General features: G+C 70.8%; 44 protein-coding genes (1 of these 44 only partly in view). 27 read left to right on the forward strand and 17 right to left on the reverse strand.

Annotated features, from left to right (window positions below):
* The 4 genes in view from ABMQ42_RS03540 to ABMQ42_RS03555 are tightly spaced (at most 1 nt apart) and all read right to left on the reverse strand, a layout consistent with a single transcriptional unit that may run on beyond the window.
* On the reverse strand, positions 1 to 188 hold the beginning of the coding sequence (locus tag ABMQ42_RS03540; RefSeq protein ID WP_349721440.1) for a hypothetical protein. It extends 340 nt beyond the left edge of the window; 188 of the gene's 528 nt are visible here — the first part of the coding sequence; it begins with the start codon at positions 186 to 188; its stop codon lies beyond the left edge, outside the window.
* The gene (locus ABMQ42_RS03545) at positions 172 to 984 is read right to left on the reverse strand and encodes a prolipoprotein diacylglyceryl transferase (RefSeq protein ID WP_349721442.1); all 813 of its coding nucleotides are present in this window, start codon (positions 982 to 984) and stop codon (positions 172 to 174) included. The genes ABMQ42_RS03540 and ABMQ42_RS03545 overlap by 17 nt, the downstream gene beginning before the upstream one ends.
* A 1-nt stretch (position 985) precedes the next feature.
* Positions 986 to 1,297, reverse strand: a complete 312-nt coding sequence (locus ABMQ42_RS03550) for a hypothetical protein (RefSeq protein WP_349721444.1) — start codon at positions 1,295 to 1,297, stop codon at positions 986 to 988.
* Entirely contained in the window at positions 1,294 to 2,880 is a 1,587-nt protein-coding gene (locus tag ABMQ42_RS03555; protein WP_349721445.1) for a radical SAM protein, read from the reverse strand. Before ABMQ42_RS03555 ends, ABMQ42_RS03550 begins: the two co-directional genes overlap by 4 nt.
* A gap of 84 nt (positions 2,881 to 2,964) precedes the next feature.
* On the opposite strand from ABMQ42_RS03555, the gene ABMQ42_RS03560 reads away from it, so the two are divergent.
* The gene (locus ABMQ42_RS03560; protein WP_349721446.1) at positions 2,965 to 3,597 is read left to right on the forward strand and encodes a trimeric intracellular cation channel family protein; all 633 of its coding nucleotides are present in this window, start codon (positions 2,965 to 2,967) and stop codon (positions 3,595 to 3,597) included.
* A 163-nt stretch (positions 3,598 to 3,760) separates the two neighbouring features.
* Complete coding sequence (locus ABMQ42_RS03565; RefSeq protein WP_349721447.1) at positions 3,761 to 4,498, forward strand: alpha/beta fold hydrolase; 738 nt, start codon at positions 3,761 to 3,763, stop codon at positions 4,496 to 4,498.
* 172 nt (positions 4,499 to 4,670) lie between these two features.
* Here ABMQ42_RS03565 and ABMQ42_RS03570 read toward each other — a convergent pair whose 3' ends face one another.
* The 4 genes from ABMQ42_RS03570 to ABMQ42_RS03585 form a co-directional block, all read right to left on the reverse strand.
* A complete protein-coding gene (locus ABMQ42_RS03570; RefSeq protein WP_349721448.1) occupies positions 4,671 to 5,429 on the reverse strand; it encodes an SDR family oxidoreductase in 759 nt (252 codons plus the stop codon).
* Positions 5,430 to 5,506: 77 nt separating this feature from the next.
* Positions 5,507 to 5,863 carry a hypothetical protein gene (locus ABMQ42_RS03575; protein ID WP_349721449.1) on the reverse strand — a complete coding sequence of 119 codons (357 nt, stop codon included), beginning with the start codon at positions 5,861 to 5,863 and terminating at the stop codon, positions 5,507 to 5,509.
* Positions 5,863 to 6,741 (reverse strand): RNA polymerase sigma-70 factor, encoded by an 879-nt coding sequence (locus ABMQ42_RS03580; protein WP_349721450.1) that lies wholly within the window; start codon positions 6,739 to 6,741, stop codon positions 5,863 to 5,865. The genes ABMQ42_RS03575 and ABMQ42_RS03580 overlap by 1 nt, the downstream gene beginning before the upstream one ends.
* Positions 6,738 to 7,484, reverse strand: a complete 747-nt coding sequence (locus tag ABMQ42_RS03585; RefSeq protein ID WP_349721451.1) for an SDR family oxidoreductase — start codon at positions 7,482 to 7,484, stop codon at positions 6,738 to 6,740. The genes ABMQ42_RS03580 and ABMQ42_RS03585 overlap by 4 nt, the downstream gene beginning before the upstream one ends.
* 138 nt (positions 7,485 to 7,622) lie before the next feature.
* Between ABMQ42_RS03585 and ABMQ42_RS03590 the strand changes: the two genes are divergently transcribed.
* Entirely contained in the window at positions 7,623 to 8,882 is a 1,260-nt protein-coding gene (locus ABMQ42_RS03590) for an amidohydrolase (RefSeq protein ID WP_349721453.1), read from the forward strand.
* Positions 8,883 to 8,894: 12 nt separating this feature from the next.
* Here ABMQ42_RS03590 and ABMQ42_RS03595 read toward each other — a convergent pair whose 3' ends face one another.
* The 3 genes from ABMQ42_RS03595 to ABMQ42_RS03605 are packed head-to-tail and all read right to left on the reverse strand — an operon-like array spanning position 8,895 to position 11,495.
* A complete protein-coding gene (locus ABMQ42_RS03595; protein ID WP_349721454.1) occupies positions 8,895 to 9,803 on the reverse strand; it encodes a DUF4862 family protein in 909 nt (302 codons plus the stop codon).
* Positions 9,804 to 9,805: 2 nt separating this feature from the next.
* Entirely contained in the window at positions 9,806 to 10,771 is a 966-nt protein-coding gene (locus ABMQ42_RS03600; protein ID WP_349721455.1) for an acetylxylan esterase, read from the reverse strand.
* A gap of 4 nt (positions 10,772 to 10,775) precedes the next feature.
* Positions 10,776 to 11,495: a FadR/GntR family transcriptional regulator gene (locus ABMQ42_RS03605; RefSeq protein WP_349721456.1), complete on the reverse strand. Its 720-nt coding sequence runs from the start codon at positions 11,493 to 11,495 to the stop codon at positions 10,776 to 10,778.
* 207 nt (positions 11,496 to 11,702) lie between these two features.
* Between ABMQ42_RS03605 and ABMQ42_RS03610 the strand changes: the two genes are divergently transcribed.
* From ABMQ42_RS03610 to ABMQ42_RS03645, 8 genes are all read left to right on the forward strand, one after another.
* Positions 11,703 to 13,301 carry an ABC transporter substrate-binding protein gene (locus tag ABMQ42_RS03610; protein ID WP_349721457.1) on the forward strand — a complete coding sequence of 533 codons (1,599 nt, stop codon included), beginning with the start codon at positions 11,703 to 11,705 and terminating at the stop codon, positions 13,299 to 13,301.
* 78 nt (positions 13,302 to 13,379) lie between these two features.
* A complete protein-coding gene (locus ABMQ42_RS03615) occupies positions 13,380 to 14,336 on the forward strand; it encodes an ABC transporter permease (RefSeq protein WP_349721458.1) in 957 nt (318 codons plus the stop codon).
* A gap of 1 nt (position 14,337) precedes the next feature.
* Positions 14,338 to 16,431, forward strand: coding sequence for a dipeptide/oligopeptide/nickel ABC transporter permease/ATP-binding protein (locus ABMQ42_RS03620; protein WP_349721460.1), 2,094 nt, complete (start codon positions 14,338 to 14,340; stop codon positions 16,429 to 16,431).
* Positions 16,428 to 17,219 (forward strand): ABC transporter ATP-binding protein, encoded by a 792-nt coding sequence (locus tag ABMQ42_RS03625; protein ID WP_349721462.1) that lies wholly within the window; start codon positions 16,428 to 16,430, stop codon positions 17,217 to 17,219. The genes ABMQ42_RS03620 and ABMQ42_RS03625 overlap by 4 nt, the downstream gene beginning before the upstream one ends.
* A gap of 29 nt (positions 17,220 to 17,248) precedes the next feature.
* A complete protein-coding gene (locus ABMQ42_RS03630; protein ID WP_349721463.1) occupies positions 17,249 to 18,193 on the forward strand; it encodes a dihydrodipicolinate synthase family protein in 945 nt (314 codons plus the stop codon).
* On the forward strand, positions 18,190 to 19,191 hold the full coding sequence (locus tag ABMQ42_RS03635) for an ROK family protein (RefSeq protein ID WP_349721464.1): 1,002 nt from the start codon (positions 18,190 to 18,192) through the stop codon (positions 19,189 to 19,191). Before ABMQ42_RS03630 ends, ABMQ42_RS03635 begins: the two co-directional genes overlap by 4 nt.
* Positions 19,188 to 19,871 (forward strand): N-acetylmannosamine-6-phosphate 2-epimerase, encoded by a 684-nt coding sequence (locus tag ABMQ42_RS03640; RefSeq protein WP_349721466.1) that lies wholly within the window; start codon positions 19,188 to 19,190, stop codon positions 19,869 to 19,871. Before ABMQ42_RS03635 ends, ABMQ42_RS03640 begins: the two co-directional genes overlap by 4 nt.
* 196 nt (positions 19,872 to 20,067) lie before the next feature.
* Entirely contained in the window at positions 20,068 to 20,673 is a 606-nt protein-coding gene (locus tag ABMQ42_RS03645) for a DUF3885 domain-containing protein (RefSeq protein WP_349721467.1), read from the forward strand.
* Between the two features lie 135 nt (positions 20,674 to 20,808).
* Here the strand turns inward: ABMQ42_RS03645 and ABMQ42_RS03650 are convergent, their stop codons facing one another.
* Positions 20,809 to 21,846 (reverse strand): YeiH family protein, encoded by a 1,038-nt coding sequence (locus tag ABMQ42_RS03650; protein WP_349721468.1) that lies wholly within the window; start codon positions 21,844 to 21,846, stop codon positions 20,809 to 20,811.
* Positions 21,847 to 21,920: 74 nt separating this feature from the next.
* On the opposite strand from ABMQ42_RS03650, the gene ABMQ42_RS03655 reads away from it, so the two are divergent.
* Complete coding sequence (locus tag ABMQ42_RS03655) at positions 21,921 to 22,835, forward strand: LysR family transcriptional regulator (RefSeq protein WP_349721470.1); 915 nt, start codon at positions 21,921 to 21,923, stop codon at positions 22,833 to 22,835.
* Between the two features lie 212 nt (positions 22,836 to 23,047).
* On the opposite strand, the gene ABMQ42_RS03660 is transcribed toward ABMQ42_RS03655, so the two are convergent.
* Positions 23,048 to 23,755: an MgtC/SapB family protein gene (locus tag ABMQ42_RS03660; protein ID WP_349721471.1), complete on the reverse strand. Its 708-nt coding sequence runs from the start codon at positions 23,753 to 23,755 to the stop codon at positions 23,048 to 23,050.
* A gap of 135 nt (positions 23,756 to 23,890) precedes the next feature.
* Here ABMQ42_RS03660 and ABMQ42_RS03665 point away from each other — a divergent pair, with 135 nt between their 5' ends.
* From ABMQ42_RS03665 to ABMQ42_RS03675, 3 genes are all read left to right on the forward strand, one after another.
* The gene (locus ABMQ42_RS03665) at positions 23,891 to 24,181 is read left to right on the forward strand and encodes a hypothetical protein (protein ID WP_349721472.1); all 291 of its coding nucleotides are present in this window, start codon (positions 23,891 to 23,893) and stop codon (positions 24,179 to 24,181) included.
* 63 nt (positions 24,182 to 24,244) lie between these two features.
* Positions 24,245 to 24,592, forward strand: a complete 348-nt coding sequence (locus ABMQ42_RS03670; RefSeq protein ID WP_349721473.1) for a hypothetical protein — start codon at positions 24,245 to 24,247, stop codon at positions 24,590 to 24,592.
* Positions 24,593 to 24,628: 36 nt separating this feature from the next.
* Entirely contained in the window at positions 24,629 to 27,340 is a 2,712-nt protein-coding gene (locus ABMQ42_RS03675) for a cation-translocating P-type ATPase (protein ID WP_349721474.1), read from the forward strand.
* Between the two features lie 68 nt (positions 27,341 to 27,408).
* Here ABMQ42_RS03675 and ABMQ42_RS03680 read toward each other — a convergent pair whose 3' ends face one another.
* Complete coding sequence (locus tag ABMQ42_RS03680) at positions 27,409 to 28,437, reverse strand: NAD(P)-dependent alcohol dehydrogenase (RefSeq protein ID WP_349721475.1); 1,029 nt, start codon at positions 28,435 to 28,437, stop codon at positions 27,409 to 27,411.
* A gap of 155 nt (positions 28,438 to 28,592) precedes the next feature.
* Here ABMQ42_RS03680 and ABMQ42_RS03685 point away from each other — a divergent pair, with 155 nt between their 5' ends.
* The 12 genes from ABMQ42_RS03685 (at position 28,593) to ABMQ42_RS03740 (ending at position 41,559) form a co-directional block, all read left to right on the forward strand.
* Entirely contained in the window at positions 28,593 to 29,627 is a 1,035-nt protein-coding gene (locus ABMQ42_RS03685) for a zinc-dependent alcohol dehydrogenase family protein (RefSeq protein ID WP_349721476.1), read from the forward strand.
* Entirely contained in the window at positions 29,624 to 30,292 is a 669-nt protein-coding gene (locus ABMQ42_RS03690; RefSeq protein ID WP_349721477.1) for a DUF2291 family protein, read from the forward strand. The genes ABMQ42_RS03685 and ABMQ42_RS03690 overlap by 4 nt, the downstream gene beginning before the upstream one ends.
* A 4-nt stretch (positions 30,293 to 30,296) precedes the next feature.
* Positions 30,297 to 31,829: a sugar ABC transporter ATP-binding protein gene (locus tag ABMQ42_RS03695; RefSeq protein WP_349721478.1), complete on the forward strand. Its 1,533-nt coding sequence runs from the start codon at positions 30,297 to 30,299 to the stop codon at positions 31,827 to 31,829.
* Between the two features lie 22 nt (positions 31,830 to 31,851).
* The gene (locus ABMQ42_RS03700) at positions 31,852 to 32,982 is read left to right on the forward strand and encodes an ABC transporter permease (RefSeq protein ID WP_349721479.1); all 1,131 of its coding nucleotides are present in this window, start codon (positions 31,852 to 31,854) and stop codon (positions 32,980 to 32,982) included.
* A gap of 44 nt (positions 32,983 to 33,026) precedes the next feature.
* A complete protein-coding gene (locus tag ABMQ42_RS03705; RefSeq protein WP_349721481.1) occupies positions 33,027 to 34,040 on the forward strand; it encodes a D-ribose ABC transporter substrate-binding protein in 1,014 nt (337 codons plus the stop codon).
* A 108-nt stretch (positions 34,041 to 34,148) separates the two neighbouring features.
* A complete protein-coding gene (locus ABMQ42_RS03710; protein WP_349721482.1) occupies positions 34,149 to 35,885 on the forward strand; it encodes a dihydroxyacetone kinase family protein in 1,737 nt (578 codons plus the stop codon).
* 1 nt (position 35,886) lies between these two features.
* Positions 35,887 to 36,378: a ribose-5-phosphate isomerase gene (locus ABMQ42_RS03715; protein WP_349721483.1), complete on the forward strand. Its 492-nt coding sequence runs from the start codon at positions 35,887 to 35,889 to the stop codon at positions 36,376 to 36,378.
* Complete coding sequence (locus ABMQ42_RS03720; protein WP_349721484.1) at positions 36,375 to 37,142, forward strand: triose-phosphate isomerase family protein; 768 nt, start codon at positions 36,375 to 36,377, stop codon at positions 37,140 to 37,142. The genes ABMQ42_RS03715 and ABMQ42_RS03720 overlap by 4 nt, the downstream gene beginning before the upstream one ends.
* A gap of 26 nt (positions 37,143 to 37,168) precedes the next feature.
* A complete protein-coding gene (locus ABMQ42_RS03725) occupies positions 37,169 to 37,993 on the forward strand; it encodes a DeoR/GlpR family DNA-binding transcription regulator (RefSeq protein WP_349721485.1) in 825 nt (274 codons plus the stop codon).
* The gene (locus ABMQ42_RS03730) at positions 37,990 to 38,817 is read left to right on the forward strand and encodes a PfkB family carbohydrate kinase (protein WP_349721486.1); all 828 of its coding nucleotides are present in this window, start codon (positions 37,990 to 37,992) and stop codon (positions 38,815 to 38,817) included. Before ABMQ42_RS03725 ends, ABMQ42_RS03730 begins: the two co-directional genes overlap by 4 nt.
* A 206-nt stretch (positions 38,818 to 39,023) precedes the next feature.
* Positions 39,024 to 40,178 (forward strand): mannose-6-phosphate isomerase, class I, encoded by a 1,155-nt coding sequence (manA, locus tag ABMQ42_RS03735; protein WP_349721487.1) that lies wholly within the window; start codon positions 39,024 to 39,026, stop codon positions 40,176 to 40,178.
* A 172-nt stretch (positions 40,179 to 40,350) separates the two neighbouring features.
* Complete coding sequence (locus ABMQ42_RS03740; protein WP_349721488.1) at positions 40,351 to 41,559, forward strand: FAD-dependent oxidoreductase; 1,209 nt, start codon at positions 40,351 to 40,353, stop codon at positions 41,557 to 41,559.
* Positions 41,560 to 41,598: 39 nt separating this feature from the next.
* On the opposite strand, the gene ABMQ42_RS03745 is transcribed toward ABMQ42_RS03740, so the two are convergent.
* From ABMQ42_RS03745 to ABMQ42_RS03755, 3 genes are all read right to left on the reverse strand, one after another.
* Positions 41,599 to 42,039, reverse strand: coding sequence for a hypothetical protein (locus ABMQ42_RS03745; RefSeq protein ID WP_349721489.1), 441 nt, complete (start codon positions 42,037 to 42,039; stop codon positions 41,599 to 41,601).
* Positions 42,036 to 42,614 (reverse strand): hypothetical protein, encoded by a 579-nt coding sequence (locus ABMQ42_RS03750; protein WP_349721491.1) that lies wholly within the window; start codon positions 42,612 to 42,614, stop codon positions 42,036 to 42,038. Before ABMQ42_RS03750 ends, ABMQ42_RS03745 begins: the two co-directional genes overlap by 4 nt.
* 6 nt (positions 42,615 to 42,620) lie before the next feature.
* Positions 42,621 to 43,459: ADP-ribosyltransferase (locus tag ABMQ42_RS03755; RefSeq protein ID WP_349721492.1), on the reverse strand; the 839-nt coding region annotated here is incomplete at its 5' end.

The following is a 43,459-nucleotide window of genomic DNA, read 5'->3' on the forward strand; positions in this document are numbered from 1 at the left end:
TGCCCATACGGCTGCTGTGGTGGCTGCCCGTACGGCTGCTGCGGGGGCGGCGGGGCAGAGGGCTGCTGGCCGTACGGCGGAGGGAAGGCCGGCGGTGTGACCGGTGTCGAGGGAGCATCGTCGGGCCCGGGCTCGGGCTCGGGCCCCGGCTCCGGTCCCGGCCGGGGCTCGTCAGGCACGTCGGTCATGGGCGATCATCCTCTCGGTGGCGACGGGAGCGGCGAAGCCGCCGCGACGGGCCTTGAGCACGATCCGCACGAGCAGCAGCGGGATCGTCACGGCCAGGAACAGCTGGGGCCGCGTGAGTCCGAGCCACGCGATGTCGTTGCCGCGCACGAACTCGATGAAGAACCGGAACACGCCGTACGCCGCGATGTAGAGCGTCAGCGTCTCGCCCGCGGCGATCGGGCGATGGCGCAGCCAGAACCACAGCAGGCAGAACGCCGCCAGGTGGAACATGATCTCGTACACGAAGCTCGGGTGCAGCGGCACCCCGGCCGGCGCTCCCAGGCGGGCTGCGGCATCCCGATCCAGCATGATGCCCCACGAGGCGCCCGTGGGCGTTCCCGGCAGCTCGGTGAGCAGGCATCCGATGCGCCCGATCGCCATCGCGAGCGCGACCGCGGGTGCGAACAGGTCGCCGGTGCGCTCCTTGTATCCGGCGAGCCGTTTGGCGACGTGCACACCGAGCCACGCGCCCACCAGCGCCGAGAGGATCGACGCGTTGCCGTGCAGCAGCTGATCGGCGAGGCTCAGGTTCTCGGAGAAGTCGACGTGCTGCGCCCACGTGCCCAGTCGCGACATGATCGCCGCTCCCGCGAGCGCGCCCAGCACGATGTAGGGCATGCGGGGATCCGACACCTTGCGGCGTCGCTTCTCGATCGTGAAGACGATGGATGCCGCGACCAGCCCGAGCGCGACGAACACGGCATGCGTTCCCAGTGGCGGCAGCCACGCGGCGATGTCGTGCAGCGTCGGGAACACGTCAGGTCACCTGGTGCAGCCAGAACAGGAACCAGAACGGCGTCGCCACGGCGGCCGCCAGCGCGACGACGCCCAGGTACGCCAGGACGAGACGGGTGTCGCCGAGCTTGCAGCGCGAGCGCATCAGTCCTGCGCGCCGCGACTTCGCGTACCCGCGGATCGCGATCAGTGCGAACACCAGCACCGCGAGCGGGCCGGTGATCGCGGCGATCAGCGCGATCGTCGTGAACACGCACAGTCGCAGCGGGTCGAACGGCGGCGCCGGGTGGCCCACCGACTCGTCGAACCGGTTCAGATGCGAGTAGTCGCTCATGACCGCACCGTCAGCGGCAGCTCGCGATGCCCGGTCGCCGTCGAGATGCGGCTGCGCGAGAGCGGCGCCCACGCCTGCACGGCGCAGAACGGCGCGCACTGATGGGCGCTGGTCTCGCCGTTGACGGTCGCCACGTGCACGCAGCACTGGGTGAGGCGCTCTTCGATCATCGTGTTGATGTCCATGAAGGGCTTCACGGTGATGCGCAGCACGCGGTCGGCGAGCATGCGGCGCAGCCGCTGGTGCTGGCCGGGCAGCTTCGACGCCGCGAGCGTGGCGAGCGTGCCGATGCCCAGGTCGCAGCTCACGCAGATGTCGCGCCAGATGTCGACCATCGAGGGGTGCGACAGCGACGACTGCTCGCTGAGGAGGTCGAGCAGCGAGTTCTTCACGACGTCGCGGATCGCCTTGTTCACATTCGAGTCGGCGATGCGGTTGGCGATGAGGTCAGGGTTCAGATCGAGGAAGTCCTTGAGCCGCTCGGGGCCGATGAGGCCGACCAGCGACTTCCAGTCGCCGGCGTCGTCCTTGAGGAAGTATCCGACCGAGCAGCAGTGCGGGTGACTGCACGGGAGCGCCGTCATGTCGTGCCAGGTGATCTCATCGTCGGTCTGCGGGCCGAGCCGGGCGAGCACCCCGGTGTGCGTGAGGCGGTCGTTCGGGTCGATGCCGGCCGAGCGCCCCGAACCGAACACCGGCTGGATCGTCACGCCGCCCACGTACGGCGTGCGCTTGGCGCGGTCGATCACCGCGCCGATCTCGCCGTCATTGACGCCGAGCGCGGCGGTCATCGTCAGGGTCATGAACACGCCGGCCTCGGAGAGGCGCTCGATGGCGGCATCCTTCACCCGGCGGATGTCGCCGCCGCGGTGATGCCGCGACGCGTGCTCGGTCTCGCCGTCGAACTGCAGGTAGACCTCGACCCGCTCGCGGTGCTTCTTCAAGAAGGCGACGAACGCGTCGTCCTGCGCGATGCGCAGCCCGTTCGAGTTGACGAGGATGCGCACGATGGGCCGCGACACCAGGTGCTCGACGAGCTGCTCGAACCACGGGTACAGCGTCGGCTCGCCGCCCGAGAGCATGAGCACGTCGATGCGGTCGTTCTCCTTCGACAGCCGCTCGTCGACCGAGGCCAGCACCTCGGCCAGCGGCGCATACGCGCTCGCGGCGGGACTCGACTCGGCGAAGCAGGTCGGGCAGCGCAGGTTGCAGTGGTCGGTGATGTCTTCGAGGAGGATGCACGTGTGCTGGGTCTGCATCTGCGGCAGGCCGTCCTCATAGGCCTGCGGCACGGGCTTGAAGTTGTTCGCGACGTCGGGGCCGTGCACCTTCGTGGGTGCGGTCCACTGCTCGAGGTACCGGAGGATCTCGGCCGACTCGTCGTACATCGTGCGCACGAGGCCGTGCTCGGGGCATCCCCTCTCCAGCCAGATCACGCCGTCACGGTCGGCGAGCCATCCCGACAGGCGCTGCACCTCGGCCAGGGGGCGGTCGGGGTGCTCCTCATGGCACCGCGGGCAGAACGCGTTCACGTAGCGGTGGATGCGATAGTCGCGCAGGGGCATCCCGGTACCGGCACTCATGCTCAGACCATACCGGGCAGGGATCGGGATGCCGCGGCGCGGGCGCGCACGGTGACTACACTGGCCCCGACGAACGGGGGACCGATGACGTGGGGGCTGCTTCTCGACCTGCTCGGCACGTTCTTCTTCGCGATCTCGGGCAGCCTGCTGGCCGCGCAGCGCGGCTTCGACATCGTCGGGTCGCTGCTGCTCGGGTCGCTCACGGGTCTGGGCGGCGGGGTCATCCGGGACGTGATCATCGGCGTGCCGCCCGCGGCGTTCGCGCAGCCGATCCACTTCGTGCCGCCCGTGCTGGCCGCGGTGCTCGTGTTCTTCGTCAGCGGCATCGTGCAGCGCTTCTCGCGCACGCTGCTCGTGTTCGACGCCGGCGGGCTCGCCGTGTTCTGCACGACCGGCACCGTCACCGCGCTGTCGGCCGGGCTCAATCCGGTCGCGGCCGTGCTGTTGGGCGTGACGACCGGTGTCGGCGGCGGACTGCTGCGCGACGTCGTGGCCAACCGTGACCCGCAGCTGTTCAACCCACGCGATCTGTACGCGGTGCCCGCGTTCCTCGGCGCGGTGCTCATCGCCGGGCTCTGGTACCTGGGCTGGTACGGGCCGATCGCCCTGTACGCGGTCGCCGTCGTCGTGTTCGTGTTCCGGGTGCTGTCGCTGAAGTTCGGATGGCGCATTCCGCACGCGCACGGTTCGTGGCCGCGGCATCCCGACCCGGCGTGATTCAGCGCATCAGGGGTCGTCCGTCGACCCCGCTTGTCAGGAGTGACCGGATGCGCGGGCCGGATGTGACGGTCCTGTCACAGACCGATGGGCTGTCGTGTCTGCTCTATATCCCCTTGCCCGGCCTCGACCGAGCGAGGTCCGCACACACAAGGAGAAGAACATGTCTGATCAGAAGCCCACCATCGTCCTCGTCCACGGCGCATTCGCCGAGTCGGCATCGTGGAACGGCGTCATCGCGCGGCTGCGTGACCACGGCGTCCGCACGGTCGCGGCGGCGAACCCCCTGCGCAGCCTGACCGGTGACGCCGCGTACGTGCGCGACGTCATCGCCTCCGTCGGAGGCCCGGTCATCCTCGTCGGCCACTCATACGGCGGCATGGTGATCACCCAGGCGTCCGCCGACAATGACGCGGTCGTCGGCCTCGTGTACGTCGCCGCGTTCGTGCCCGACACCGGCGAGAGCGCCTTCGCGCTGTCGACGAGTGCGCCCGGGAGCACGCTCGGCGAGGCGCTGGACGCGTACCCGGTCGCGACCGGCGGCAACGAGTTCGCGATCCGGCAGGAGCTGTTCGCGCACCAGTTCGCCGCCGACGTGCCGGCCGACGTGGCCGCGACGATGGCTGCGACGCAGCGTCCGGTGACCGAGGAAGCACTGTCCGAGCCATTGCCCGCGACGAACCCGGGATGGAAGAGCATCCCGTCGTGGCACGTCTTCGGCGACGCCGACCTGAACATCCCGGTCGCGGTGCACCGTGCCGGCGCGCAGCGCGCGGCATCCCGCGGCACGCACGAGATCGCCGGCGCCTCGCACGCGCTCTCGGTGTCGCAGCCCGACGCGGTGGCCGAGACCATCGCCGAGGCCGCCAAGGCGTATGTCGCCTCACTGACCCTGGCCTGACGCCTGCGCACAGACCCCGTCGCCGCTCGGAGACTCCCGTCCCGGGCGGCGACGGTCGTGTTGCGGCGGTATCGCGCGGTGCGGAGGGGCACCGTAGAGGTCCACGGGCCGGCCCCGACGGGGCGCAGACAGAAGGGCGCCGCGCACGATGCGCGGCGCCCTTCTGCGGCTGCTACCGGCGCGGGGGGTTCGCGGGCAGCCACTCCTCGAGCGTCGTCGCGAAGATGCGCGCGCCGTCGAGGGGGATCAGGGTCGTCTCGTCGATCACGGCCCCGTAGTAGGGGGCGGTGTCGTCGCGGACGACGGGGCGGGGGTCGTTGCGGAACGTCAGTCCACGACGGATCCACTCGTCGAGGCCGAAGCGCTCGGGGCCGGCGATCTCGAGGTCGCCGTTCACGGGATCCCCTGCGGCGGTCTGCGCCACGGCCGTGGCCACATCCTCCGCCGCGATCGGCTGGCACAAGGCACCGGGCAGACGCACCTCGTCACCGACGACGGAGATGTCGGCGATGCTCCCGAGGAACTCGAAGAACTGGGTGGCGTGCACCAGCGAGTACGGGACGCCCGACTCGCGGATGAGCAGCTCCTGCGCCATCTTGGCGGCGAAATAGGGGATCTCCTGCGGCCGGTTCGTGCCGACGATGGTCAGCGCCACGTGGTGGCCCACGCCGGCCGCCTTCTCGGCGTTCAGCAGGTTCGTGGTCGATGTCGTGAAGAAGTCGAGCACGGCCCGCTGTTCGAACGACGGCGAGTTGGAGACGTCGACGACGACGTCGGCGCCGTTCAGGGCCGCCTCGACGCCTTCGCCCGTGATGGTGTCGACGCCGGTGCTCGGCGCGGCGGCGACCGCGTCGTGTCCGTGTGCCTTCAGCTTGTCGACGACCTTCGATCCGATCAGTCCGGTGCCGCCGACGACGATGATGCGTGCCATGTCGATTCCCTTCGCTCGGCGCGCGGGGTGCGCGCTCTGCCAGTGATGACCGGATGCCGCAGCCCGGCGTGACACCGTCACGTCCAGGTCGTGAGCTTGGCCGGCGCGACGATCGCCCACAGCCGCGCCACGCGCGCGCGGTGGGCCTCGACCACGACGACGCCGCGTACGGACCCGGTCGTGCGCAGCAGGATTCCCGGCATGCCGGTGGCCTCCACGAGCGAGAAACCCTCGGGCTCGATGCCGTGCGACAGCCCAAGCAGGGCGGCGGCCACGGCCGGCGCACCGCCCGCCGGCGCGTCGCCGGGCGCGGCGGCGTCGATCGTGAGCGTCACCCGGGGGTGCAGCACCGCGGCGACCGCAGCGGCGTCCCCCGCGCGCCATGCGTCGAGCAGGCGCCGCACCGTGGTCTGCGCGGCACGACGACCGCGCATCACGGCGCGACCGGCGTGGCGTGCTGCAGCTTGTCGGGGCTCATGATCCACAACAGCTGCCTGATTCCGGTCTCTCCGACGTGCGCGGTCAGCACGGTGGTGACCGCGCCGTCCTGCACGAGGGCCGCCGCGGGCAGCCCGTTGACGGTCACCCACTCGATGGACTTGCCTCGCCAGAAGTGGCTCGAGAACGCGGCGACGAATTTCGCGACGCGCGAGCGGCCGCGCACGGGGATCCGGGCTGCGAGCTTGACGCCGTTGCCGTCGGTGTAGCTGACGACGTCGTCGACGAACAGCGCTTCGAGCTCGGCGGTGTCACCGCGCTGGGCCGCCGCGAGAAAGGCCTCGAGCAGACGACGATGGGCCGCGGCGTCCGCCGTCGCACGACGCTCCGACGCGAGGTGCTTGCGCGCGCGGCTCACGAGCTGCCGGGTGGCGACCGGCGTGGTCTGGATGACCTCGGCGATCCGGTCGTACGGGTAGTCCAACGCTTCGCGCAGCACGTATGCGGCGCGCTCGGTCGGTGTGAGCTTCTCCAGCAGGATGAGCACTGCGTACTCCAGTGCCTCGGCGCGTTCGGCCCCGAGCCCGGGGTCGTTCTCGGTGTTGACCGGCTCGGGCAGCCAGGGGCCGATGTAGGTCTCGCGCCGCACATGCGCGGACTGCAGGGCGTTGATCGCCAGCCGTGTCGTGATCGTCGTCAGGAACGCGGCCGGCTCGCGGACGCTCGCCCGGTCGGCGGTCTGCCAGCGGATCCAGGCATCCTGCAGCACGTCCTCGGCATCGGCGACGGTGCCGAGCATCCGATACGCGATGCCGAACAGGCGCCGGCGATGCTCGGCGAACTGCGCAGCGGCCAGCTCGAGGTCGGCGGTCACCGTGCGGCCTCCTGCCAGTCGGAGAAACGGGTCGTCGCCAGTCTGGCACCGGAGCCGGGCAGGAGGTCGCGTCGTCCGACCGCGGCTCCGAAGTAGGTGCCCAGTGGGTCGGCGACCACCTGCCGGCCGTCGTGCCGCAGGGCGCGGCGCAGCAGCTCGCCGAGCTCGAACACCTCCGGCCCCGCGTTCTCGACGATGTCGTCCACCGGGCCGTCGCCGACCGCGGCGGCGACGGCGGCCGCGACATCGTCGGCTGCCATCGGCTGGATCAGCACGTCGGCGGCATGGGCGACGCCGCTGCGGGTCGCCTGGTCGGCGATGCTCCGGACGAACTCGAAGAACTGCGTCGCATGCACGATCGTGAACGGCCGGCCGGATTCGAGGATGAGGCGCTGCTGCTGCGCCTTCGCGATGAAGTAGCCGCCCTGGCCGGCGGCGAGCCTGTCGGTGCCGACCACCGAGAGGGCGATGTGATGGCCCACCCCGGCGGCCGCGCCGAATGTGAGCAGGTTCAGCGTCGATGCGTAGAAGAAGTCCTGCGCGCCGCGCTCATCGAGGTACGACGAGTTCGAGACGTCGATGACGACGTTGGACCCGTCCAGCGCCTCGGCGAGGCCCTCCCCGGTGTACGCGTTGACGCCGGTGGCGCGGGATGCCGCGACCACCTCGTGCCCGTCGGCGCCCAGTCGGCGCACCAGTCGTGCGCCGATGAGTCCGGTACCGCCCACCACCGTGATCCGCATGTCTCCCACCCTCTCCACCGCGTCGGCACGCGGCATCCAAACGGATGACCGGATGGCCGTGCGATCTGTGACACCACGCGCACGGTTAGTGGCCGCGGCATCCCGACCCGGCGTAACGTGGCGCTCGAGGGGGCGACCATGTCGGACTTCACGGATGTGCGGGCGCGGTACGAATCGATCCGCGCGGATCAGGAGGCCTTCTACCGCGAGCTGCACGAGCATCCCGAGCTCTCGCACCAGGAGACGCGCACGGCCGATGAGGTCGCGCGCCGGCTGACCGCGTGGGGCTATGACGTCACGACCGGCATCGGCGGCACCGGCGTCGTGGGCGTGCGGGTGAACGGCGATGGACCGACCGTGCTGATGCGTGCCGACATGGACGCGCTGCCGGTCCGCGAGGCGACGGGTGTCGCGTATGCGAGCACGGTGGTGGTGACGGATGCCGCGGGCCAGTCGGTGCCGGTCATGCACGCCTGCGGGCACGACGTGCACGTCACATGCCTGCTGGGCGCCGCGCGGCTGCTCGCCGAGAGCGCGGACGCCTGGCGCGGCACCGTGGTCGCGCTGTTCCAGCCGGCCGAGGAGGCCGGCGACGGCGCGCGCGGCATGGTCGACGACGGCCTGATGACCCGCATCCCTCACCCCGACGTGGCGCTCGCCCAGCACGTGCTGGCGATGCGGGCGGGTCGGGTCGCCACCCGGCCCGGGGCGGTGTTCTCGGCCGCCGAGAGCATCCGCGTGCGCGTGTTCGGGCGCGGCGGCCACGGTTCGATGCCGCAGAAGACCGTCGACCCGGTGGTGCTGGCATCGGCCATCGTCGTGCGCCTGCAGACGGTCGTCGCGCGCGAGATCGCCCCGGACGAGCCGGCCGTGCTCACGGTCGGGTCGATCCACGCGGGGTCGAAGAGCAACATCATCCCCGATGAGGCCGTGCTCGAGATCAACACCCGCAGCTACACCGACGCGACCCGGCAGCTGCTGCGCACGGCGATCGAACGGATCGTGCGGGCCGAGTGTGCCGCGAGCGGATCGCCGCGCGAGCCCGAGTTCGAGGTGTACGACGCTTTTCCCCCGACCGTGAACGACCCCGCCGCGACCGCGCGCGTCGCCGACGCTTTCGCAGCATGGTTCGGCGACCAGGCCGGCGAGCTGCCGCTGCAGACGGCGAGCGAGGACTTCAGCGACATCCCCCGCGCGCTGGGCGTGCCGTACACGTACTGGGGGATCGGCGGGGTGGATGCCGCCACCTGGGACGCCGCGGTCGCCTCGGGGACGGTCGCCTCCGACATCCCCGCGAACCACTCGCCGCTGTTCCTGCCGGTCGTGCAGCCGACGCTGCAGACCGGGACCGAGGCGCTGCTGGCCGCGGCCGGCGCGTGGCTGGCGCCGACGGCGTAGGCGGCGAGGACGTCAGTCCGCGGCGAGGCCCCGGACGAGCTCGAGCTGCCGTGCGATCGCGTCGACCTTCACCGCGATGGGGGCGTCGAGTGGGCGCAGTCCGGTCTTCAGCGCGAGCCAGTCGGGCTCGCCCGCGGCGCGCAGCGCGTCGCGCCCGCGTGCGACGGTCAGCAGCGACGAGCCCTCGACCGGCGCGAAGGGCGGATGGTTGTCCTCCCACGCCGGGCCGTACGCGTTCTCGGCGTCGGCGGCACCCGAGAACACGAGGCCCCGCAACAGACCCGAGGCCTGCGCCCGGGCGATCTGCGCCGCGACGGCGTCGGCGTCGCGCAGCTCGATCGCGCTGCGCCCCCAGTTCATGCTCAGGCGCACCGGCGTGCCCGCGAGCGCGGCGATCTCGTCGTCCAGCGCCAGGTACCCCTTCTCGGGGCGCCGGCCGGCGACGAGCGTGTCGCAGTGCTCGATGACGAGACCGGCACCCGACCAGTCCCACGTCGCGATCTCGACGAGCGAATCGTGCAGCGCCGCGGCGTCGCCGGCCGAGGCGAGCGGTGCGCTGTGCAGTTCGACGGCCACGACGCGGGCGCGCTCGGCGAGCCGGGCCACATCGTCGCGCAGCCGGGCCACGTCGGCCACCGCGCGGGCGCGGCCCGCGGCATCCTTCGACGCCAGTCCGAAGCCCGGATCGGTCGCGAGCGACCCGACGGTGTGGCCGATGTCCGAGACGACGAGCTCGGCCGACGAGGGCAGCCAGGCCCGCAGCCATGCGGGGTCGTGCGCGTGCAGGCGACCGGGCCACGGCAGTTCGAGCCCGCGCACGCCGGGCAGGGCGAGCACCGCGTCGAGGTACGTGCGCTCGGCTGCGGCATCCCACCCCGTCAATGACGGAGCCGACGCGTAGGCGCCCACGAAGACGTCCATGCTCAGGCGACCAGTGCGGCGCGCAGCGCGTTCAGGGCGAGCACGTCGTCGTCGACGCCGCCGCCCTCGTGCTGGTTGTACGGCCAGACCGTGAGCTGCTTCGGGCCGGCGTAGGCGTGGTACGCGCCGAACACCGTCGAGGGCGGGCAGATCGGGTCCATCAGCGCGACGGTGAGGGATGCCGCGGCCCGCGCCCGCCGCACGAAGTTCACGCCGTCGAAGTACGACAGGGTGCGCAGCACGTCGTCGGTGCGATCGCGGTAGTGCGCGAGGTACGCCGTGATCTCGTGGTACGGGTCGCTGTCGGTGATCTGGATGGCGCGCGGGAAGTCGCACAGGAACGGCACCCGCGCCACGACGTGGCGCAGGTCGGGGACGAGCCCGGCGACCGCGAGCGTCATGCCGCCGCCCTGGCTGATGCCGTGGAGCCCGACGCGCTCGGCATCGACGAGGTCGAGGGCGCGCGCCGCCTCGACGGCGCGGACGGCGTCGGTGAGGAGGCGACGGTAGTAGTAGGTGTGCGGATCGAGGATGCCGCGGGTCAGGAACCCCGGCATGTGCGAGGCGCCGATGCCCGTGTCGGCGGTGGCGCCGCGCGACCCGCTCCAGCCCTGGCCGCGCGTGTCGAGCTCGAAGTGGGCGAACCCGGCCGACGCCCAGAGGAGGTTCTCGACGGCGTCGCCGCGACCCCGCCCGTAGCCGTGGAACTGCACGACGGCGGGCAGGGGCGCGGTCGTCCCGCGCGGCACGCGCAGCCACGCCGCGACCTCTTCGCCGTCATACCCGCCGAAGCGCACGTCGTACACGTCGAGCGTGGTGAGCCCCGCGTCCACGCGCGTGACGCTGCGGATCAGGTCGAAGCCACGGGCCTCGTCGAGCGTGGACTGCCAGAACGCGTCGAAGTCGTCGGGCTCGGTCTGCGCGCTGCGGTACTCGTGCAGCCGCTCGAGCGGCAGATCGGTCAGCATCCGGTCACGAGACCTTCGCGATCGAGCGCTGCAGCGGAGCGTAGTGCTCGACGACAGCGGCGCGGTACGCCTCGACGTCGCCGCGGCGGGCCGCCTCGAGCATGTCGCCGTGAGCGTGCGCCGTGATGAGGATGTCGTCGGGCTGGGCGATCCCCAGCTGTGGGGCGACGGCCGTGTGCACATCCCAGAAGGCGCCGACGAGCTGCCCGACCAGCCGGTTGTCGAGGGCGTCGAGCAGCCGGGTGTGGAAGGCGCGGTCCTCCTCGAGGAACGTCTCGCCGGCGGCGGCCTTGCGCTCCATCTCGTCGACGAGGGCGTCGAGCTCGGCCAGTTCGGGGGAGCGGTCGTCGTGGATCGCCTCGACGACGTTCTCGGCGACGGCGAGGTCGAGGGCGAGCCGGACCTCGACGACGTCGCGCAGCGCGGCGAACGCGCCGGCCGGTGCGAGCACGCCGCGGAACACGAGGGCCTCGACCATCGGATGCAGCGACATCTCACCGACGAAGGTGCCGTGCCCGTGCCGCACATCGACGATGTCGAGCGTCGACAGGGTGCGCATGGCCTCGCGCACCGAAGAGCGGGAGACGCCGAGCGCATCGCACAGCTCTGCCTCGGTCGGGAGCGGGTCGCCCGGGCGCAGGCCGCGGGTGAGGATGAGCTCCTTGATCTGGTCCGCGGTCGTGGCCCGGCGCATGCGCGCCGTGCGCGGGTCGACTGTCGTCATGTGCTCTCCGTTGTCTCGATCCCTCGTCGCCGGCGGGATCTCTCATGATGACGCGATCCCGAACGGCTCCGTGCGGGATGTCTCGGGACCCGAGGTCTCGATCTGGTCACGCCCATTGTCTCGTGTCCGGCGACGTGCTTATAGTATGTCAGATGTCTGACGTCAGTTGACATCACTTCTCCTCTCGACACACAGGACGGACAACGAATGTTCCAGTTCATGAAACGACGGCGCAATGCGGCGCGCGTCACCGCGGTCGCCGCGGGCGTCATCGCCGCGTCGCTCGCCTTCAGCGGCTGCACGGGCGCGGGGACGAGCCCCGACAAGAGCGCCGGATCCGGTGAGATCGACCCGACCGCGACGATCGAGGCGGGCATCTCGTACTCGCTCGGCGGCAGCTTCGACCCTATCCTGGCGTCGGGCGCGGTCACGGTCGCGGCCAACTGGCACATCTTCGAGGGCCTGGTCGACCTCGACCCGGCCACGCACAAGGTCGTCCTCGGGCTTGCGGCCGAGATGCCGAAGAAGATCGATGACACGACGTACGAGGTCACGCTCCGCAAGGATGCGAAGTTCTCCAACGGCGACCCGGTCACCGTCGAGGACGTCATCTTCAGCTTCGAGCGGACGATGGATGCCGACCAGTCGGCGTTCTTCGCCAGCTTCGTCGACTTCCTCAAGGACGTGACCAAGGTCGACGACTCCACGGTCAAGATCACGACCAAGTACCCGTTCTCGCTGTTCAACGAGCGACTGGGCACCGTCAAGATCGTCCCGAAGGCGCTCGTCGAGAAGGACCCCGAGGGCTTCGGCACCAACCCCGTCGGCTCGGGTCCGTACACGCTCGAGTCGGCCGTGCCCGATGAGGCGCTGGTGTTCAAGAAGAACCCGAACTACAACGGCACCCGCCCGGCCAAGGCGGCGGGCATGAAGTGGAACCTGCTCAGCGACTCGGCCGCCCGCGTCACCGCCATGCAGTCGGGCACCGTGCAGGCCATCGAGGACGTGCCCTACGTCGACGTCGACACGCTCAAGAACAGCGGCATCGACGTGAAGACCGAGCAGTCGTTCGGTCTGCTGTTCATGATGTTCAACCAGCAGGTCAAGCCGTTCGACGATGTCCGCGTGCGCCAGGCGTTCTTCTACGCACTCGACATGGACAAGATCATCGGCACCGGCATGCTCGGCAACGCCACGGCGGCGAGCTCGTTCCTGCCCGAGAACAACCCGGCCTACCACAAGGCCTCGACGGTCTACACGTACGACCCCGAGAAGGCCAAGACGCTCCTGAAGGAAGCCGACGCCGACAACCTGTCGATCACGCTGCTCGCCACCGACACCGGATGGGTCAAGGACGTCGCGCCGCTGGTGAAGGAATCGCTGGATGCCGTCGGCATCAAGACCACGCTCGACATCGGGCAGTCCCCGGCCCAGTACCAGAAGGTCGACTCCGGCGACTACCAGGTGCTGCTGGCACCCGGTGACCCCTCCGTCTTCGGCAATGATGCGGACCTGCTCATGAACTGGTGGTTCGGTGACAACGTGTGGCCCACCACCCGCATGCACTGGGCCGACTCGGCCGAGTACACGCAGCTCACCGACCTGCTCAAGACCGCCCAGCAGCAGTCGGGCGACGAGCAGCAGGCCACGTGGAACAAGGCGTTCGACCTGCTCAGCGAGCAGGTGCCGCTCTACCCGCTGTTCCACCGCAAGCTGCCCACCGCGTGGAACTCGAGCGCGCTCGTCGGGTTCCAGCCCGTGTCGACCACCGGCCTGTCGTTCCTCGACGTCGGCGTCGCGAAGTAGCAACCCGGTCGCCGGGGCGGCATCCGCCCCGGCGACCCCGCGCAGCGATGCGCGGACATCCCCATGGAAGGAGGAGCGGTGTCGAACACGCTCCGCCTCATCGGCCGGCGGCTCCTCGTCCTGCCGGTGATGATCCTGGGCATCACGTTCCTGGTGTTCTTCGTGATGTCCTTCTCGAACGTCGACCCGGCGCGCATCGCGCTGGGCGAGAGCGCCGACGCGGCGGCTCTCGAGGCCTGGCGCGACCAGCGCGGCCTCAACGACCCCCTCATCGTCCAGTACTTCCGTTTCCTCGTCGGTCTTCTGCACGGTGACCTGGGCACGTACTCGGCCCGCCAGCTGCCGGTCAACGACGCCATCGCCGGGGCGTTCCCCGTGACGATGCAGCTGACGTTCTTCGGCCTGATCATCGCTGTCGTGTTCGCGCTGATCCTCGGCATCGTCGCGGCGCTGTACCGCGACCGATGGCCCGACCAGGTCATCCGGGTGGTGTCGATGGCGTCGCTGTCGATGCCGTCGTTCTGGTTGGCCGTGCTGCTCATCCAGCTGTTCACCCTGCAGCTGCGCCTGGTTCCGGCATCCGGCCCCCTTCCGGCCCTGAGCGAAGACCCGATCGGCTGGCTGAACCGCATGGCGCTGCCGGCCATCGCGCTCGCGGTGCCGGTGATCGGCCAGCTGTCGCGCGTGGTGCGCACCGCGATGGTCGAAGAGCTCGACCGCGACTACGTGCGCACGGCCATCGGCGCGGGCATCCCGCGCAGCGTGGTCATCTCCCGCAACGTGCTGCGCAACGCCCTGATCACCCCGATCACGGTGCTCGGCCTGCGTGTCGGCTACCTGCTGGGCGGCGCCATCGTCATCGAGGTCATCTTCGCCCTGCCCGGCATGGGCATGACGATCTTCCAGGGCATCACCGCCAACGAACCCAATCTCGTACAGGGCGTGACGCTGGTCGTCGCGCTGGCCTTCGTCGTGATCAACATCGTCGTCGACCTGCTGTACGTGCTCATCAACCCGCGGATCAGGTCGGTGTGACATGCGACGCAAAATCACTGAAAAGCTCTCCACGCCCGGCCTGCGCTTCGGCGCGCTGCCGCCGAGCACGCTCATCCCGCTGGCGTTCATCGTCATCGTCGCGCTGGTCGCGGTCTTCGCGCCGCTGCTGGCCCCCGACGATCCGCTGGCGTCGACCACGCCGGGACCGATCGGCCCCAGCTGGGAGCACCTGTTCGGCACCGACCGGCAGGGCCGCGACATCCTCTCCCGTCTCATGTACGGCGCGCGCTACTCGCTCGTGATCGGCCTGGGCGCGACGCTCATCGCGCTCGTGGCGGCGGCCGTCCTCGGGGCGATCGCCGCGACGGCCCCGAACCCGGTGTCGGAGACGCTCATGCGCATCCTCGACATCGTGATGTCGTTCCCCGGCATCGCGCTGGCCGCCGTGTTCATCGCCGTGTTCGGGCAGTCGCTGCCGGTGCTCGTGCTGACGATCGCGTTCCTGTACACACCCCAGCTGACCCGCGTCGTGCGGGCGAACATCCTCGATCAGTACGGCGAGGACTACGTCTCCGCGGTCAAGGTCATGGGCGCATCGACCTGGCGCATCATCGTCAAGCACGTGCTGCGCAACTGCATCGCCCCCGTGCTGGTGTTCGCGACGATCCTCGTCGCCGACGCCATCGTCTTCGAGGCGTCGCTGTCGTTCCTGCAGGCGGGCGTGCCCGTGCCCGAGCCCAGCTGGGGCAACGTGATCGCCGAGGGCCGCAACCTCGTCATGGCGGGCAAGTGGTGGGCGACGTTCTTCCCCGGCCTGCTGATCCTGCTGACCGTGCTCGCACTGAACATCTTCGCCGAGGGCATGACCGACGCGATGATCTCGCCGCGGGCCCGCAAGCTCACGCAGGATTCGGCGGCCACCGAAGAGTCCACGCACGACCTCGAGGCCGCCCAGGCCCCGCTGTCCGCCGACGCGACGCCCGAGCAGGTCGCCGCGGGGCTCGACGAGCTCGCCGCCGAGGACGCGACCCGCCCGGTACTCGACGAGCAGGCGGCGGTCGCGGCATCCACGGTCGAGATGCCCCTCGAGCAGCGTCTGGCCGAACTGCGCGCGCACGAGCTGAGCCGCGGCGACCGCATGCAGTACAGCGGCGACTCACGGCCCCTGCTCGAGGTCGAGGACCTGTGCATCTCGTTCCCGCGGCACGGTGACGTCGACGTGGTCGACCACGTGAGCTTCACGGTGCGGCCGGGCGAGACCATGGCGCTGGTCGGAGAGTCGGGGTGCGGCAAGTCGATCACCTCGCTCGCGGTCATGGGACTGCTCGACGCGAAGGCGTCGGTGCGCGGGGCCATCCGCTTCGACGGCGAAGACCTGCTCACGATGACGCCCAAGCGGCGCAACGCGCTGCGCGGGCACGACATCGCGATGGTCTACCAGGATGCCCTGAGCTCGCTGAACCCGGCCATGAAGATCAAGGCGCAGCTGAAGCAGCTCACCTCGCGCGGCGGCACGCGCACCGCCGAGGAACTGCTCGAGCTGGTCGGCCTCGACCCGCAGCGCACGCTCGCGTCGTACCCGCACGAGCTCTCGGGCGGCCAGCGCCAGCGGGTGCTGATCGCGATGGCGCTCACCCGTGACCCGCGCCTGGTGATCGCCGACGAGCCCACGACGGCGCTCGACGTCACGGTGCAGAAGCAGGTCGTCGACCTGCTGTTCCGGTTGCAGCAGGAGCTCGGCTTCGCGATGTTGTTCATCTCGCACGATCTGGCGCTGGTCGCCGAGCTGGCGCACCGCATCACGGTGATGTACGCCGGTCAGGTCGTCGAGCAGGCGGGCACCGTCGAGCTGCTCACCCAGCCCGTGCACGAGTACACCCGGGGCCTGCTGGGCGCCGTGCTCTCCATCGAGTCGGGGTCGGACCGCCTGCACCAGGTGCCCGGCGTCGTCCCCTCGCCGGCCGACTTCCCGGCCGGCGACCGGTTCGCACCGCGCTCGTCGAACCCGGCGCGCAACGCCGGCGTCACCCCGGTGCGCCGGCGCATCGACGGGACCGAGCACTACTACGCGGGGCATCCCGACGACGCCCCCGTCGAACCGATCGCGGCGGGATCGAAGGGAGCCGGGCGATGAGCGACACCGTCATCGAACTGAAGGACGTGCACGTGCGCTACAAGGCGCGCACGTCGACGATGTTCCACCGCCGCTACTTCGACGCGCTCGACGGCGTCTCGCTGCAGGTCGCCCGCGGCCGCACGCTGGGCATCGTCGGCGAGTCGGGGTCGGGCAAGTCCACGACCGCCAAGGTGCTCGTGGGGCTCGAGAAGCCCACGAGCGGCCACGTCGAGTTCGCCGGCCAGACCGTCACGTCGTTCAACCGCTCGGTCAGGCGCCGGCTCGGCCGCATCCTGTCGGTCGTCTTCCAAGACCCGGCGACGGCTCTGAACGCGCGCATGACCGTGCACGACACGCTGCTGGACCCCATGCAGGTGCACCGCATCGGCACGCGGGTCTCGCGCGCGAAGCGCATCCGCGAGCTGGTCGGGCTCGTCGGGCTTCCCGCCTCGGCCCTCGACGCGCTGCCCGGGCAGCTCTCCGGCGGGCAACGGCAGCGCGTGGCGATCGCGCGGGCGCTCGCGCTGGACCCGCAGGTCATCATCGCCGACGAGCCGACGAGTGCGCTCGACGTCTCGGTGCGCGCTCAGATTCTCAATCTGCTCACCGACCTGAAGAGCGAGCTGGGCCTCGGGATGGTCTTCATCTCGCACGACATCCAGACCGTCCGCTACCTCTCCGACGAGATCGCCGTCATGAACAAGGGGCGCATCGTCGAGTTCGGCGATGCGGCCCAGGTGTTCGACGCCCCGACCGACCCCTACACGCGGTCGCTGCTGGGCGCGGCGCCCTCTCTTCTCGCATAGACCTCACCTGAATCGAACACGGAAACGAAATGAACACTGCACTGACCTCCACCCCCGTCTTCCGCGGCGTCGTGCCGCCCGTCGCCACCCCGCTGCTGCCCGACGGCACGATCGACGTCGAGAGCCTGCGCCGACTCGTCGACCGCCTCGTCACCGGCGGCGTCGACGGGCTGTTCGCGCTGGGGTCGACCGGCGAGACCGCGTACTTCACCGACGAGCAGCGAGTGCTGATCGCGGAGACGATCGTGGATGCCGCGGCCGGCCGCGTCCCCGTCATCGCGGGCGCGATCGAGCTGACCGCCGACCGCGTGATCGAGACGTCGCAGCGGCTGATCGCCGCCGGCGCCCAGGCGATCGTGACCACGGCGCCGCTGTACACGATCAACTCGCAGGCCGAGATCGCGGCGCACTTCCGCCGCATCGCCGCCGCGATCGACGTGCCGCTGTGGGCGTACGACGTGCCGGTGCGCGTGCACAAGAAGCTCGAGATCGCGACGCTGATGGACCTCGCCGCCGACGGCACGATCGCCGGCGTCAAGGACTCCTCGGGCGACGACGTCGGGTTCCGCCGCCTGGTCGCGGCGAACGAGGCCGCCGGTCACCCGCTGCAGCTGCTGACCGGGCACGAGGTGCTCGTCGACGCGATGGGACTGGCCGGCGCCGACGGCGTCGTGCCGGGGCTGGGCAACGTCGAGGTCGAGGGATACGTGCGGCTGTGGCGCGCGGTCGAGGCGGGCGACTTCGCCGCCGCGCGCGCCGAGCAGCTGCGCATCAACCGGCTGTTCGACATCGTCTTCCAGCCCACGGGGCTGTCGGGCGACGCCACCGGCGTCGGTGCGTTCAAGCAGGCCATGTTCCAGCGGGGCCTGATCGACCACCCGACGATCGCGCGCACCGTCACCCCGATCGACGAGGCCGCCGTCGCCGCGATCCGCGGCATCCTCGACGAGCTGGGACTCGCGGCCGCGCGATGAGCGCGCACGACGCCGCGGCTTCGACCGAAGCGGTGGTCGCCGTCGACATCGGCGGCACGAAGACCGCCGCCGCGGTGGTCGATCGGGAGGGCGCGATCCTCGCCACGGCCGCCGCGGCGACGCCCGGCGCCGACGGGCCCGACGCGATCCTCGCGACGGCCGTGGACGTCGCGGTGCGCGTCGTGGCGGAGGCAAATGCCGCGGCCCGCGCCGGCGGCCACGACGGCGCCGCGATCCGCGCCGTCGGCATCGGCACGGCCGGCGTCGTCGACGTCGCCGCGGGCGCGATCGTGTCGTCGACCGACACGCTGGCCGGCTGGGCGGGCACTCCGGTGCGCGCACTCGTGGCCGCGCGGCTCGCGGAAAGCATCGGCCTCGACGTGCCCGTGCACGTGCAGAACGACGTCGACGCGCACACGGTCGGCGAGCTGCGGTTCGGCGCGGCGCGCGGCGCCGACAGCGCACTGGTGGTGGCCGTCGGGACGGGCATCGGGGCGGGGATCGTCATCGACGGGCGCGTCCATCGCGGCGGGCACCACGTGGCGGGCGAGATCGGGCACATCCCGACCCCCGGTGCCGAGCACCTGCGCTGCCCGTGCGGTCGGATGGGCCATCTCGAAGCGATCGGCTCGGGTGTCGGCATGCACCGGCACTACCTGTCGCTCGGCGGCGATCCGGCGGTGCGCGACGGGCGCGAGGTCGCGGCGCGGGCGGCGGCGCGCGACGGGCTCGCGCGGCGTGCCGTGCGCGAGTCGGCGCAGGCCATCGGCCGCGGCATCGCGGCCGTGATGACCGTGCTCGATCCCGAGCGGGTCGTGATCACCGGCAGCGTGGCGCAGGCCGGATCGCCCTGGTGGGACGCGCTCGTCGCGAGCGTGCACGAGCAGGTCGTCGATGCGCTGCAGGACACCCCGGTGGTCCGGGGCGAGCTCGGCGGCGATGCGCCGCTGCGCGGGGCCGCGGCATCGGCATGGCAACTGACGGAGGAGAAGAGATGACGGCGACCGACATCCTGGAGGCACTGGCCGGCGGGCTGATCGTCTCGTGTCAGGCGTACCCGGGTGAGCCGATGCGCGATCCGCGCACCATGGCGCAGATCGCCCGCGCCGCCGTGATCGGCGGTGCCGCCGGCATCCGTCTTCAGGGCATCGCCGACATCCGTGAGGCCGCTGACCTCGACGTGCCGGTGGTGGGTCTGTGGAAGGACGGCGATGCCGACGTGTTCATCACACCGACGCTCGGTCATGCGCTCGCCGTCGCCGAGGCGGGGGCCGACGTCGTCGCGCTCGACGGCACCCGGCGACCGCGCCCGGACGGCCGCACGCTGGCGGAGACGATCGCCGCGCTGAAGGACGCGCACGACGTGCTCGTGATGGCCGACTGCGGCTCGCTCGATGACGCGATCGCGGCCGAGGCGGCGGGCGCCGACATCCTCGGCACGACCCTGTCGGGCTACACGCCCGAGCGGCCGAAGAGCGCCGGACCCGATCTCGAGCTGATCGGGCAGATCGCCGCCCGCTGCTCGCGCCCGGTCGTGGCCGAGGGGCGCATCCACTCCCCGGCCGATGCCGCCGCGGCACGGGCCGCCGGCGCGCACGCCGTGTGCGTGGGCACGGCCATCACGCACCCCTCGACGATCACGACCTGGTTCGCCGACGCGGTGCGCGCCGCGGGCTGAGCGGCCCTCGCGGTGGCCGCAGCCCGCGGCATCCGTCCCCTCCCCACAGTGAGAGTGCAGCTGGTGGACGAGAGAGCGGGTGGTTCCCTATTCCTCGTCCATCAGTTGCACTCTCACCGAATCCGGACGGGTGTGGCGCGGGCCCGCGTGGCCTGTGGAAGGGTGAGTCGACGACACCACGAGGGGACGGCCGACGATGACAGGCGCATTCGCAGAGCCCGAGCGCAGCGCCCGCTCGGCTGCCCTCACCCGCGCGTGGGAGCGCCGCTGGCCGACAGACGAGCCGGTGGGATGGATGCTGCGCCGGGCGCATCCGGATCGTTGGGTCCGCTTCCACTCGCTGCCGGCGCTCGCCCCGCAGGCGACGACCGCTGCCGAGCGCGGCGAGATGGAGCGCCGGCACCTCACCGTTCTCCGCGAGCTGCCGCGCGACGGCGAGTTCGTCGTCATCGCCGATGACTTTGCGGGCGAAGGCCGCGCCGACGCCGGCTTCGTCGACCCCGGCTGGGCGCAGAGGCTGCGTCCGGACGCCTGGCCGTGGCGGCATTTCGCGGGGCCCGAGCCCGACCCCAGCGACCACTGGTTCTGGTCGTGGAGCTGCCACGATGTCGAAGGGCTCGTTCCGCTCCTCGGGGTCGTTCGCGACGCCGAGGTCGACGCCGTCATCACGACGAGCGATGCGGCGTGGGTCTACGCGCCGTACGACGCCGGGGCCGATGTCATTCTGCCCGACGCCGCCGCACGCGATGCGTTGCGCGAGCGTCATCGGGCGTGGCTCTCGCCGCTGCCCGCCGGGCTCTGACCGGCCGTGGCATCCCACCTCTCCTCCCCGTGAGAGTGCAGCTGGTGGACGAGAGAGCGGGTGGTTCCCTACTCCTCGTCCATCAGTTGCACTCTCACTGAATCGGGGCGCGGCGCCAGCCCGCACTGCCCGCGATCAGCCCAGCCCCCCGGTGAGCCAGATCACGAGCAGCGACGTCGCCGTCACCAGCACCCAGAGGATCGCCCCCAGCAGCAGCGGCTTCAGGCCCGCGCGGCGCAGGGCCGCGGCATCCGTCGACAGCCCGATGCCGGCGAGGGCCACCGCGATCAGGAAAACGCTCACCTGCACGAGCCCGCTCTGCACGCCCGGTGCGATCGCGCCGAGCGAGTTGAGCACGGCCACGACGACGAACCCGATGAGGAACCAGGGCACGAGCCGTCCGATCTGCGCGGCCGACATGCCGCGCGAGGCCGTGCGCCGCGCCTCGACCGCGGCGAGCGTCACCGTGATCGGGATGATCATCAGGGTGCGCACGAGCTTGACGACCACGGCGAAGCTGAGCGCAGCGGTGCCGTAGATGCTCGCGGTCGCGACGACCGAGCTCGTGTCGTTGACGGCGGTGCCGGCGAGCAGCCCGAACGCGTGCGGCGACATGTTCAGCGCGTGCCCCAGCAGCGGGAACAGCAGCACGGCGAGCACATTGAACAGGAAGATCGTCGACACCGCGTACGCGATCTCGGCACTGGCGGCCGAGATCACCGGCGCGACCGCGGCGATCGCCGAGGCCCCGCAGATGCCGGTGCCGACGCCGATCAGCGTGCGCAGGCGCGGCTCGATCTTCAGCGACCGTCCGATCGCCCAGGCCGCGAGGAGGCACACGGCGAGCGTCGAGAGCATCACCGGCAGCGACTCGAGCCCCACCTGGAAGATGCTCGCCAGCGACAGCTGCGCGCCCAGCAGCACCACGGCGCACTGCAGCAGGAATTTCGAGCTGTACTCGATGCCCGGCATCAAACGGGCGGCCGGCCGGCGCACGAGCGCCACGCCGACGCCGATCACGATCGCCGGGACGGCCCCGCCGAGTACGGGAACGAGATGACCGATGACGGATGCCACGACCGCGATGGCCACGCACGCGAGAACCCCCGGCCACACATCGCGCGCGCGGAGGGCGAGGCGGCGGGGCAGCGAGACGACAGGGGTGACGAACACGGTATCCAGCCTCCGCGGCGTCGGGGGTCGCGGGTAGGCGGCGATATCCTGTGGAGGTACAAACGGAGGTTGTGATGCATCGACGAGTGCCCGAACTGGCAGGGCTCGAACTCGTCGACGCCGTCGCCCGCACCGGCAGCATGTCGGCGGCCGGGCGCGAATTCCTCATCACACAGCAGGCCGTTTCGACGAAGATCCGCGCGATCGAGCGCCAGCTCGGCATCGAGCTGTTCGTGCGCTCGCCGCAGGGCGCACGCCTGACCAGCGACGGCGAGTCGGTCGTCGCCTGGGCGCGCGAGGTGCTGGCCGCGGCCGAGCGCATGGGCGCGGCCATCGACCTGCTGCACGCCGCACCCGAACGCACCCTGGCCGTCGGCGGAAGCCAGACGATCGCAGCCCGGCTCTTGCCGGGGTGGATGCTGCGGCTGCGCCAACGGCAGATCGAGGCGGCGCAGCATCCCACCGCCGTACGCCTGCTCACCGGCAACAGCACCGAGATCGCACGGTTCGTGCGCGAGGGCGTGCTCGACCTGGGCTTCATCGAGACGCCGCAGGTTCCCGCCGACCTGGGCTCGGCGCGGGTGGCCGCCGACCGACTCGTGGTCGTGGTGCCGCCCGCTCACCCGTGGGGCGGGTCGATCTCGCTCGCCGAGCTCGCCGCGACGCCGCTCGTCGTGCGCGAGAGCGGCAGCGGCACACGGTCGGCGTATGAGCTGGCCGTCGTGGACCGGCTGGGTGCGCCGCCCGCCGAGGCCGCGCTCGAGCTCGACACGACCGTGGCCGTGCTCTCGGCGGTGGCCGGAGGCGTCGCGCCGGCCGTACTCAGCGAGCTCGCCGTCGCCGACGACGTGAAGCTCGGGCGCGTGCGCCGCGTCGAGGTCGTGGGCGAGGAGATCGTGCGCCCGCTCACCGCGCTGTGGCGCGGCGGACCCGACGCCCTGCACGGCGCGTCGCGCCTGCTCGTCGAGATCGCGGCGCACGCGGGCTGAGCATCGGGAGGTCTCCGGTCCCTGAGCGAGCGCAGCGAGACGAAGGGCCGCTGCCCGCACCCCGCACCCCGTGTGCCCGCCGTGGATCTGTCGCTGCTGCGCAGCCTGCGCGCAGAATCCGTGCAACGGCGACAGATCTGTGCCCCCCCCGACACCCCGACCGCGTGCACGCGCGGAGGCCCGGCCCGCAGCGCCCGGCCCGCGGCATCCCGCTACTCCAGCTCGTTCTCCCGGAACAGCTGCACGTCGCGCACGCCGTCGATGTCGGTGAGCGCCGCGACGACCCGCTGCGGGTCCTGACTGCCCTCCAGCTCGAGCGTGACCGACACCGTCCCGCCCGCGGGGTCGTCGCGCTGCTCGGCGCGCTGCACCGACCATCCGCCGCCGGTCACGGTCGCGAGCACGATGCGCAGCAGGCCCCGCCCGTCCACGTACACCACCCGCAGCTGCACCTGCCGGTCGACGTTGCCGGGCAGAAACCTCCCGAACAGCTGCACGCCGTAGGTGATCACGAAGTGCAGTGCGGTGACCACCAGAGCCAGCAGCCAGAGCCCGGCGCCGGCCGCCATGCCGATCGCGGCCGTCTCCCACACCGATGCCGCGGTCGTGAGGCCCCGCACGGCGCCGTGCCGGGTGAGGATCAGCCCCGCGCCGAGAAAGCCGATGCCGGTCACGACCTGCGCCGCGACGCGCGACGGGTCGAGCCCGACATGGTCTCCGAGCACGTCCATGAACCCGTACTTGCTCACGAGCACGAAGAGCGCGGCCGAGGTTCCGACGATCGCCTGGGTCCGGATGCCGGCGCTGTGCCGCCGCAGCTGCCGCTCGAGCCCGATGAGGGCGCTCAGCGCGAACGCCAGGAGCAGCTCTCCCACCTGCAGCCACCCCTGGCCGGTGAAATCGACCACGGCCTGCGCCATACCGCCGAACCTACCCTGCCTCCGGCGCGCGCGGGCCGCCCGCACGAGACCGACCGTGCGACCCCGAAGCCGCCCGCATCACAGCGCCCGTGCGAGAATGGCCGCACCGCGGCATCCACGATCCAGAGGGCACGCATGATCGACACACTGTCCCAGGGGCTCATCGCCCTGACGACCTGGGTGTGGCTCGAGGCGCATGCGAGTTCGTTCGCCCTTCTGCTGGCGACGCTGCTCGCGGCGGTGGTGGTCGCGGTCGTGGCCGCGGCCCTGCTGGCGACGGTGCTGCGGCGGTGGGCGGCGGCATCCCTCCCCGTGTTCGTCCGCGAGCCGGTCTTCGCGCTCGCGGCACCGGTGCCTGCGACCCCGCGTCCGCTCGGCGGACGAGGCCCCCGCGCGCCCGGGGCGGCTTTCGGCCGCCTCGCCTGACACGCGCGATCGCACGACGAGGCGGCACATGCTCCGTGCCCGTGCTCTCACGAAAGCCTCGTCATGTCCCCTTTCCGTTCCTTCCGTCTTGTCCGACTGTGGATGCTGCGCGCCCGACGCCGCGCGCGGCTGTGGGCCGCTCCGCTGTGGCGCCTGAACACCTGGATGATCCTCGGTGCCGCCGCCGTGGTCGGCTTCGAGGGTCTCGAGGCGCTGCTCGGCACCTTCCTGATGGCGCCCGAGCTGCTGCCGTTCATGCTGCTGGCGCTCGCCGTGTACTGGGTGTTCCGCGAGCGCATCGTGCGGCGTCTGAGCCGCGTGCGCCGGCGATGGCGCGCGCATCGGCGACTGCGCCGCATACGCCGAACCCGTGAGGCGGTGGTGGCACGGCCCTCGACCGCGGCAGAATGACCGTGACGGCGCGCGGCGCCGGCGAGGGGGAGACACATGACCGACGCGCACGTGGAGACGCCCGAGCAGGCGGTGGACTGGTTCGCCCTCGACACCGAGGCGGTCACCGCCCGGTTGGGGGTGGATGCCGCGCACGGCCTGCCGGCGGACGAAGCCGCCCGCCGACTCGCCGAGACCGGCCCGAATGCGATCGCCGCCGAGCCGTCGCCGTCGGTGTGGCAGCTGGCGCTCAAGCAGCTCGCCGACCCGATGAACCTCATGCTCGTCGCGGTCGCCGTGATCAGCTTCTTCATCGGGCAGGCGTCGGTCGGCGTCATGGTCGCGGTGCTCGTGGTGCTCAACGTCGTGCTCGGTGCGCGGCAGGAGCTCAAGGCGCTGAAGTCGGTCGATGCGCTGGCCAACCAGCAGATCCCGCAGGCGCGGGTCGTGCGCGGCGGCGTCCTCACCGAGGTCGCCGCGACCGAGCTCGTGCCCGGTGACATCCTGAACCTCGAGGCCGGCGACGTGGTGCCCGCCGACGGGCGCATTCTGCGCGCCGCCTCGCTCGAGGCGCAGGAGTCGGCGCTGACCGGCGAGAGCGCCCCGGTCGAGAAGGGGGCGGCGACCCTCGCCGACCCGCGCACGGCGCTCGGCGACCGCGCGAACATGGTGTTCCAGAACACGGAGATCACGCGGGGCACGGCCACGGTCGCGGTCACCGGCACCGGCATGTCCACCGAGATGGGGCGCATCGCCTCGATGCTCTCGGCGGTCGTTCCCGGCAAGTCGCCCTTGCAGCGCGAGCTGGGCGGGCTCACGCGCGTGCTCGGCTACGTCGCCTGGGGCGCGGTGGCGATCATCGTGGTGATCGGCCTGCTGCGCGGGCAGAGTGCGGCATCCGTCCTCCTCCTCGGCATCTCGATGGCGATCTCGGCGATCCCGACCGGTCTGCCCACGTTCGTGCAGAGCATGCTCGCCCACGGCTCGCGCGAGCTGGCCGACCACCAGGCGATCGTGAAGAACCTCTCCGACGTCGAGACGCTCGGCGCGACCAGCGCCATCAACTCCGACAAGACCGGCACCCTGACGCTCAACGCGATGACGGTGTCGTCGCTGTACTTCCGCGGGGAGTGGTTCTCGGTCTCGGGCGGCGGCTACGAGAAGAGCGGCGAGGTACTGGGGGCGGCCGGCGCCGCGGTGCCCGACTTCACCCCGCTCGCGTACGGGCTGTGCCTGTGCAGCGATGCGACCGTCAGCGACGAGGGCGCCGTCGTGGGCGACCCGACCGAGGCCGCGCTCGTCGTGCTCGCCGCCAAGCTGGGCGTCGACGCCGAGCTGACCCGGCGCCGGTACCCGCGTGCGGCGGAGGTGCCGTTCGACTCGGAATACAAGTTCATGGCGACCTTCCACGACGTGCAGATGGGTGGGCGGCAGCGCTTCGTCGGTCTGGTCAAGGGCGGCCCCGACGTGGTGCTCGCGCGCTGCGACCGGGCGGTGACCGCGACGGGCGAGGTCGTGCCGATCGAGAGCATGCGCGCGCAGATCGAGGCCGCGAACCGCGAGCTCTCCGAGAAGGGACTGCGCGTGCTGGCGTTCGCCTTCCGTGACCTCGCCGGGCACGAGCAGGAGGTCGACGCCGACCCGCTCGGTGCGGTCGAGCAGCTGGTGTTCACGGGACTCGTGGGCATCATCGACCCCCTGCGGCCCTCGTCGATCGAAGCCGTGCGCATCGCCCACGAGGCGGGCATCGAGGTGCGCATGATCACCGGCGACCACGCCGTGACCGCATCGGCCATCGGCGCACAGCTGGGGCTCGGCCCGGGTGCCCTCAGTGGCGCCGAGCTGCAGGCGATGAGCGACGACGAGGTGCGCGCAGCGCTGCCGCAGCTGCACGTGTTCGGCCGGGTGACGCCCGAAGACAAGCTGCGCCTTGCCCGGCTCATGCAGGAGGACGGCGCGATCGTCGCCATGACCGGCGACGCGGTGAACGATGCGGCGGCCCTCAAGCAGGCTGACATCGGGGTCGCGATGGGGTCGGGCAGCGAGGTGACCAAGCAGGCCGGAAACATGATCCTCACCGACGACAACTTCGGCACCCTGGTCACGGCGATCAAGCTGGGCCGCGGCATCTACGACAAGATCGTGAGCTACGTACGCTTCCAGATGTCGCTGCTGTTCTCGCTCGTGCTGCTGTTCCTTGCGGCGAGCGTGTTCGACATCAACCACGGGGTTCCGCTGACGCCGCTGATGGTGCTGTTCCTGAACTTCTTCATCACGATCTTCCCCGTCGTGGTGATCATGGTGGACCCGGCTCCCGACGACATCATGCAGCGTCCGCCCCGTGACCCGAAGCAGACCATCGCGCGCCCGGCGGCGGTCACGCAGTGGATGCTGTACGGCGCGCTGATGTTCGTGACCACGGTCATTCCGCTGCTGGTCGTGCCCGGCGCGAGCCCCGACGCACCCAGCGTGCCGGTGACCATGGCGTTCGCGGTGTCGGCGTTCGGGTCGCTGTTCGGCGGGCTCGCGATCCGCCGCGATCCCGCGTCGGGCCTGGTGGCGCCGATCGTCTCGGCGGTGAAGTGGCTGTCGATCCCGGCGGCGCTCACCGTGGTCGCCATCGAGGTCGGGTTCATGCAGCACTGGCTGGGCACCGTGTCGCTCAACGGCGCGCAGTGGCTCGTCTCGCTGGGGCTCGCCGCGATCGTGCCGATCGTGGTCGAGCTGGAGAAGTGGATGCGGCGGGCCCGAGCCCGCGCGCGGGGCTGACGGGGCGCGGATGTTGTGGCCCGGGCCCGCGCGCGGGGCTGAGGGGGAGCGGATGCGCGTGCGAGCGATCAGCGCTGAGGCTCGACGACGCTCTTGATCGTGCCGGGCGCTGTCGTCGACTCGAGGGCGGCGGCGGTCTCGGCGAGCGGATAGGCGCCGGTGACCATCGCATCGAGATCGACCAGTCCCGACGCGGCCATGGCGACGGCTGTGGGCCACGTGTTCGCGTAGCGGAAGACGCCGGTGACCACGAGCTCGTTGTTCTGGATGCGTGTGACGGGGAACGGCAGCTCGGCCAGCCCCATGCCCACGAGAACGGCCCGCCCTGCCGGCCGCAGGGCCTCGAGGCCGGCGTGCACGGCGGCGCCCGCTCCGGATGCGTCGATGAAGGCGTCGACCCGTGACGCGGCGACCGCGTCGGCCTCGGCGACCGGATCGAGCGCGGCAGTGGCGCCGAACCGGAGCGCCGCCGCGCGCCGCTCGGCGCTGATGTCGGTGACGAGCACCTCGGTCGCGCCGGACGCCCGCGCGACCTGCGCGACGGCGAGCCCGACCGGGCCCGCCCCGGTCACGAGCACACGCGAGCCCAGGCCGAGCTCGGCCTTGCGCCCGGCCGCGATCGCGACCGACAGCGGCTCGAGCAGGGCGGCGGCGCCGTCGCTGACGGCATCGGGCACGGCGTGGGCGAAGTGGCTCTGAATCGTGACGTACTGGCAGAAGGCGCCGTCGGTGCCGGGCACCGCATAGAACCGCATGTGCGGGTCGAGGTTGTAGTCGCCGCGGAGCGTCTCTGCCGATGACGGGGCGGGATGCTGCGGCTCGATCGACACGCGCTCGCCGAGGCGGCTGGTCGCGACATCCCGCCCCACGGCGACGATGCGCCCGCCGGACTCATGGCCCAGCACGAGCGGTTCGTCGACGATCCAGTCGCCCAGCCGTCCTTCCTTGTAGAAGTGCACATCAGAGCCGCACACGCCCACGGCGCTGACCTCGACGAGCACCTCGTCGGGTTCGGGCGCCGGCGTCGGCCGTTCTTCGATGCGGATCTCGCCGGCGCGCACCAGGACGGCGGCACGCATTGTCTGGGGGATGGACATCTCTTCTTCTCCTCACGATCGCGGCTGTTGACATCAGGCCGCACCATTCCTATGGTGTATTTAACGTGATCATGTGACAAGATCACAGAAAAAGTAACACGAGGTGAATGACCACCGCACCGTCTGCGGGGTCGACGCCGCGAACGGGAGCAAAGATGCGCGCAGTCGTTTTCACCGCCCAGGGAGAACTCGCCCTGCAGGAGCGGCCCACACCCGAACCCGGGTACAAGGAGATCCTCATCGAGACCGCCGCAGTGGGCATCTGCGGCACCGACACCCACGTGTTCGACGGAGAGTTCGAGGGCACGGTCTTCCCCCTCGTTCCCGGACACGAGGCGACCGGCACCATCGTCGCGCTCGGCGAGGGCGTCAACGACGGGGTGTTCGATTTCAGGGTCGGCGATCACGTCGCCGTCAACCCCAGCACGACCTGCGGCGAGTGCGAGTTCTGCCTGAACGGGCACCAGAACCTCTGCCCCCAGTGGAACGGGCTCGGCGTGGTCGCCAGCGACGGCGCCTCGCAGCAGTTCTTCACCGCGCCCTCGCGCAACGTGTACCGGCTCAAGCCCGAGACCGACCTCTACCAGGCGGCGCTCATCGAGCCGCTGGCCTGCGCCATCCGCGGGTGGGACGTGCTGCCCCGCCGGCTCGGCGACCACGTGCTCGTCTACGGCTCGGGCACGATGGGCCTGCTCATGGCGCAGCTCGCGTCGCGTGCGGGCGCGTCGACCGTGTCGATCGTCGACCTCAACGAAGACCGACTGAAGGTCGCCGCCGAGTGCGGCATCCAGAACCGCTACACGAGCGCCGATCAGGCCGACCGAGAGAAGTGGGACGTGGTCATCGACTGCACCGGCAACATCCGGGCGATCGAAGACGCGCTCACCCGGGTCAAGCCCGCCGGCTTCTTCCAGGACTTCGGGGTGGCCCCGGCCGACCGCACGGCGCAGTTCTCGCCGTTCCGCGTCTACCGTGACGAGCTCTCGATCGTCGGGACCATGGCCGTGCTCAACTCGTTCGGGCGCGCGGTCGAGCTGTTCGAGGCCGGAGCGATCAACGCGACGGCGATGATCAGCCACTCCTTCACGCTCGATGACTACGCCGACGCGCTGGCGATGTTCCGCGCCGGCACCGGTCGCAAGCTGCAAATCCGGCCGAACGACACCGAGTCGCGGGTGCTGATCGCATGAGCGCCGTCACCACCAGCGTCGCCGTCAAGCCCAAAGGCACGCGGCCGATCGTCAAGCGGCTCATCTGGATCGGTCTGATCGTCATCCTCGTGGTCGCCATGGCGCTGTCGACCCGGGTCGTCTCGAAGGACTCGGAGGCGGCCCAGGGCACGCAGAAGTTCAACGCCGAAGAATACGGCGCGACGCAGTTCCCGAAGATCCAGAGCTACATCGCCGACAATGCGGTGGATGCCGCGACGCTCGCCACCGCGGTCGCGAAGGACCAGGCGGCCGCAGCGAAGCAGTACGGCAAGTCGGTCGACGGCGCGACCTACATCATCCCGGTCACGTTCACCGGCGTGGTCGGCGAGGTCCCGGCCTCCGGCTACACGCCGGTGACCGTCACCGGGCTGCCCAAGGACATCAACGTCGGCCTGCAGCTCGGCCCGGCCATCAACGGCACCGATCTGCGCGACGTCACCGGCAAGGTCACGCTCAACGACTTCGAGAACCAGATCCAGTTCCAGGACGCCGGAGCCGCCATCAACGACGTGCTGAAGAAGAACCTCGCGGCCATGAACGCGACCGAACTCGAGGGCAAGACGGTCTCGGTGCAGGGCGCCTTCACGCTGGTGAATCCGCAGCAGTGGAACGTCACGCCGTCGAAGATCACGGTGGAGCAGTGAGCGCATGAACGCGGCACAGCAGCTGGGCGCGCCGGTGCTGTCGGCACGCCACATCGTGAAGAACTACGGCGGCGTGCGCGCCCTGAAGGGCGTCGACTTCGACGTCTACCCGGGAACGGTGACCACGCTGTTCGGCGAGAACGGCGCCGGCAAGTCGACGCTCATGAAGATCCTCTCCGGCGTCGAGCAGCCCACCGACGGCACGATCCTGCTCGACGGGCAGGAGGTCGTCTTCGCCGACACGAACGACGCCCGCGACCACGGCATCTCGATCATCCATCAGGAGCTGAGCCTGTCGCCGAATATCTCGGTGCGCGACAACCTCTACATGGGGCGCGAACTGCGCCGCGGGCTGGCGGTCGACTACCGCGAGCAGGAGAAGCGCAGCCGCGAGGTGCTCGCCGAGCTGGGGCTCGACATCGATCCGCACGTCATCGTGTCGGAGCTGCGACTCGGAGAGCAGCAGCTCATCGAGATCGCGCGTGCGCTGCTGGCCGAGTCGCGCATCCTCATCATGGACGAGCCGACCTCGGCGCTGTCCGCCAATGAGGTCGAGATCCTCTTCCGCGTGATCGACGACCTCACCGGCAAGGGCGTGGCCATCGTCTACATCTCGCACCACCTCGAAGAGGCGCTGCAGGTGACAGATCAGGCGGTGGTGCTCCGCGACGGCTCGATGACCGCCAAAGCGCCGGCCGACGAGATCGACCTGGAATGGATCGTGCGCCACATGGTCGGCGAGAACTTCGACCTCGGCTCGCCCCCGGACGGCTACGAGTTCGGGCCCCTCGCGCTCGACATCGACGCGGTCAGCGTGGCGGACCCGAAGGAACCCGACCGGATGCTGGTCGACCGGCTGTCGCTGAAGGTGCAGGAGGGCGAGATCGTCTGCATCTACGGGCTGATGGGTGCCGGCCGTACCGAGCTTCTCGAGGCCGTGGCCGGGCGCCGCCCGCTCGCCGGCGGGCGGGTCACCATGCGCAAGGGCGAGATCACGAACCTCAGCCTGCGTGATCGGCTCGCATCGGGGCTGGGGCTGGTGCCCGAAGACCGCCAGCGCGACGGCCTGGTGCCCACGCTCAGCGTCGGCCGCAACATCTCGCTGGCCGCCGTCAGCACCTTCGTCAGGGGACTGTTCGTGTCCCGCGCGAAGGAGAGGGCCCACGCCGATGAGGCGATCGCCGATGTCACGGTGAAGACCGACGGCGCCGGCGCCCCCATCGGCTCGCTCTCCGGCGGCAACCAGCAGAAGGTCGTGATCGGCAAGATCGTCTCGACCGGTCCCAAGGTGCTGCTGCTCGACGAGCCGACCCGCGGCATCGACGTCGGCGCCAAGGCCGAGGTCTTCCGGCTCGTCGCGCAGCGTGCGCGCACGGGCCTGGCCGTCGTCTACTCCACCAGTGAGGTGGGCGAGTGCCTCAGCATCGCCCACCGCATCGTCGTCATGTCGCGCGGCCGCATCGTCGCGGAGTTCGACCCGTCCGTCACCAAGGAAGAGATCATGGCCGCCTCCGGCGAAGCCGTGGTCGAGGCCTAGCGCCCGTCCCGAAGGAATTCTGATGTCTCACACCGCACTGTCCCCCCGGCGCCGCCCGTTCCAGGGGCTGACCCTGGGCGCATTCCTCCTCGAGGCGCGCGCGTTCCTGGCGCTCCTCGTCATCTTCGTCATCTTCTCGATCCTCGCGCCCACGGCGTTCCCGACGCTCTCGAACATCATCGTGATGTGCCAGCAGGTGTCGGTGTACGCGATCCTCGCGATCGGCATGCTCGTGGTCATCATGGACGGCGGCATCGACCTGTCCGTCGGCTCGACGCTCGGGCTCTCGGGCATGGTCGCCGGTCTGGCGCTGCAGGGCTTCCCGATCGGCGGGGTCATCCTCTACCCCCCGGTGTGGGTGGTGGTGATCCTCGCCGTGGCCACCGGGGCGCTCGTGGGCCTGATCAACGGGGTGCTCGTCGCGCGGCTGAAGGTCGCACCGTTCGTGGCGACGCTCGGCATGATGTACGTCGTCCGCGGACTCGCGCAGCTGACCACGAACGGTCTCACCGTCAACAACCTCTCCGGCAAGCCCGAACTGGGCAACACGGGGTTCGAATGGCTGGGCTTCAACTCGATCCTCGGCATCCCGGTGGGCGTGTGGATCATGGTCATCGTCAGCCTCGCTGCGAGCCTGCTGCTCAGCCGCACCGTGTACGGTCGGTGGCTCTACGCCCAGGGCGGCAACCGCCGCGCGGCCGAGCTGTCGGGCGTGCCCGTGCGCAAGGTGAGCGTGCGCGCCTACGTCATCGCCGGCGTCTGCGCGGCGATCGCCGGCGTCATCCTCACCAGCGAGCTGACCAGCGCCGGTCCGACCCAGGGCACCTCCTACGAGCTGACCGCCATCGCCGCGGTGGTGATCGGCGGCGCATCGCTGATGGGCGGCACCGGCAACGTGCGCGGCACGCTGCTCGGTGCGTTCGTGATCGGCTTCCTCGCCGCCGGGCTGACCATCGTCGGCATCTCCGCGTACGTGCAGACGGTGTTCACCGGCGCGGTCATCGTCCTCGCCGTTCTGCTCAACGGCATCCAGCTGCGTTCGCGCCGCCAGCGCAAGCCTGGCACTCCGGCGGCGGGCGGTGCTTCGGCTCCGCCTGCGGACGGGGTGGATGCCGCATCCACCGACTCCATCACCGAGAACGCCCGCAGCTGATCGCGGGTTCCTGCTCACCGAAGAGAAGAAAAGGAAACACCGAAATGTCTCGCAAGAAACTCGCCGCACTCGCAGCCCTCGGGCTGTCGGCGGTCCTCGCTCTGGCAGGCTGCTCCGGCCAGAGCGGGTCGAACGACACCGCATCGACGCAGAAGACGGCGAAAGCCGGCGGCTTCATCCAGATCGTCGTCAACGACCCGTCCAATCCGTACTGGCTCACCGAGGGGAACGTGGCCCAGGCCGAGGCCGAGAAGCTCGGCTACACCGCTTCGGTTGCGGCCTCCAAGGGCGACGTGAACACGGAGTCGACGATCATCGACACCGCGATCGCGAAGCATGCGGTCGGCATCATCCTCGACCCGGCCAACGCTGACGGCTCGATCGGCAACATCAAGCGCGCCATGGCCAAGGACATCCCGGTGTTCCTGGTCAACGCCGAGATCAACGAGCAGGGTGTCGCCCTGGGCCAGCTGGTCTCGAACAACGCGCAGGGCGCGGCGCTGGGTGCGCAGCAGTGGATCAAGGCCGCCGGCACGAAGGGCCAGTACGCCGAGCTGTTCGGCCTGCCCTCCGACAACAACGCGGCGACCCGGTCCAACGGCTACAAGACGGTCATCTCGCAGTACCCCGACTGGAAGAAGGTCGCACAGCAGACCGCCAACTGGGACCGCGCGCAGGGCCAGCAGAAGATGCAGTCGATCCTGCAGGCGCATCCCGACATCAACGCAGTGATCTCGGGCAACGACGAGATGGCGCTGGGCGCCATCGCGGCGATCAAGCAGGCCGGGAAGAAGCTGTCGGTCGACGGCACCGGTGACGGGATCGTCGTCGGCGGCTTCGACGGATCGCCCGACGCGATCGATGCCATCAAGGCCGGTGAGCTGGCCTACACGGTGCTGCAGCCGGTGGCCACGTTCGCCAAGGAGGCCGTGCAGCAGCTCGACACGTACATCCGCACCGGTGAGAAGCCGGCACAGGAGAAGCAGTCGTTCGACTGCATCCTGATCACGAAGGACAACGTCGACAAGATGACCGGTCCGTTCACCTACGGCGGCTGATCGACGCCACAGACGGCCGTTCGCTCCCGTTCGGCCACCCGGGGGCGGGTGCCGGTGCACCCGCCCCCGGACTCCACACTCACCGCCTTCTCCGATTTCGAGGACACCATGAGCCACGTACTCAACGACGCCGCCGACTTCGCCGATGAATCGGCCGACGGGTTCGTCGCCGCCCATCGCGACCTCGTGCGGCGCGTGCGCGGGGGAGTCGCACGCGCCGCCGCCACGCCGGCCGGCCAGGTCGCGGTCGTGATCGGCGGTGGTTCCGGACACTATCCGGCCTTCGCGGGACTCGTCGGTCCGGGCATCGCCCACGGGGCGGCCATGGGCAACGTGTTCGCGTCGCCGAGCGCCGCGCAGGTGCACGCGGTGGCCAAGGCCGTGTCGGCCGAGGCCGGTATCCTCCTCACCTACGGCAACTACGCCGGCGATGCGCTCAACTTCGACCAGGCGCAGGATCAGCTCCGCGCCGAGGGCATCCCGTGTCGGACGGTGCGCGTCACCGACGACATCTACAGCGCCGGCCCCGACGAGCGTGAGAAGCGCCGCGGCATCGCCGGTGACCTCACGGTCTTCAAGGTCGCCGGCTGGGCGGCCGAGCAGGGGCACGATCTCGACGCCGTGACCGCTCTGGCCGCTCGCGCGAACGACCGCACCCGGTCGATCGGCGTCGCGTTCTCGGGGTGCACGCTGCCCGGTGCCGACGAGCCGCTGTTCACCGTCCCGGCGGGGCAGATGGCGGTGGGCATGGGCATCCACGGCGAGCCGGGCATCGAGACCCTGCCGTTGCCCGCCGCCGCCGACCTCGCGACCATGCTCGTCGAGCGACTGCTCGCCGAGCGACCCGACGACGCGGGCGAGCGGGTCGCGGTGATCGTCAACGGCCTGGGCTCGGTCAAGAACGAAGAGCTGTACGTGCTGTACGGCGGCATCGCCGCCGCTCTCGAGGCGGCAGGGCTCACGATCGTCGAGCCCGAGGTCGGCGAGTTCGCCACCAGCTTCGAGATGGCCGGGGTCTCGCTCACCCTGATGTGGCTCGACGACGAGCTCGAACGGGCCTGGCATGCGCCCGCCTACACTCCCGCCTACCGCAAGGGTGCGATGGATCTCGCCCGGGTCGACGCGGCCGACGAGGCCGATGCGATCGACGACGAGACGATCATCGCGGCCGCGCCGGAGGCGGCCGCGGCCGGCCGGGTCGCGGCATCCGCCCTCTCCGCCGTCCGTGCGGTCATCGACCGCGAGGTCGACGAACTCGGCCGCCTCGACGCGATCGCCGGCGACGGCGACCACGGCATCGGCATGCAGCGCGGGGCCCGTGCGGCCGATGCCGCGGCGCAGGAGGCGGTCGACGCCGGCGCGGGCGCAGGAACGGTGCTGACCCGGGCCGGCGACGCCTGGGCCGACAGAGCCGGTGGAACGTCCGGGGCCCTCTGGGGAATGGGGCTGCGCGCGATCGGGGAGCGGCTCGGGGACGCCGCCGCCCCCGATCCGCGCGCGGTCGTCGCAGCCGTCGCCGCCGCACGTGACGCGGTGCAGGGATTCGGCAAGGCGCAGGTCGGCGACAAGACGCTCGTGGACGCCCTGGTGCCCTTCGTCGACACGCTCGCCGAGCGCGTCGATGCCGGTGCGACGCTGGCCGATGCGTGGACGGATGCCGCGGCCGCCGCGACCGCGGCGGCACAGGCGACCGCTGACCTGCTGCCCCGGATGGGACGCGCACGGCCGCACATGGAGAAGAGCCTGGGCACACCCGATCCCGGTGCGGTCTCGCTCGCGCTCGCGGCGACCGCGGCCGCCGCGGTGCTCGGCGAGCACCGCCCAGATGAAGAGAAGGAGAACTGAGATGGCGCGCACATGGCGTGTGATCGTCGGATCCGACGACGCCGGTTTCCAGTACAAGGAGGCGCTCAAGGCCGACCTCGAGAAGGACCCGCGGGTCTCGGAAGTGGTCGATGTGGGCGTGGACGCGCAGGCGCACACCCCGTACCCGACGGTCGCGATCGCGGCGGCAGAGAAGGTCGCCGCCGGCGAGGCCGACCGTGCGCTGCTCGTGTGCGGCACCGGGCTCGGGGTCGCGATCGCGGCGAACAAGGTGCCGGGCATCCGGGCGGTCACCGCTCACGACAGCTTCAGCGTCGAGCGCAGCGTGCTCAGCAACAACGCGCAGATCCTCACCTTCGGGCAGCGCGTGGTCGGGCTCGAGCTCGCCCGCCGCCTCGCGAAGGAGTGGCTCGGATACGAGTTCGATGAGGCGTCGGCGTCCGCCGAGAAGGTCGCCGTGCTCGAGGACTACGAACACGGCAAACCCGGTGAGGGCACGGGCACGACCCGATGAGCGATCGCCCCGCGGTCACCCTGGCGATCAGCCTGAAGCTGTACCTCGACATCCCGCGCACGGTCCGCTGGGCGCAGCAGGCGGCCGAGATCGCGCGTCGGCAGCAGGCCGTGCGCGCCGGCGACGTGCGGGTGATCGCGCTGCCCTCGCTGCCCGCGCTCGACGCGACGCGCACGGCGGTGGAGGGCAGCGGCGTGCACCTCGGTGCGCAGGATCTGTTCTGGGAAGACCGCGGGGCCTACACCGGCGCCGTGAGCGGGGCCGATCTGCGGCAGGCCGGCTGCGGCTTCGTCGAGGTCGGGCATGCCGAGCGGCGCTCCGTGTTCGGCGAGGACGACACGATCGTGCGCCGCAAGCTGGCGGCGGCCGTTCGCAACGGCCTCACCCCGATCCTGTGCGTCGGCGAGGACTCGCCCGACCTCGACGGGCCGGCGGTCTGCGTCGCGCAGCTGTCATCGGCGCTCGAGGGACTCGCTCCGGACACGACGGTCGACGAGCTGATCGTCGCCTACGAGCCGGTCTGGGCGATCGGCGCCTCCGCTCCCGCCGCGGTCGAGGCAATCACGCCTGTCACGTCTGCGTTGCGCGAGGTACTGCGGCGCGACGGGCGGGTGGCCGCGGCATCCGTCGTCTACGGCGGCAGTGCGCGACCCGGTCTGCTCGCCGCGCTCGGGCGGGAGGTGGACGGCCTGTTCCTCGGGCGCTTCGCCCACGACCCCGATCGTCTCGAGTCGATCGTGGCGGAAGCCGCGACGATACTCTGATTCCAGTCGACACTCGGGGAGGGGACGTGAGCGCACCGGCGACGGAACAGCCGCAATCGCGGCAGAGTCGGCAGCAGACTCGGCAGCGCGCCATCACCGAGGCCGTCATGGCTGAGGGGGCGATCCGCATCGAGCAGCTCGCCGACCGGTTCCACATCAGCGTGATGACGGTGCACCGCGACCTCGACGAGCTCGAAGGTCGTGGCCTGCTGCGCAAAGACCGGGGGGTGGCGACCGCGATGTCGACGGCGCTCGTCGAATCGAGCGACGTCTACCGCTCGTCGCGTCAGCTGCCCGAGAAGGAGGCCCTCGCCCGTGCGGCGCTGGAGCTCATCGAACCGGGGCAGGCGATCATCCTCGACGACTCGACGACGACGCTGCACCTCGTGCCGCTGCTGCACACGAAGACGCCGCTGACGGTCATCACCAACACGCTCACCATCATGGAAGAGCTCAAGGGCACCCGTGGCATCACCCTGCTGTCGGTGGGCGGGCAGTTCTACAACTGGTGCTCGGCGTTCATGGGACGCATGGCCGTCGAAGCCTTCGCCTCGCTGCGCGCCGATGTTCTGGTCATGTCGACGTCCGCCATCACCGACGACATCGCGTTCCATCAGACGCTCGAGACCGTCGACGTGAAGCGCGCGATGTTCGAGTCGGCGAGCACGCGCATCCTGCTGGCCGACCACACCAAGTTCGACAAGCGGGCCCTGCACGCCATGCTGCCCCTCAGCGAGTTCGACGCCGTGGTGGTGGATGCCGACACCGACCGCTCGCACATCGAGCGCCTGCGCAAGCGGGGCGTGAAGGTCGTGGTCGCGAAGAAGGCGCCGCGGGAGGTCCGGTCATGACCCGACTCGACGTGCTGGGCGCGATCAACGAAGACGTGGTGGCGCGCGTGCAACGGGCGCCGGCACTCGGCGAGACCGTGGCCGACGGGGTGCTGCGGCACCAGCCGGGCGGCAAGGGCGCGAACCAGGCTGCCGCGGCCGCGCGGCTGGGTGCGCGGGTGCGCATGCTGGGCGCCGTGGGGCGGGATGCCGCAGCCGCCCAGATGCGCGCGGCGCTGGAATCGGCGGGGGTCGATGTGTCGGCCGTGCAGGCCGTCGACGAGGCGACGGGCACGGCCCTGATCGTCGTCGATGAGGCCGGCGAGAACTCGATCGTGGTGTGCCCGGGGGCCAACGCCCGCATCGACCCGACCCGGTTCGAGCGCGATCCGGCGGTGCCGGTGCTCGCTCAGCTCGAGGTCGAGGCCGCCGTCGTCGACCATCTCGCGCGTGAGAGCACCGGACTGTTCGCGCTCAACGTGTCGCCCGCGCGGGAGCTCGGGCAGCTGCTCTGGGACCGCACGGGACTGTTCATCGTCAACGAGGGCGAATACGCGGCGCTGCCGCGGCTGGCGACGGCGCCGCTCGTCGCGCTCACGCTGGGCGCCGACGGCGCGGTGCTGCTGCGCGCGGGGCGCCGTGTGGCCGAGGCGCCCTCGGTGCCGACCTCGGTCGTGAGCACGGTGGGCGCCGGCGATGCGTTCGCTGCAGCGCTGACCGTGGCGATGCTGCGCGGACTCGACGACGACGTCGCACTGCGTGCGGCATGCGCGGTCGGTGCCGCCGCCGTCGCCGACGAGCGCAGCCAGCCCGCGCTGCAGCCGCTCGACGAGTACCTCGGGTAGGGCGGGCGGGCCGATCCCCTCCGTTCGGCCGTCACTTTCTGCAAGCCCATCGGTCGGCGGGTTGCCGTTCTTGACTGCTGAAGATCCTGGGGTGTGCGGCATCCTCTCGCCTCCGCCGCGCGCACGCACTGCGACCCATCCGCCCCGACACACACGCATCGTCCGTCGTCGACCGCCCGTACGCTGGATGCGGACGAAAGGATGCCATGGCCGCTCTCATCCCGCTGACCAACACCCCCCGCGACTATGCCTGGGGCACGATCGACGGCGTCGCCCGCACGCTCGGCTGGGCGCCGACCGGCGGCCCCGAGGCCGAGCTGTGGCTCGGCGCGCACCCGCTCTCGCCGAGCGAGCCCGCGGCATCTGCCGAAGCGACCGGCTGGCACGACCTCGCCGCCTGGGAGCAGCGCTCGGGCGCCGCCCTGCCCTACCTGCTCAAGCTGCTGTCCGCGGCATCCCCCCTCTCCCTCCAGGCGCACCCGACGCCGTCGCAGGCGGCCGAGGGCTTCGCCCGCGAAGAGGCCGCCGGCATCCCGCTGACCGCGCGCGAGCGCAACTACAAGGATCCGAACGCCAAGCCCGAGCTCATCGTCGCGGTCGACGACGGCTTCGAGGCGCTGTGCGGGTTCCGCCCGATCGACGATACGCTCGCGCTCATCGATGCGCTGGCGCAGGCATCCGACGACCCGGCACCTCTGCAGGTGTGGCGGGATGCCGCCGCCGCGGGTGTCCGCGACGGATTCGTCTGGCTGCTCTCCGGCGCACCGGAGGTCGACGCGGCCGTCGTCGCGGCGACCGCCACAGCAGCCGCGCACCCCGACGACTTCGAGCTCATCGCCCGGCTGGCGGGGGAGTATCCCGGCGACCCGGGCATCCTCGTCGCGCAGACGCTCAACCACGTCACGCTCGCCGCGGGCGAGTCGCTGTGGCTGCCGGCCGGCAACATCCACGCCTACCTGCGCGGCACGGGCGTCGAGCTGATGGGCCCGAGCGACAACGTGCTGCGCGGAGGCCTCACCCCCAAGCACGTCGACCGCGACGAGCTGCAGAAGGTGCTCGACTTCACGCCCGGGCCCGCCTCGCACCTGAAGCCCGTCGCCGTGTCGGAGAATGTCGTCTCCTACCGGCCCGCCTCGGTGCCGTCGGGCGCGGGCGTCGACTTCGAGCTGCTGCTGGTCACCGGCGACGCCGCGGTCACCACCGGATCGGCCGCGATAGCGCTCGCCGTCGAGGGCACCTTCACCCTCTCGACGGACGGAGCCGATGCCGCGGCCGCCCGCGGCGCGATCGTCTTCGTCGACGCGCCCGCCGCGGTGCGCGTGACCGGCGCGGGGCGCCTGTTCATCGCGACCGGCGTCTGAGCGCGGCATCCCGCCCGACGAGCCGCCCCCTGTTCAGAACTCAGCACATCTGCGGGCCAGACGTGCCCTGAGCCGCGATACCCGGCCCGTGGGCGATGGATGTGAGGAGTTCTGAACACCGCGGCCCGGCGCCCGGCGACATCCCGCACCCGATCCGGCGTATCCTGCCACCGTGGGCGCGCAGCGCACGGACGTGTGCATCGCCGGCGGGGGCCCGGCGGGGGTCTTCCTCGGCCTGCTGCTGGCGCGCGCGGGCGTCGACGTGACGGTGCTCGAGAAGCACGATGACTTCTTCCGGGACTTCCGTGGCGACACCGTGCACCCCTCGACCGTGAACCTCATCGACGCGCTCGGACTGCGGCCCGCGTTCGATGCCGTACCGCACGCGCCGCTGCCGCAGCTGGATGCCGTGATCAACGGCATCCGCATCCACCTCGTCGACTTCACGACCCTGCCGCCGCCCAACCGCTTCGTCACCCTCATGCCCCAGTGGGATCTTCTCGACATGCTCGCCGAGGCCGGCTCGCGGCATCCTTCGTTCCATCTGCAGATGGGCGCCGAGGTCTCGGGCATCACCGAAGGCGACGGCCGGGTCACCGGGGTCTTCACGACCGCCGGCGACACCATCGAGGCGCGCCTGGTCGTCGGCGCGGACGGGCGCACCTCCACGGTGCGTGACGCGCTCGGCCTCACGCCCGACGGGGCGCCCGTCGACACCGACGTGCTGTGGTTCCGCGTGCCGCGACCCGAGCGCCCGCTGCCCGACACCCTCGGCTGGGCGAGCAGGGCGGGTGTGGCGATCACGATCCCGCGGCCCGAGTATCTGCAGTGCGCGCTGCTGGTCCGCAAGGACGAGCACCTCGACACGGTCGACGAGTTCCGCGCGCGGGTCGTTCAGGCCGTGCCGCGGCTGGAGCCCGTGATCGAGGCGGTCGGTTCGCTCGACGACGTCAAGCGCCTGAACGTGCAGATCGATCGGCTGCCGCGCTGGTGGCGACCCGGCGCGCTGTGCATCGGCGATGCGGCCCACGCGATGTCGCCGGTCTTCGGTGTGGGCATCAATTACGCGGTGCAGGATGCCGTGGCCGCCGCCCGCGTGCTGATTCCGGTGCTGCGGCCACGAGGTTCGGTGAAGGATGCCGCGGACGACGCCCTCGACGCCGCGTGCGAGGCCGTGCAGGGTCGGCGTGAGCGGCCGACGGCGATGATGCAGGCGATCCAGCGGCGTGCGCACGTGTTCCTCGGCACCGGGCGTGTGGCGCAGCTGATCGACAACCCGCCCACGCGTCGACAGCGCGCCGTGCTGCGGCTCGCGCTGCCGATCCTGCGCCGGGTCGCGGCACGGGTGGTGGGGTACGGGTTCCGGCCCGAGCGGCTGTGAATGACATACCGCGCCAGCACGCGGCTTCGTTCACTCCGGTCAGCGCGGGGAGAACCGTCCGGGGCTGGTGACCGTGAACGGTGCGGCGGCGTCGGCGCTGGCGAGGATCGCCGCGAGTGCATCGTCTCCGGGCAGAGTCGGCAGAGGCTGATCAGGAATCGTTTCGATGAGGACCTGCACCTGGTGGTTTCCGACGGGGTGGATGCCGGTGGCCGGGCTGAGCACGGAGCCGGGCAGCAGGGCGACTTCCTCTTCCGCGCGGTTGCGCGACAGGGGGCCCACGTCACGCCCGGCGATCGAGACGATCGCATACAGGTAGGGGGCGGCGAAGTTCTCGGATGCGACTCGCGGGTTGCGTGACGTCGGCAGTGGAGCGTGCAGCGTGATCGGCGTGGTCAGTTCGAACGTAGCGCCGTTCCATACGATCCCGTTGTAGGGGGGAAGTTTGCTGAGGATGTCGGGAATCGGTTGTGTGCTCATGAGCGCTTGCGCATCCTCTCGTACAGCGTGGCGATCTTCTTCGGCCCCAGCGCTTCTGCGCGGGCGGCGCGGAGTGCGAGTTCTTCGGACTTCGCTCCTGTCCACGGGCCCGGGACGGCGGGGTTCTGCGCGATCCATGGAAACTCGCGGTCAATATCGGCCTGGACGATCGGGCCGGTCTTCGGAGCCCTCGCCGCAACGAGATGATCCCACCGGTCGCCCCACCGGGCGTGGCCGAGAGCCTCGGTGACGATCGCCGCAGCGAGCGGTCTTCGTGCAGCGTGCCACAGTGCCGTCCCGTGCGACGCGATCTTCACTTCGCTGAGGTCGAATCTGAGCGAGACATCATCCGGATACAGCAGAACAGGTTCACCGGAGGAAGCGAGCGCGACGTCGCCCGGGACAACAGCGCCGATCACCCCCCTGGCCTGCTCGACCCAGTACTCGGCAGCCTTCTGCTCGTCGGGTTGATGGAGGAACTTGGCCATGCTCACGTAGGGACCTGTGCGCTTCTTCACCTCCGCTACGACCGCGTCCCACAGAAGAGCCAGGGTGGCGTCCGGCAGATCGCCCATCGATCGCTACCGGACTTCTCGAAGATGGATACGCCAGGTGCCTTGCGCATCCTGGACTTTCGACACGACCTCGAACTCGGTGCCGCGTTGGTAGAGGACCTCTCCCTCGTTCCGGTAACGGGAGAGGGCCGTGACGTCGCTTCCGTTGAGGCCGTCGACGGTGACGATTCCCGGCACCTCGCCCTTCGCGAACGCCTCCTTCGCGAAGTCGTCGGCCGTGCTGCCGTCTTTCGACGTGCTCATGAAGGAATCGTCGTGCCACTTCTGGCCCGGCTGGAACGTGTTCAGGAAGTCGTCGTTGAGCGTCACACCGCGGTACGTGCGCCCAGGCTCGGCGGGAAGATTCGCTATGCCCGACGATGTGTCGGTGATGCGATCATGCAGCCCCGGCAGATCGGCGGGGTCTGGTTGGGTATGGCCTCTGAGGAAGGGGTTCATCGCTTCATAACCCGGATTAGTCGTGTAGTCGTAGACGCCCTTCACATCGGACGGGGTCAGGCCGGGGTATTCGTCGGAGACGGCCTGCGCCCACTCATCCAGCCGGTCTGGATCCACCGAACCGTCGGGGAGGCGGTACTCGGCGTCGACCTTCGACAGATCGGGTAGTTGTGGAGCATCCGCTCCCTGGTGCGCGGGCGGGGCGCCCAGTTCCGGCTTGCGCCCCGATACCGGCACGTTTTCCTTCGGCGCTTTGCCGTGGAGGAGTTTGGTGAAGAGTTCGCTGGCTTTGTCGAGGAGGGGTTTGAGTTCGTCGAGGTGTCGGACGAGGGCTTTGATGGAGTCGAGGAGGTTGGTGACGAATTTGCTGACGCGGGCGACGAGGGAGGAGACGCGGGTGGTGACTT

Source organism: Microbacterium sp. KR10-403, from assembly GCF_040196215.1.
Taxonomy (GTDB): domain Bacteria; phylum Actinomycetota; class Actinomycetes; order Actinomycetales; family Microbacteriaceae; genus Microbacterium.

Bases quoted from the DNA above. Each gene is read 5' to 3' on its own strand.
- ABMQ42_RS03630 (WP_349721463.1), top strand. From the start codon at position 17,249: ATGAACACTGCACTGACCTCCACCCCCGTCTTCCGCGGCGTCGTGCCG.
- ABMQ42_RS03620 (WP_349721460.1), top strand. From the start codon at position 14,338: ATGCGACGCAAAATCACTGAAAAGCTCTCCACGCCCGGCCTGCGCTTC.
- ABMQ42_RS03635 (WP_349721464.1), top strand. From the start codon at position 18,190: ATGAGCGCGCACGACGCCGCGGCTTCGACCGAAGCGGTGGTCGCCGTC.
- ABMQ42_RS03560 (WP_349721446.1), top strand. From the start codon at position 2,965: ATGACGTGGGGGCTGCTTCTCGACCTGCTCGGCACGTTCTTCTTCGCG.
- ABMQ42_RS03700 (WP_349721479.1), top strand. From the start codon at position 31,852: ATGTCTCACACCGCACTGTCCCCCCGGCGCCGCCCGTTCCAGGGGCTG.
- ABMQ42_RS03590 (WP_349721453.1), top strand. From the start codon at position 7,623: ATGTCGGACTTCACGGATGTGCGGGCGCGGTACGAATCGATCCGCGCG.
- ABMQ42_RS03720 (WP_349721484.1), top strand. From the start codon at position 36,375: ATGAGCGATCGCCCCGCGGTCACCCTGGCGATCAGCCTGAAGCTGTAC.
- ABMQ42_RS03570 (WP_349721448.1), bottom strand. From the start codon at position 5,429: ATGGCACGCATCATCGTCGTCGGCGGCACCGGACTGATCGGATCGAAG.
- ABMQ42_RS03715 (WP_349721483.1), top strand. From the start codon at position 35,887: ATGGCGCGCACATGGCGTGTGATCGTCGGATCCGACGACGCCGGTTTC.
- ABMQ42_RS03605 (WP_349721456.1), bottom strand. From the start codon at position 11,495: ATGACGACAGTCGACCCGCGCACGGCGCGCATGCGCCGGGCCACGACC.
- ABMQ42_RS03550 (WP_349721444.1), bottom strand. From the start codon at position 1,297: ATGAGCGACTACTCGCATCTGAACCGGTTCGACGAGTCGGTGGGCCAC.
- ABMQ42_RS03645 (WP_349721467.1), top strand. From the start codon at position 20,068: ATGACAGGCGCATTCGCAGAGCCCGAGCGCAGCGCCCGCTCGGCTGCC.
- ABMQ42_RS03675 (WP_349721474.1), top strand. From the start codon at position 24,629: ATGACCGACGCGCACGTGGAGACGCCCGAGCAGGCGGTGGACTGGTTC.
- ABMQ42_RS03625 (WP_349721462.1), top strand. From the start codon at position 16,428: ATGAGCGACACCGTCATCGAACTGAAGGACGTGCACGTGCGCTACAAG.
- ABMQ42_RS03600 (WP_349721455.1), bottom strand. From the start codon at position 10,771: ATGCTGACCGATCTGCCGCTCGAGCGGCTGCACGAGTACCGCAGCGCG.
- ABMQ42_RS03595 (WP_349721454.1), bottom strand. From the start codon at position 9,803: ATGGACGTCTTCGTGGGCGCCTACGCGTCGGCTCCGTCATTGACGGGG.
- ABMQ42_RS03690 (WP_349721477.1), top strand. From the start codon at position 29,624: ATGAGCGCCGTCACCACCAGCGTCGCCGTCAAGCCCAAAGGCACGCGG.
- ABMQ42_RS03710 (WP_349721482.1), top strand. From the start codon at position 34,149: ATGAGCCACGTACTCAACGACGCCGCCGACTTCGCCGATGAATCGGCC.
- ABMQ42_RS03555 (WP_349721445.1), bottom strand. From the start codon at position 2,880: ATGAGTGCCGGTACCGGGATGCCCCTGCGCGACTATCGCATCCACCGC.
- ABMQ42_RS03730 (WP_349721486.1), top strand. From the start codon at position 37,990: ATGACCCGACTCGACGTGCTGGGCGCGATCAACGAAGACGTGGTGGCG.
- manA (WP_349721487.1), top strand. From the start codon at position 39,024: ATGGCCGCTCTCATCCCGCTGACCAACACCCCCCGCGACTATGCCTGG.
- ABMQ42_RS03705 (WP_349721481.1), top strand. From the start codon at position 33,027: ATGTCTCGCAAGAAACTCGCCGCACTCGCAGCCCTCGGGCTGTCGGCG.
- ABMQ42_RS03670 (WP_349721473.1), top strand. From the start codon at position 24,245: ATGTCCCCTTTCCGTTCCTTCCGTCTTGTCCGACTGTGGATGCTGCGC.
- ABMQ42_RS03655 (WP_349721470.1), top strand. From the start codon at position 21,921: ATGCATCGACGAGTGCCCGAACTGGCAGGGCTCGAACTCGTCGACGCC.
- ABMQ42_RS03575 (WP_349721449.1), bottom strand. From the start codon at position 5,863: ATGCGCGGTCGTCGTGCCGCGCAGACCACGGTGCGGCGCCTGCTCGAC.
- ABMQ42_RS03665 (WP_349721472.1), top strand. From the start codon at position 23,891: ATGATCGACACACTGTCCCAGGGGCTCATCGCCCTGACGACCTGGGTG.
- ABMQ42_RS03585 (WP_349721451.1), bottom strand. From the start codon at position 7,484: ATGCGGATCACGGTGGTGGGCGGTACCGGACTCATCGGCGCACGACTG.
- ABMQ42_RS03660 (WP_349721471.1), bottom strand. From the start codon at position 23,755: ATGGCGCAGGCCGTGGTCGATTTCACCGGCCAGGGGTGGCTGCAGGTG.
- ABMQ42_RS03750 (WP_349721491.1), bottom strand. From the start codon at position 42,614: ATGGGCGATCTGCCGGACGCCACCCTGGCTCTTCTGTGGGACGCGGTC.
- ABMQ42_RS03680 (WP_349721475.1), bottom strand. From the start codon at position 28,437: ATGTCCATCCCCCAGACAATGCGTGCCGCCGTCCTGGTGCGCGCCGGC.
- ABMQ42_RS03640 (WP_349721466.1), top strand. From the start codon at position 19,188: ATGACGGCGACCGACATCCTGGAGGCACTGGCCGGCGGGCTGATCGTC.
- ABMQ42_RS03695 (WP_349721478.1), top strand. From the start codon at position 30,297: ATGAACGCGGCACAGCAGCTGGGCGCGCCGGTGCTGTCGGCACGCCAC.
- ABMQ42_RS03685 (WP_349721476.1), top strand. From the start codon at position 28,593: ATGCGCGCAGTCGTTTTCACCGCCCAGGGAGAACTCGCCCTGCAGGAG.
- ABMQ42_RS03565 (WP_349721447.1), top strand. From the start codon at position 3,761: ATGTCTGATCAGAAGCCCACCATCGTCCTCGTCCACGGCGCATTCGCC.
- ABMQ42_RS03745 (WP_349721489.1), bottom strand. From the start codon at position 42,039: ATGAGCACACAACCGATTCCCGACATCCTCAGCAAACTTCCCCCCTAC.
- ABMQ42_RS03610 (WP_349721457.1), top strand. From the start codon at position 11,703: ATGTTCCAGTTCATGAAACGACGGCGCAATGCGGCGCGCGTCACCGCG.